Origin of the sequence: Rhizobium chutanense, assembly GCF_002531935.1 — a bacterium.
Lineage (GTDB): Bacteria > Pseudomonadota > Alphaproteobacteria > Rhizobiales > Rhizobiaceae > Rhizobium > Rhizobium chutanense.
The window spans coordinates 1-56,637 of sequence record NZ_NWSV01000027.1; the positions used below are offsets into that span (position 1 = coordinate 1).

The 56,637-nt window shown below is 61.5% G+C and carries 56 protein-coding genes and 1 pseudogene; 44 read left to right on the forward strand and 13 right to left on the reverse strand.

Annotation, left to right across the window (positions count from 1 at the left end; genetic code table 11):
• Nucleotides 1-161: 161 nt before the first annotated feature.
• From CO666_RS27185 to CO666_RS27270, 18 genes and pseudogenes are all read left to right on the forward strand, one after another.
• On the forward strand, nt 162-398 hold the full coding sequence (locus tag CO666_RS27185) for a spike base protein, RCAP_Rcc01079 family (RefSeq protein ID WP_097615133.1): 237 nt from the start codon (nt 162-164) through the stop codon (nt 396-398).
• A gap of 12 nt (nt 399-410) precedes the next feature.
• Nucleotides 411-881: a terminase small subunit-like protein gene (locus CO666_RS27190; RefSeq protein WP_097615134.1), complete on the forward strand. Its 471-nt coding sequence runs from the start codon at nt 411-413 to the stop codon at nt 879-881.
• Complete coding sequence (locus tag CO666_RS27195) at nt 847-2,418, forward strand: terminase (protein WP_097615135.1); 1,572 nt, start codon at nt 847-849, stop codon at nt 2,416-2,418. Before CO666_RS27190 ends, CO666_RS27195 begins: the two co-directional genes overlap by 35 nt.
• A complete protein-coding gene (locus tag CO666_RS27200; protein WP_097615136.1) occupies nt 2,418-4,535 on the forward strand; it encodes a hypothetical protein in 2,118 nt (705 codons plus the stop codon). Before CO666_RS27195 ends, CO666_RS27200 begins: the two co-directional genes overlap by 1 nt.
• Entirely contained in the window at nt 4,532-4,843 is a 312-nt protein-coding gene (locus tag CO666_RS27205; protein WP_097615137.1) for a hypothetical protein, read from the forward strand. The genes CO666_RS27200 and CO666_RS27205 overlap by 4 nt, the downstream gene beginning before the upstream one ends.
• A 95-nt stretch (nt 4,844-4,938) precedes the next feature.
• A complete protein-coding gene (locus CO666_RS27210; RefSeq protein ID WP_097615138.1) occupies nt 4,939-5,955 on the forward strand; it encodes a hypothetical protein in 1,017 nt (338 codons plus the stop codon).
• 32 nt (nt 5,956-5,987) lie between these two features.
• Nucleotides 5,988-6,962, forward strand: a complete 975-nt coding sequence (locus CO666_RS27215) for a phage major capsid protein (RefSeq protein ID WP_003587937.1) — start codon at nt 5,988-5,990, stop codon at nt 6,960-6,962.
• 21 nt (nt 6,963-6,983) lie between these two features.
• On the forward strand, nt 6,984-7,769 hold the full coding sequence (locus CO666_RS27220; protein ID WP_097615139.1) for a hypothetical protein: 786 nt from the start codon (nt 6,984-6,986) through the stop codon (nt 7,767-7,769).
• A gap of 260 nt (nt 7,770-8,029) precedes the next feature.
• Nucleotides 8,030-8,593 (forward strand): hypothetical protein, encoded by a 564-nt coding sequence (locus tag CO666_RS27225; RefSeq protein ID WP_097615140.1) that lies wholly within the window; start codon nt 8,030-8,032, stop codon nt 8,591-8,593.
• A 211-nt stretch (nt 8,594-8,804) separates the two neighbouring features.
• Entirely contained in the window at nt 8,805-9,509 is a 705-nt protein-coding gene (locus tag CO666_RS27230; protein ID WP_097615141.1) for a phage adaptor protein, read from the forward strand.
• A complete protein-coding gene (locus CO666_RS27235) occupies nt 9,506-11,329 on the forward strand; it encodes a hypothetical protein (RefSeq protein WP_097615142.1) in 1,824 nt (607 codons plus the stop codon). Before CO666_RS27230 ends, CO666_RS27235 begins: the two co-directional genes overlap by 4 nt.
• Nucleotides 11,326-11,742, forward strand: coding sequence for a GNAT family N-acetyltransferase (locus tag CO666_RS27240; RefSeq protein WP_097615143.1), 417 nt, complete (start codon nt 11,326-11,328; stop codon nt 11,740-11,742). Before CO666_RS27235 ends, CO666_RS27240 begins: the two co-directional genes overlap by 4 nt.
• Complete coding sequence (locus tag CO666_RS27245; protein WP_097615144.1) at nt 11,708-12,715, forward strand: tail fiber domain-containing protein; 1,008 nt, start codon at nt 11,708-11,710, stop codon at nt 12,713-12,715. The genes CO666_RS27240 and CO666_RS27245 overlap by 35 nt, the downstream gene beginning before the upstream one ends.
• Nucleotides 12,712-13,029 carry a hypothetical protein gene (locus CO666_RS27250; protein ID WP_245436872.1) on the forward strand — a complete coding sequence of 106 codons (318 nt, stop codon included), beginning with the start codon at nt 12,712-12,714 and terminating at the stop codon, nt 13,027-13,029. The genes CO666_RS27245 and CO666_RS27250 overlap by 4 nt, the downstream gene beginning before the upstream one ends.
• A gap of 1 nt (nt 13,030) precedes the next feature.
• A pseudogene (locus CO666_RS35055) lies at nt 13,031-13,213 on the forward strand (tail fiber domain-containing protein); the annotation flags it as partial.
• Complete coding sequence (locus CO666_RS34300) at nt 13,204-15,330, forward strand: phage tail tip lysozyme (RefSeq protein WP_179869769.1); 2,127 nt, start codon at nt 13,204-13,206, stop codon at nt 15,328-15,330. The pseudogene CO666_RS35055 and the gene CO666_RS34300, both read left to right, overlap by 10 nt.
• Before the next feature lie 131 nt (nt 15,331-15,461).
• Nucleotides 15,462-16,805, forward strand: coding sequence for a hypothetical protein (locus CO666_RS34670; RefSeq protein ID WP_245436873.1), 1,344 nt, complete (start codon nt 15,462-15,464; stop codon nt 16,803-16,805).
• Between the two features lie 92 nt (nt 16,806-16,897).
• Nucleotides 16,898-17,455, forward strand: a complete 558-nt coding sequence (locus tag CO666_RS27270; RefSeq protein ID WP_097615145.1) for an acyltransferase — start codon at nt 16,898-16,900, stop codon at nt 17,453-17,455.
• A gap of 375 nt (nt 17,456-17,830) precedes the next feature.
• Here the strand turns inward: CO666_RS27270 and CO666_RS27280 are convergent, their stop codons facing one another.
• Nucleotides 17,831-19,486 (reverse strand): hypothetical protein, encoded by a 1,656-nt coding sequence (locus CO666_RS27280; RefSeq protein WP_245436874.1) that lies wholly within the window; start codon nt 19,484-19,486, stop codon nt 17,831-17,833.
• 403 nt (nt 19,487-19,889) lie between these two features.
• On the opposite strand from CO666_RS27280, the gene rffA reads away from it, so the two are divergent.
• The 16 genes from rffA to CO666_RS27360 all read left to right on the forward strand — a co-directional run bounded on the left by rffA (nt 19,890) and on the right by CO666_RS27360 (nt 32,349).
• Entirely contained in the window at nt 19,890-21,017 is a 1,128-nt protein-coding gene (gene rffA / locus CO666_RS27285; protein WP_097615147.1) for a dTDP-4-amino-4,6-dideoxygalactose transaminase, read from the forward strand.
• Nucleotides 21,014-21,898 carry a class I SAM-dependent methyltransferase gene (locus tag CO666_RS27290; protein WP_097615148.1) on the forward strand — a complete coding sequence of 295 codons (885 nt, stop codon included), beginning with the start codon at nt 21,014-21,016 and terminating at the stop codon, nt 21,896-21,898. Before rffA ends, CO666_RS27290 begins: the two co-directional genes overlap by 4 nt.
• The gene (locus CO666_RS27295) at nt 21,895-22,614 is read left to right on the forward strand and encodes a WbqC family protein (RefSeq protein ID WP_097615149.1); all 720 of its coding nucleotides are present in this window, start codon (nt 21,895-21,897) and stop codon (nt 22,612-22,614) included. The genes CO666_RS27290 and CO666_RS27295 overlap by 4 nt, the downstream gene beginning before the upstream one ends.
• An 82-nt stretch (nt 22,615-22,696) precedes the next feature.
• Complete coding sequence (locus CO666_RS27300) at nt 22,697-23,638, forward strand: glycosyltransferase family 2 protein (protein WP_179869770.1); 942 nt, start codon at nt 22,697-22,699, stop codon at nt 23,636-23,638.
• Nucleotides 23,639-23,672: 34 nt separating this feature from the next.
• The gene (locus tag CO666_RS27305) at nt 23,673-24,437 is read left to right on the forward strand and encodes a class I SAM-dependent methyltransferase (protein ID WP_097615151.1); all 765 of its coding nucleotides are present in this window, start codon (nt 23,673-23,675) and stop codon (nt 24,435-24,437) included.
• A 28-nt stretch (nt 24,438-24,465) separates the two neighbouring features.
• Entirely contained in the window at nt 24,466-25,917 is a 1,452-nt protein-coding gene (locus CO666_RS27310; protein WP_097615152.1) for an NAD(P)/FAD-dependent oxidoreductase, read from the forward strand.
• 64 nt (nt 25,918-25,981) lie between these two features.
• The gene (locus tag CO666_RS27315; protein ID WP_097615153.1) at nt 25,982-26,344 is read left to right on the forward strand and encodes a DMT family transporter; all 363 of its coding nucleotides are present in this window, start codon (nt 25,982-25,984) and stop codon (nt 26,342-26,344) included.
• Nucleotides 26,345-26,598: 254 nt separating this feature from the next.
• Nucleotides 26,599-26,853: a DUF7940 domain-containing protein gene (locus CO666_RS27320; protein ID WP_097615154.1), complete on the forward strand. Its 255-nt coding sequence runs from the start codon at nt 26,599-26,601 to the stop codon at nt 26,851-26,853.
• 715 nt (nt 26,854-27,568) lie between these two features.
• Complete coding sequence (locus CO666_RS27325) at nt 27,569-28,699, forward strand: acyltransferase family protein (protein ID WP_097615155.1); 1,131 nt, start codon at nt 27,569-27,571, stop codon at nt 28,697-28,699.
• Between the two features lie 91 nt (nt 28,700-28,790).
• Nucleotides 28,791-29,045, forward strand: coding sequence for a DUF7940 domain-containing protein (locus CO666_RS27330; protein ID WP_097615156.1), 255 nt, complete (start codon nt 28,791-28,793; stop codon nt 29,043-29,045).
• A complete protein-coding gene (locus tag CO666_RS27335) occupies nt 29,020-29,484 on the forward strand; it encodes a lysozyme (RefSeq protein ID WP_097615157.1) in 465 nt (154 codons plus the stop codon). Before CO666_RS27330 ends, CO666_RS27335 begins: the two co-directional genes overlap by 26 nt.
• Nucleotides 29,484-29,846 (forward strand): hypothetical protein, encoded by a 363-nt coding sequence (locus CO666_RS27340; protein WP_097615158.1) that lies wholly within the window; start codon nt 29,484-29,486, stop codon nt 29,844-29,846. The genes CO666_RS27335 and CO666_RS27340 overlap by 1 nt, the downstream gene beginning before the upstream one ends.
• Nucleotides 29,847-29,850: 4 nt before the next feature.
• Nucleotides 29,851-30,078 carry a hypothetical protein gene (locus CO666_RS27345; RefSeq protein ID WP_097615215.1) on the forward strand — a complete coding sequence of 76 codons (228 nt, stop codon included), beginning with the start codon at nt 29,851-29,853 and terminating at the stop codon, nt 30,076-30,078.
• Nucleotides 30,075-31,670, forward strand: coding sequence for a hypothetical protein (locus tag CO666_RS27350; RefSeq protein ID WP_097615159.1), 1,596 nt, complete (start codon nt 30,075-30,077; stop codon nt 31,668-31,670). The genes CO666_RS27345 and CO666_RS27350 overlap by 4 nt, the downstream gene beginning before the upstream one ends.
• A gap of 10 nt (nt 31,671-31,680) precedes the next feature.
• Nucleotides 31,681-32,028, forward strand: coding sequence for a DUF1515 family protein (locus CO666_RS27355; protein ID WP_097615160.1), 348 nt, complete (start codon nt 31,681-31,683; stop codon nt 32,026-32,028).
• 135 nt (nt 32,029-32,163) lie between these two features.
• Nucleotides 32,164-32,349, forward strand: coding sequence for a hypothetical protein (locus tag CO666_RS27360; RefSeq protein WP_097615161.1), 186 nt, complete (start codon nt 32,164-32,166; stop codon nt 32,347-32,349).
• Between the two features lie 617 nt (nt 32,350-32,966).
• Here the strand turns inward: CO666_RS27360 and CO666_RS27365 are convergent.
• From CO666_RS27365 to CO666_RS27375, 3 genes are all read right to left on the reverse strand, one after another.
• Entirely contained in the window at nt 32,967-33,164 is a 198-nt protein-coding gene (locus tag CO666_RS27365) for a hypothetical protein (protein WP_097615162.1), read from the reverse strand.
• 334 nt (nt 33,165-33,498) lie between these two features.
• Nucleotides 33,499-33,810, reverse strand: coding sequence for a hypothetical protein (locus CO666_RS27370; RefSeq protein WP_097615163.1), 312 nt, complete (start codon nt 33,808-33,810; stop codon nt 33,499-33,501).
• A 284-nt stretch (nt 33,811-34,094) separates the two neighbouring features.
• Nucleotides 34,095-35,600, reverse strand: coding sequence for a DegQ family serine endoprotease (locus tag CO666_RS27375; RefSeq protein WP_097615164.1), 1,506 nt, complete (start codon nt 35,598-35,600; stop codon nt 34,095-34,097).
• A gap of 551 nt (nt 35,601-36,151) precedes the next feature.
• On the opposite strand from CO666_RS27375, the gene CO666_RS27380 reads away from it, so the two are divergent.
• Nucleotides 36,152-37,189 (forward strand): LacI family DNA-binding transcriptional regulator, encoded by a 1,038-nt coding sequence (locus tag CO666_RS27380; protein WP_097615165.1) that lies wholly within the window; start codon nt 36,152-36,154, stop codon nt 37,187-37,189.
• 37 nt (nt 37,190-37,226) lie between these two features.
• On the opposite strand, the gene CO666_RS27385 is transcribed toward CO666_RS27380, so the two are convergent.
• From CO666_RS27385 to CO666_RS27400, 4 genes are all read right to left on the reverse strand, one after another.
• On the reverse strand, nt 37,227-39,527 hold the full coding sequence (locus CO666_RS27385) for a PBP1A family penicillin-binding protein (RefSeq protein ID WP_097615166.1): 2,301 nt from the start codon (nt 39,525-39,527) through the stop codon (nt 37,227-37,229).
• Between the two features lie 175 nt (nt 39,528-39,702).
• Nucleotides 39,703-41,199, reverse strand: a complete 1,497-nt coding sequence (cysN, locus tag CO666_RS27390) for a sulfate adenylyltransferase subunit CysN (RefSeq protein ID WP_097615167.1) — start codon at nt 41,197-41,199, stop codon at nt 39,703-39,705.
• A gap of 1 nt (nt 41,200) precedes the next feature.
• Nucleotides 41,201-42,154 (reverse strand): sulfate adenylyltransferase subunit CysD, encoded by a 954-nt coding sequence (gene cysD / locus CO666_RS27395; RefSeq protein ID WP_010034611.1) that lies wholly within the window; start codon nt 42,152-42,154, stop codon nt 41,201-41,203.
• A gap of 114 nt (nt 42,155-42,268) precedes the next feature.
• Complete coding sequence (locus tag CO666_RS27400) at nt 42,269-43,009, reverse strand: phosphoadenylyl-sulfate reductase (RefSeq protein WP_097615168.1); 741 nt, start codon at nt 43,007-43,009, stop codon at nt 42,269-42,271.
• Nucleotides 43,010-43,429: 420 nt separating this feature from the next.
• Here CO666_RS27400 and CO666_RS27405 point away from each other — a divergent pair, with 420 nt between their 5' ends.
• A complete protein-coding gene (locus tag CO666_RS27405; RefSeq protein ID WP_003580348.1) occupies nt 43,430-43,876 on the forward strand; it encodes an RrF2 family transcriptional regulator in 447 nt (148 codons plus the stop codon).
• On the opposite strand, the gene CO666_RS27410 is transcribed toward CO666_RS27405, so the two are convergent.
• Entirely contained in the window at nt 43,877-45,232 is a 1,356-nt protein-coding gene (locus CO666_RS27410) for a chloride channel protein (protein ID WP_425352438.1), read from the reverse strand.
• Nucleotides 45,233-45,507: 275 nt separating this feature from the next.
• Between CO666_RS27410 and CO666_RS27415 the strand changes: the two genes are divergently transcribed.
• From CO666_RS27415 to CO666_RS27430, 4 genes are all read left to right on the forward strand, one after another.
• The gene (locus CO666_RS27415; protein WP_097615217.1) at nt 45,508-45,789 is read left to right on the forward strand and encodes a YlcI/YnfO family protein; all 282 of its coding nucleotides are present in this window, start codon (nt 45,508-45,510) and stop codon (nt 45,787-45,789) included.
• Complete coding sequence (locus CO666_RS27420; RefSeq protein ID WP_097615169.1) at nt 45,786-46,079, forward strand: type II toxin-antitoxin system RelE/ParE family toxin; 294 nt, start codon at nt 45,786-45,788, stop codon at nt 46,077-46,079. The genes CO666_RS27415 and CO666_RS27420 overlap by 4 nt, the downstream gene beginning before the upstream one ends.
• Before the next feature lie 170 nt (nt 46,080-46,249).
• Nucleotides 46,250-46,537 (forward strand): type II toxin-antitoxin system HigB family toxin, encoded by a 288-nt coding sequence (locus CO666_RS27425; RefSeq protein WP_097615218.1) that lies wholly within the window; start codon nt 46,250-46,252, stop codon nt 46,535-46,537.
• Nucleotides 46,538-46,541: 4 nt separating this feature from the next.
• Nucleotides 46,542-46,949, forward strand: a complete 408-nt coding sequence (locus tag CO666_RS27430; RefSeq protein ID WP_097615170.1) for a helix-turn-helix domain-containing protein — start codon at nt 46,542-46,544, stop codon at nt 46,947-46,949.
• 65 nt (nt 46,950-47,014) lie between these two features.
• Here CO666_RS27430 and betA read toward each other — a convergent pair whose 3' ends face one another.
• The 3 genes from betA to betI form a co-directional block, all read right to left on the reverse strand.
• Nucleotides 47,015-48,667 carry a choline dehydrogenase gene (gene betA, locus CO666_RS27435; protein ID WP_097615171.1) on the reverse strand — a complete coding sequence of 551 codons (1,653 nt, stop codon included), beginning with the start codon at nt 48,665-48,667 and terminating at the stop codon, nt 47,015-47,017.
• A 200-nt stretch (nt 48,668-48,867) separates the two neighbouring features.
• Nucleotides 48,868-50,331: a betaine-aldehyde dehydrogenase gene (gene betB / locus CO666_RS27440; RefSeq protein ID WP_097615172.1), complete on the reverse strand. Its 1,464-nt coding sequence runs from the start codon at nt 50,329-50,331 to the stop codon at nt 48,868-48,870.
• A 1-nt stretch (nt 50,332) separates the two neighbouring features.
• Nucleotides 50,333-50,929, reverse strand: a complete 597-nt coding sequence (betI, locus tag CO666_RS27445; RefSeq protein WP_097615173.1) for a transcriptional regulator BetI — start codon at nt 50,927-50,929, stop codon at nt 50,333-50,335.
• A gap of 139 nt (nt 50,930-51,068) precedes the next feature.
• On the opposite strand from betI, the gene CO666_RS27450 reads away from it, so the two are divergent.
• The 4 genes from CO666_RS27450 (at nt 51,069) to CO666_RS27465 (ending at nt 55,117) form a co-directional block, all read left to right on the forward strand.
• Nucleotides 51,069-51,665, forward strand: coding sequence for an HdeD family acid-resistance protein (locus CO666_RS27450; protein WP_097615174.1), 597 nt, complete (start codon nt 51,069-51,071; stop codon nt 51,663-51,665).
• A 107-nt stretch (nt 51,666-51,772) separates the two neighbouring features.
• Nucleotides 51,773-52,012 (forward strand): ribbon-helix-helix domain-containing protein, encoded by a 240-nt coding sequence (locus tag CO666_RS27455; RefSeq protein ID WP_085736567.1) that lies wholly within the window; start codon nt 51,773-51,775, stop codon nt 52,010-52,012.
• A gap of 162 nt (nt 52,013-52,174) precedes the next feature.
• Nucleotides 52,175-53,995, forward strand: coding sequence for a GGDEF domain-containing protein (locus CO666_RS27460; RefSeq protein ID WP_179869771.1), 1,821 nt, complete (start codon nt 52,175-52,177; stop codon nt 53,993-53,995).
• A gap of 123 nt (nt 53,996-54,118) precedes the next feature.
• Complete coding sequence (locus tag CO666_RS27465; RefSeq protein WP_097615175.1) at nt 54,119-55,117, forward strand: NAD(P)H-quinone oxidoreductase; 999 nt, start codon at nt 54,119-54,121, stop codon at nt 55,115-55,117.
• A 58-nt stretch (nt 55,118-55,175) separates the two neighbouring features.
• Here the strand turns inward: CO666_RS27465 and CO666_RS27470 are convergent, their stop codons facing one another.
• Nucleotides 55,176-56,387 carry an MFS transporter gene (locus tag CO666_RS27470; RefSeq protein ID WP_097615176.1) on the reverse strand — a complete coding sequence of 404 codons (1,212 nt, stop codon included), beginning with the start codon at nt 56,385-56,387 and terminating at the stop codon, nt 55,176-55,178.
• Nucleotides 56,388-56,637 lie beyond the last annotated feature (250 nt).

The following is a 56,637-nucleotide window of genomic DNA, read 5'->3' on the forward strand; positions in this document are numbered from 1 at the left end:
GGAACTGTCAGGCATGTCTCCGAACATCTGTCAGGTATGTATCCGGGCTTTACATCAAGGCCTGGGATGACGGAGGTCGTCGGGCCGTTTCCAGAAGACGCCGACTGTCGGCGTCATGCGGCCGTGTCGGCGGGACATCCCCCCTCACAAGGAGAACTGCAATGGACCCTTCGATTGCTCCGGCCTCGCGGGCCGCCGTGGTGACGCCGAATGACAGTGCTCTTGTCGGGGCGCGCGCGCTCTATATCGGCACGGCGGGCGATGTCGCCATTGCGCCGCGGCGCGATGTGGATCCGGTCGTCTTCAGAAACGTGCCGGCCGGGACGGTCCTGCCGGTGCATGCGGCGATCGTGGCGCTGACCGGGACCACGGCGTCCAACATCATCGCGCTGTTCTGAGCTTTCCACCTTATGGGCAGACCGACCAAGTTCACCCAGGCGCTGGCGGAGAAAATTTGCGAGCGCATCGCCGACAGGGAAAGCCTCCGGTCGATCTGCCGGGATGAGGATATGCCGGCGAAATCGACGGTGCTCTCCTGGCTCGCCGATGACGGCAAGGCGGCGTTTCGGGCGCGTTATGCGCTGGCCCGCGAGATCCTGGCCGACGGCTTCGTCGACGAGCTGGTCGAGATCGCCGACGACCGCAGCAATGACTGGATCGAGAAGAAGAACGCCGCCGGCGAAACCACCGGCTGGCAGGAGAATGGCGAGGCGATCAGGCGCTCGCAGCTGCGCATCGCCACGCGGCAATGGGTCGCCGAGAAGCTGAAGCCGAAGAAATACGGCGCCAAGGTCGAGCCCGAACAGGGCGTCACCGGCGAAGTCTCGCAATTGCTGGAAGATATCAATGGCAAAACCCGCGGACTTCCAAACGGCGGTTGACCAGTTTTCCGACTGGCGCTGGCGGCTGAACAATCTCTACTGGATCACCGACAAGGCCGGCAAACGCGTCAGGTTCGAGATGAATTGGACGCAGATGACCTTCTTCGAGCAGATGCATTATCTGAATGTGCTGCTGAAGGCCCGCCAGCTCGGCCTCACCACCTTCATCCAGATCTTCATGCTCGATGCCTGCGTCTTCAACCGGGATATCAGGGCCGGCACCATCGCCCATACGCTCGGCGACGTGCAGACGATCTTCCGGGACAAGATCAAATATCCCTATGACAATCTGCCGGATGGCATCCGCAATGCCGTGCCCGTCGTCAGGACCAACCAGACCGAACTGCTGCTCGCCAACAATTCGAGCATCCGCGTCGGCACCTCGCTGCGCTCGGGAACGCTGCAATATCTGCATATTTCCGAATATGGAAAGCTCTGCGCCAAATATCCCGAAAAGGCGAGGGAAGTGCGCACCGGCGCCTTGAACACGGTGCAGGCCGGCCAGCTGGTCTTCGTCGAAAGCACGGCGGAGGGCCAGGAAGGGCATTTCTATTCGCTCTGCGAGGATGGCCAGGTCAAGCAGCGCCAGGCGGCGAAGCTGACCGAACTGGACTTCAAGTTCCATTTCTTTCCCTGGTGGAAGGAGCCGCAATATCAGATCGCGCCCGAAGGCGTGATCATCACCGATGCTTTCGCCAAATATTTCCGCAACCTGGCCGACCAGGGCATCAGCCTGACCGACGGGCAGAAGGCCTGGTATATCAAGAAGGCCGAAACCCAGCTCGGCGACATGAAGCGCGAATATCCCTCGACGCCGGCCGAAGCCTTCGAAGCAAGCGTCGAGGGCGCCTATTATGCCGATCAGATGGCGGTGGCCGATGCCGAAGAGCGCATCGGGGTTTTCCCGCATGTCGCGGGTTATCCGGTTCACACCATTTCCGACATCGGCATGGACGATGCCAACAGCGTCTGGCTGTTCCAGGTGCTGCCCGGCCGCGTGCGGATGATCGGCTATTTCGAGCACACCGGCACCGGCATGGACGGCATGCTCGACGAACTGGCGCGGCGCGGCGCCGAGCACGGCTATGTCTACGGCGTGCACAACATGCCGCATGACATCAAGGTCCGGGAATGGACGCGCGGCGGCATGACCCGCATCGAGATCATGCTGAAAGAGGTCAGGGCGCGCGGTCTCGGCACGGTGCGCAAGGTCGAGCGCGCCTATGTCCACGACCGCATCAACGGCACGCGGCGCATTCTGGCGAAAGTCGAGTTCGACCAGGCCGGCTGCATCGACGGCATCAAGTGCCTGAGGAACTACCGCAAGGACTGGGACGAGGACCTCGGCGTCTTCCGCGACGAGCCGCTGCACAACTGGGCCTCGCACGGCGCCGACGCTTTCGGCGGGTTGGCGATCATCTTCACCGGACTGGCGCCGGAACCGCTGAAGCCGGAGCCGAAGGCGCTGCCGACCTTCCAGACCATGACCTTCGACGAATTTGCCGATTCCACCCCGAGACAGAGCGAGCGTGTTTGATGGAAGACGAGACAACGGCGTCGGAGAGCGGGCAGCAGTGGGATCCGGCCAAGGTCGGCGCCCATTGGCAGCAGGAGCTCGAGCGCGCCCAGCGCTATTTCAAATCCTGGCATGACCGCTGCGTCAAGATCGAGAAGATCTATCTCGACCAGCAGGCGGACCAGACGAGCGCGGCCAAGCGCCGGTTTCCGATGCTTTGGGCCAACACCTCGGTGCTGCAGCCGGCCGTTTATGCCCGCGTGCCGCAGTCGGTGGTCGAGCGCCGCTTCAAGGATGCCCAGCCGGTGGCGCGCATCGCCTCCGAGCTCGTCGAACGCAATCTCGCCTATACAGGCGACGAGGCCGATCTCGATTCCATCATGCGGGCGGTGCGCGACGATTTCCTGCTCTGTGCCCGCGGCACGGTGTGGCTGCGCTATGAGGCCGATTTCGAGCCGCTCGACATGGGCGTCGAGCCCTCTCAGCCGGCGAATGGCGGCTTGCCCGAGGGTCTGCCCGCAGATGGCATTGGCGCTCCTCTGCCCGAGGGGATCGCCGACGAGCGGGTGTGCATCGATTATGTCCACTGGTCGGACTTCCTGCATTCGCCGGCGCGGCGCTGGAAGGATGTCACCTGGGTGGCGCGGCGGGTGCCGATGACCGACGAGGAGATGGAGAAGCGCTTCGGCCGGCAAGCGATGACATCGCGGGCGGCGGACGGCGCGGCCGGCAAAAAGGGCGAAAGCCAGGCCGAGCGCGCCGAAAACGAGGGCAAGACCCATATCTGGGAAATCTGGTGCAAGAGCGAGAATTATACCGTCTGGATCGCCGACGGCGCGGCCGTGGCGCTCGAAGTCTCCGAGCCGCCGCTCGATCTCACCCATTTCTGGCCGTGCCCGCGCCCGGCCTACGGCACGATGTCGACGAGCTCGCTGATCCCGGTTCCCGATTATGTCTATTATCAGCAGCAATGCGACGAGATCGATCTCTTGACCAGGCGCATCAACAAGCTGACCGATCAGCTGCGGCTGAAGATCTTCTATCCCTCCGGCGACGGCGCGATCTCGCCGGCGATCGAAAAGGCGATGCGGCCTGAAAACGACATGGTGATGGTGCCGATCCCGGAATGGGCCGCCTTCACCGACAAGGGCGGCTCGAAGGCGATCGTGACGCTGCCGATCGACGAGGTGCAGAAGGTGATCGTCGCCTGCATGGCGGCGCGCAAGCAACTGATCGAGGATGTCTACCAGATCACCGGCATTTCAGACATCGTGCGCGGCGACACCCAGGCCTCGGAGACGGCGACGGCGCAGCGGATCAAGAGCCAGTGGGGCTCGATCCGCATCCGCGACCGCCAGGCCGAGCTCGCCCGCTTTGCCCGCGACATCATCCGCCTTGCCGGCGAAATCATCTGCGACCAGTTCCAGCCGGAAACGCTGATGCTGGTGAGCGGCGTCAAGCTGCCCACCATGGCCGAGAAACAGCAGGTGCAAATGCAGATGCAGCAGATGCAGATGGCCGCGCAGCAGGCGGCGATGCGGGCGCAGCAGATGGGCCAACCCCCACCGCCGCCGCCGGAAATGCCGCCGCAGCTGCAGCAGATGATGGGGCAGCCGACGATCGACGAGGTGGTGCAGCTCTTGCGCAACGACAGCATTCGCGGCTTCCAGATCGAGATCGAAACGGATTCGACCATCGAGCCGGACGAGGATGCCGAAAAGCAGCGCCGCATGGAATTCGTGCAGATGGTCGGCGGCTTCATGCAGCAGGCCGGCGCCATGGCGCAGCAGTCGCCGATGCTGGTGCCTGTCATGGTCGAGACGCTGCTCTTTGCCGCCCGCGGCTTCCGGGCCGGCCGCCAGCTGGAAAGCACGCTGGAGCAGGTCGGCGCCCAACTTTCTCAGGCCGCCGGCGCCCCGAAGCCGGAGCCGCAGCCTGCGCCCGGAGAGATGATCAAGCTGCAGACCGCTCAGGTGAAGGCGGGTGCGGAACAGCGCAAGGCCGAGCTCGGCGTCGCAGAGGCCGAGATCGAGCACCGCGCCACGGTGGAAAAGGCGCGCGGCGAAATGGCGGCGCAGGCGATCGATCAGATGCGCAGCGCGCAATCCGTTTACCAATGGGCCGGGAGAACAGCATGAGAGAACGCTATTGCCGCGTCTGCGGCGGCTGGCACGCGCTCGACCAATGGCCGCACAATTGCTTGCCGGAACGCAGTCCGGCGCGCTCCGACCTTCCGGCGCCGCATTTCGTCAGCGACAGCATCGATATCCAGTCGATGCATGACGGGCAGCACTACACCTCGAAGGCCAAGCTACGCTCAGCCTACCGGGCCGCCGGCGTGGTCGAGATCGGCAATGAAAAACCGCAGCCGATCGCGAAGCCGACCACGGATCGAAAGGCGATCCGCAACGAATTACGGCGCGTTCACGCCGAATACAACGCCTGATGCATGTCGCCCGGAAGTGTGCCGCGGTTCCGGGACAACGACATGCAAAACAACGATCTACCGGGCATCAATCCCCGAAATAGGAAATTTCCCACATGGATATGGAAGACCTGAACGAAGCCGGCAACGGCAGCGAAGATTTTGGCGCGTCCGATGGCGCGCCGGTCAGCATTCGCGACAGCCTGAAGGCGGCGATCGATACCGTCGAAGGCAATGGACCGGGCGAACTCGCCGGCCAGCCGCGCGACGGCGAAAATGGCCGTTTCCTGGCCAAGGGGCAGGAGCAGGCCGCCGCCCAGCAGACAGCGCAGGCACAGAGCCGAGGGCAGGGCGTCGAACAGCCTGCAGCCGGCGGCAGCCGGGTTCCGCCCGGCTGGTCGGCGGAAGCCAAGGCGCACTTCGGCAGCCTCCCCGGCGAAGTGCAGGCGGCGATCGCCAAGCGCGAACAGGAGGTCGATAACGGCTTCCGTGTCCTGCAGGATTACAAGGGGCTCGAGGAATTCACGCCGCTCATCCGCCAGGCCGGCATGACCCATGCCGACGTCATGCGCCGGGCGATCGACTGGGAAAAGGCGCTCATCCACGACCCCGTCAACACCGTCGTTCACGTCGCCAGGATGGCCGGGGTCAATCTTCATGCCCTCGTCAATGGTCAGACGGGGGAGATCCTGCAGCGCAATTCGCAGCAGGTACAGCCGCAGCCGCGATCCATCAATGTCGAGGCGACGGTCGAACATGTTCTGCGGAAAAGGGACACCGAAACTCAAGTCGATGCCTTCCTTTCCGACCCGGCAAACGCGCACGCCGACGATGTGCTTGACGACATGGTCGCCCTTATCAATGCCGGGCGGGCATCGACGCTTCAGGACGCCTACGACGCCGCATGCTGGATGCGCCCGGACATTCGCCGGCAGTTGATCAGCCAGACTGCGGCTCCTGTCCATCCACAGCAAGCCCAGAGGGCCGCAGCGGCAGATCAAGCCCGCCGCGCCTCGCGATCCATCTCTGGTTCCTCCGCGCCGGGCCCGACCCGCGACGCGGCAAGAGGCCAGCCCACCTCCATCCGGGACTCGCTGCGCGACGCCATGCGGTTTTCGCGCGGCCAAGTCTGATCAAAGGCCAATTCTGATCAAAGGAATGATCGATGCCCATTTCGCCCAACCTCTCTGAAATCGTCACCACGACGCTGCGCAACCGCAGCGGCACGGTCGCCGACGACGTGACGAAGAACAACGGTCTTCTCACCCGTCTCAACAGCCGCGGCCGCAAGAAGCCCATCTCCGGCGGCCGCACCATCGTCCAGGAACTGCAGTACCAGGAAAACAGCACCTTCAAGCGCTATTCCGGCTACGATATTTTGAATGTGCAGCCCTCCGACGTCATCACCGCGGCCGAATACGACCTCAAGCAGGCCGCGGTTGCTGTCTCCATGTCCGGCCTCGAACAGCTGCAGAACTCCGGCGAGGATGCGATTCTCGATCTGCTCGAGCAGCGCATCGAAAACGCCGAAACGACGCTGAAGAACAACATCGCCCTCGACTGCTATTCCGATGGCACAGCCGATGGCGGGCGGCAGATCGGCGGCCTGCAGCTCTTGATCTCGACCTCGCCGACGTCCGGCACCGTCGGCGGCATTTCGCGCGCCACCTGGGGTTTCTGGCGCAACCAGAAATTCTCGGCCTCGGCCGATGGCGGTGCGGCCGCCACCAATGCCAATATCCAGAGCTACATGAACCGGCTCTATATGTCCTGCGTGCGCGGCTCGGACGCGCCCGATCTCGTCGTCGCCGACAACAACTTCTTCCGCCTCTACTGGGAATCGCTGCAGGCGATCCAGCGCATCACCTCGGCGGACAAGGGCATGGCCGGCTTCCAGTCGCTGCAATATATGGGCGCCGACGTGATCTTCGACGGCGGTTTCGGCGGCGGCGCGCCGCTCAACCAGATGTTCTTCCTCAACACCAAATACCTGTTCTACCGCCCGCACCGCGACCGCGACATGGCGCCGATCGGTGACGAGCGCATGAACACCAACCAGGATGCCTTCGTGCAGCTGATGGGCTTCGCCGGCAACCTCACCATGAACAACGCCTTCCTGCAGGGCGTGCTGTTCGCCTGATCGAACGAAAGGAACAAGCAAATGTCGATCGCAACCATCCAGTCCGATCGTCTTGGCGCGAACCCGTTCGTCGTCGAAGGCCCGATCGTTTCCGGCTCCGGTATTCCCGGGCCGAACTTTGCCCTCGGCGCCATCGCCGGCGGCGACCGCGAATCCGAATGGGTCTATTGCCAGCTGGTGCTGGCCTCGCAGACGACCCTTCAGCCCGGCCAGTGGTTCCAGTGGACCCGGGATTATGTCGCCTCGCTGCTGACGACGGCGGCGGCCGTCGTCGGCCAGCGCTGCGGCGTCTTTTCCGGGGCCGCCCAGCCGCCGACCGTGACCGGCGGCCCGGTCGGCGCCGTGACGCTGCAACCCGGCACCTATTACATCTGGCTGCAGCGCAACGGCCAGGCGCCGTCGCAGGTGGCGACCGCAACGGCGGCCCTCGTCGTTGCCGAAACCACCGCCACCGCAGGCCAGGCAAGCGCCCCGGCCTCGGCAACGACGACCACCAAGGCCATCGCCAACGTCAATTTTGCGGCGGCCAACCAGACCTTCACCGCAACCACCGTCAACGGCTCCAACCTGCTGACCAGCCTTTCCGGCCTCAATGCCGGTTCCGGCCCGTTCATCGGTGCGGCGGTTGCCGGCACCGGTATTGCAGGCGGCACGACGATCTCGGGCATCACCTACAACCCGAACGGCGTCGTCCAGAGCATCACGCTCTCGGCCAATGCCACCGCCAACGGCACGGGCATCACCGTCACGGCGACGGGCGTGCTGGAGGCGACGCTGATGCGGCCGTTTCTGTCGAAGGTGAATTAAAGCAAGACGTTGACGGGCGCTGCGGCGCCCGTTTTCGCCGACCTTTTTATGCGTGGCGTGCCCCTCATCCGGCTGCCGCCACCTTCTCCCCGCTTGCGGGGAGAAGGGACACCGCCGCGACCTCTCCGTTCCCCACCTACCTCTAGCGGGGCACGTCCCCTCTCCCCGTTTTTACGGGGAGAGGGCTAGGGTGAGGGGCAGCCATCCGCACGACATCGCTCATCCCACATCTCCCCGCCATCAACAGCGAGACACACACCATGCCCGACAACACCGGAATTTATGCCTCCTTCAGCCTCGAGCCGGTCGAACAGACCTTTCTGACCGAAAGGGAAGGCCGGCCGATCTTTGCCGACAAGGAATTCGTGCGCATCTTCATCGCAGGCGACAAACATACCGAAGTCTACCGCGAGGTGACGGACAACGACAAACAGCGTTTTGCCGACGCCTACAAGCGCTTCAAGGAAGGCGCCGAGGCCCGCGAGCAGCTGACCGGCACGCCGCTTTCGCAATGGCCCTATCTCAAGCCCAGCCAGATCAAGGAGATGGAGGCGGTCAACATCTATACCGTCGAGCAGCTCGCCGCTCTCTCCGATACCGCCAAGCAGAAGATCGGCATGGGCGCCAACGAGCTTGTCGCCGCCGCCCGGGCCTATCTGGCCACCGCCGAGAACTCCAGCGCCGCTTCCGCCTTCGCCGCCGAAAACGAGCGGCTGAAGGGCGAGGTCAGCCGCCTGCAGGAGCAGATGAAGGAAATGGCCTTGCGCTTCGAGGCGATCGACAGGGAAGGCGAGGGCAAGGGGCGCGGCCGGCAGGCGGCCTGAGGAAGCGCTGAACAAGCGGCCCCCTCATCCGCCCTACGGGCACCTTCTCCCCGCTGGGGAGAAGAGGGAATCGAGACCTCGCGGCATAACCCCTTCGCCCCAACGGGGAGAAGGTGCCGGCAGGCGGATGAGGGGGTTGCACGGCACAACCTCAAGTAATTTTGCCTATCCCAACGTCCACAGCAACGGCTCTGAACCGGAGATCCCCCGCATGTCGCTCTTGACCATCATTCAGAACGTGTGCGCGGAGATCGACCTCGATCCGCCGACGGCCGTCATGTCTTCGGCGGATCCGCAGATCATGCAGCTGCGCATCCTCTCCACCCGCGCCGGCCGCGACCTGATGCGCGAGCATGACTGGTCGGCGCTGACGGTCGACCGGCAATTCACCGCGACGGGCGCCAACCCCGAGCCGGCCGAACCGCCGGCCGACTGGGACCGTTTCGCCGCCAATGCGAAGATCTGGAACGCCGCGCGCCTCTGGCAGCTGAATGGCCCCGTCGAGCCGCAGACCTGGCAGCGCCAGACGATCCTGAATTCGAACCCGGTGCCGCAGATTTGGCGCATGTCGGGCGGCAGGCTCGACATCTACCCCAATGCCGCGGGCGAGACGATCAGATACCAATATATCTCCGGCTTCTGGGTGGCGGTGAACGGCGGGGCGGTCACGGCCGGCAACTGGGCCAACGATACCGATACCGCCCGTTTTCCCGAAGATCTTCTCGAACTGTCGCTGATCTGGCGCTGGAAGCGGGCCAAGGGCCTCGACTATGGCGAGGAGATCGCCAGTTACGAGCGCGCCAAGGAGGCCGCCATCGGCGCCGACCGGGCCGCAGCGCCCGTCGACCTCTCGCTGCCGATGAGGGGCCAGGCGCCTGAGAATTATTGGCCCGGCACGATCACGGTGACGCCATGACCCGCAGACCTGTTCCCCCCAATGGCCGCACCCGCCGCGTTTCGCCGGGCAAGGACTGGATCGCGCCGATCGGCGGCTGGCGAACCGATGTCGAGATGGCGGATATGCCCGCCGATGCGGCCTTTCAGCTCGACAATTTCTTTCCCGAGGCCAACCGGGTGCGCGCCCGTTATGGCTTCCTCGCCTTCGCCACCGGGCTTGGTGCCGACGTGCAGACGGTCATTGCCTATTCCGGCGCCGGCAACAGGCTGTTTGCCGCCGCCGGCGACAAGATCTTCGAGGTGACGGCGGGCGGCGCCGTCGGTGCACCCGTCGTCTCCGGCCTCTCCAGCGCCCATTGGTCGGTGCAGCAATATACCAACCCGGCCGGCCAGGAATTCCTGCGCCTGGTCAACGGCTTGGACACGCCGCTGCTCTTCAACGGCACCGCCTGGACGAACAATTTTCTCACCGGCACCGCAACGCTTGCCACCCAGAACGTCGCCGTCCGCAACACGGCCTATATGCTGAGCTTTTTCGGCACCGGCTCGGTCGCCCTTTCCGGCGCCTTCACCGGCACGCTGAACGGCACCGGCGTCAACAACCGGGTGTCGCTGACCTTCACGCCGGCGGCCGGCACGCTCACCGTCACCGTGACGGGCTCGGTCACCAATGCGCAGCTCGAAAAAGGCGCGGTCGCCACCCCTTACGTCACTTCGACGATGATCACCGGCATATCGGATGCCTCGCTGCTGATCGCGGTGACGGCCTATCGCTCGCGCCTGTGGTTCATCGAGAAGAACTCGACCAATGTCTGGTATCTCGCCACCGATGCCGTCAGCGGCGCCGCCACGGTGCTGCCGGTCGGCGGCAACATGAAATACGGCGGCACGCTGGTGGCGATCAACGTCTGGACCATTCCGGTTTCGACCGGCCTGCAGCAGTGCCTGGTGCTGATCTCCTCCGAGGGCGAGGTGATCGTCTACCAGGGCTCCGATCCCGCCAATGCTGCCAATTGGGGCCTGATCGGCACCTTCAAGCTCGGCCGGCCACTCGGCAGCGATCGCTGCCTGCTGTCGGTCGGCGCGGATCTGGCGATCATGACGACGGATGGCATCGTGCCGATCACCAAGGCCGTGCAGCTCGATCGCGGCGCCACCAGCCTCGGGGCGATTACCGCCAAGATCGGCCCGACCTGGCGCGAGACAGTGGCGGCGACCGGCACGACATCGCAGGAATGGCAGCTTTCGAGCTTCCCGGCCCGGCAGATGGCGATCGTCAACCTGCCGTCCTCCTCTGGCCCCTATCAATATGTGATGAACACCGAAACCGGGGCGTGGTGCCGCTTCGTCGGCATGCCGGCCTCCTGCTGGGCGACATGGCAGGACCGGCTGTTTTTCGGGGCCGCCGACGGCACGGTCTACGAGGCCGAGGTCGGCGCCAACGACAATGGCGTGGCGATCGACGCGCTGATGGTCGGCGCCTGGAGCCGTTATGGCGACGGGCTTTCGACCAAGCTCTCGAAGCTGATCGGCGTAACGGCGCAGATCGGCGTTTCCACGGTGATGTATGCCGGCATCTCCGTCGACTACCAGACGAAGATTCCGACCGCCCTTCTCTCCTCGGTCAAGAACAATGCGGCGGCGAAATGGGGAACGGCGATCTGGGGCGTGTCGAAATTCCCGGGCATTTCGCTGGTGCGCAAATTCGCCTCCGCCGGCGGCGCCGGTTCGGCCTTGGCGCCGACGATCCGCGCGCTGATCTCCGGCTCGTCGGGCTCGGTCTCCGAGGCCGCCGTTGTCGGCGGTTCGGTGCTTTACGAAAAGGGCGCGCCGATTTGATCGTCTCCGAACCGCGCGAGGAGATCGCCGCCTGGGTCGGGGCCAGGATCGGCGTCACCTTCCACCCGCCTTACACCACGCTCGCCCATGTCGACCGCGGCCGGATCATCGCCGGCTTCGTCTTCAACGTCTGGACCGAACATGACGTCGAGGTTTCGCTCGCCGCCGACCGGCTGTCGCGGACGCTGATGCGATCGGTCTTTCGCTATGTCGTGCATCAGCTCGGCTGCCGCCGGGCCACTGCCAGGACCCGCGCCGACAACATCGCCGCCCAGACGGTGCTCGCCAGGTTGGGCGCCCGTCAGGAAGGCCGCCAGCAAGCCTATTTCGGCGACTGCGACGCGCTGCTTTACGCAATCATGAAGGAGGATTTCCCCTATGGTCTCCACGCCGAAGGCCCCGAAGGCGCCTGATCCGACCCAGACCGCAGCGGCGCAGACGGCGACGAACGTCGACACCGCCATTGCCAACTCCGGCCTGAGCTATGTCAACCAGTACACGCCTGACGGCTCGCTGGAATACAAGGTCACCGGCCAGCAGACGATGACCGACCAGAACGGGAAGACATACCAGATCCCGATCCGGTCGGCCTATCAGACCTATTCCCCCGAAAACCAGGCGATCTACGACCAGACGCAGCAGACGCAGCTCGGCCTTGCCAGGCTCGCCAACGACCAGACCAACAAAATCTCCGGCGTGCTCGGCACCAATGTCGATCTCAGCGCCGGCAATGTCGACAAATATGTCAATGATCACTGGCAGTCCGGCTTCAACAACCAGTGGGACCGCGACCAGGCGAGCCTCGATCAGAGCCTCGCCGACAAGGGCATCGCGATGGGCTCGGCCGCCTATGACAACGCGATGCGCGATTTTTCGACGCGCAAACAGGCCGCCTCCGACCAGTATCTCGGCGACATGTATTCCAATGCCCAGAATTCGATCCTGACCGAGCGCAACCAGCCGCTGAACGAGATTTCGGCGCTGATGTCGGGCTCGCAGGTGCACCAGTCGAGCTATGTCAATTCGCCGACGACGCAGCTGCCGACGGTGGATCAGGCCGGGCTGATCAACGAGAACTACAATCAGAAGATGGGCCAGTACAATCAGCAGCTCGCGCAGTCGAATGCGGCGATGGGCGGCCTGTTCGGACTCGGCGGCTCTTTGCTCGGCGGCTGGGCGATGAAATCCGACCGACGGCTGAAGGAAGACATCAAACGCGTCGGCACGCTGGATAACGGTCTGCCGGTCTACGCCTTCCGCTACAAGGAGGGCGGCCCGGTGCAGATCGGTCTCATGTCCGACGATGTGCGCGAGGTTCATCCGGGCGCCGTGTTCGAAGCTGCCGATGGGTTCGATCGCGTCGATTACGAAAGGGCCGTGGCATGATCCCAACCATTTTCGGTGCCGATACCGGCAAGACACAGGGCGACATCGACGGCCAGCGCAAGCGACTGGCCTACGCGATGCTGCAGCAGGGCACGGATACGAGCCCGGTGCAATCGCCATGGGAAGGGGTCGCGCGGCTTGCCGAGGGCGGGCTCGGCGGCTTGGCGCTTCGTCAACAGCGGCAGGCGCAGCAGGCAGCCGGCGGTCAAGGGACCGCCGCTCCGAAAGACCAGCCTTCCACACCAGCGCCGACCTCTCCCGGCCTCCTGTCGTTGCTCTTCGGCAGCGGACCGATGCGCCGGACCGGCGGCTAGCATCAGGCGCGTCGGCACGCTGACAACGGTCTGCCGGCCGACGCCTTCAGGCACAAGGACGCGGCCCGACCCAGATCGGGCTGGTGTCCGACGATGTGCGCAAGATTCATCCAGACGCGGTGTTCAACATCCAGACGATTTCGACCGCGCCGATTACGAAAGGGCAGTGGACCAATGTCATTAGCGTCATTCATTTCCGGCGGCGATACCGGCAAGACACAGGGCGAGATCAGCGAGCAGCGCAAGCGGCTGGCGCAAGCCATGCTGGAGCAGGGCATGGAGACAAGCCCGGTACAATCCCCCTGGCAAGGGGCTGCGCGTCTTGTCCAGGCACTGATGGGCGGACTGGGGCTCCGCCGGCAGGAGCAGCAGGCAAGCGGCGACGACAGCGCGGCGCCGGCGGGCGACCCAGGCTACTTTCCCTTCGCGCCACTGCCCGACAACGGCCCCGTTCCGCCGGGAAGACCCAATCTCGACCCGCTGATGCCGACCGACGATCGCGGCGGACAGCCCATGGCCCCGCCCGCCCAGCCCGGCGCCGGTCTCTTTGCGCCGCTGCCCGACAACGGACCCATTCCGACGCCGAGGCCCTATCGCGACCCGATGGTCACGACAGGTGATCGCCGGCAACAGCCTATGGCGGGCAGCCAGCCGCCGCAGTTTCCGTTGGAACACTTTGGCGATCCCGTCACGCCGCCTGCCAACCCGCCCATTCCGACGTCGCGACCCTATCGCGACCCGATGGTCACGACCGACGATCGCCGCGAGCAGCCGATGGCGACCGATCAGCCGGGCGACGAGAGCTTCGCTCCGCTGCCTGACCATGGCCCCATTCCTTCGCAGAGACCTGGCTATCGCGACCCGCAGGTGACGACGGACGAACGCCGCCAGCAGCCCGCGGCGCCAGCGCCTGGCAGCGGCGGCGCCGGATCCGCAAACGACGGGGCAGAGCTTCAAACGATTCTGTCCGATCCCGTTCGTAGCGCCAAGCTGCCGGCCGGCATGCGCAACAACAATCCCGCCAATCTCAAATATGTCGGGCAGCATGGGCCAGGAATCATCGGCCCTTCCGAGAACACCGACCAGGGCGATCCACAAGTCGTCTATGCCACGCCGGAGGCGGGCATGCGGCACAATGTCTGGCAGATCATGAAGAAGTATCGGGAAGGCATGCTGACGCCGAATCAGATGATCGCTGGAACAAAGGGATGGACGCCTAAGTCTTTCACGGCGGCTGCCAACATTGCGCGCTCGATGGGCATCGGCCCTGACGACGATCTCCGCCTGACCGACCCGGCAATGGCAAAGAAGTTTGTTCGCGCCCTCATCACTCAGGAGCAGGGAACATCGGGCGCTCTTTATCCGGACAGCATGATTGAAGCGGCAATCGCAGCACAGTCCAAGGGCGTTGCGCATGCCTTGCCTTCCCAGCCTGTCAAGGGGCCTGTCCCCGCGCCGAGGCCGGAATATCCCGATCCGCCGATGACGACGGACGAGCGCCGCCAGCAGCCCGCGACGGCGCCCCAGCTGCCTGGCGACGATCCCTTCGTTCCACCGGGCAAAGTGCCCGTTCCCACACCGAAGCCCGGCCGCCACGATCGGCAGGCGGTAAGGGGCACTCCCAGCCAGCAACCCGTCGACGCCGATGTCTTCAACGGCTTCATGGATACGGTGAAGAACGGCTATAAGCAGCGGGATGGCTCGGTCATCCAGGTCACCAACCCTTACGGCCTGGCGGCCATCGCCTCGACCGGTCAGTCCGAAAGCCAGTTCTCGTCCAAGAGAGCCAATAGCTCCTGGTCCGACCCAAGCGGGAGCGGAAAGCCGGGCACCTCGGGCGGCATCATGTCGTGGCGCAATAGCCGCCTGCAAAAGCTTTACAACTTCGCTGCCGCCAAGGGCGAAAAGCCAGGTGCGATCAGTCCGCAGACACAGGCCGAATTCTTCCTGCAGGAGGACCCCCGTCTGATCGCCCGGCTGAATGCCGCTCAATCGCTCGAGGAGGCACAGCGCCTCATGAACAGAGCCTGGGCATTTGAAGGCTACAATGAGCCGGGGAACAAGGAGGTCGACAATCGGCTCGCCAGAGCCAGGAGTTTTATGCCGCAGTACCAGACGGGAGGCGCCGCCGATCCGTTCGCTCTGCCTGACAGTCCATCCGGTCCGACGCCGAGGCCGGGGCCTCGCGACCGAAAGCAGACGATGAACCAAGGTCGCGGGCGGGCCGCGCCACAGGCTGCCGGGAAATCGGACGCACTCGTGCGCGCTCTGCTTGCTCGGCCGCAAAGCGGCCTCTGGTAGCCCGATCCAGGCTTCCGAGGGCAGCAACGCGCGGTGGTCGGATTGGATCACGATCGATCTGCTCGCCGTAATCGACACTACTTGCTCCAGGCCTCGCAATCCGCGGGGTCTTTTCTTTGCGGAGAAGCTCAATGCCCAGAAACCCATCCACCGGCGTCTATTCCAAACCCGCCGGCACGACACCTTCCGTCGGCCAGGTCATCGACCCCGCGCCGTGGAACGCGCTGACCACCGACCTCGGCAACGAAATCACCAATTCGCTGCCGCGCGACGGCTCGGCGCCGATGATCGCGCCGCTCAAGGCTGCAGGCGGAACCGTGTCCGGGCCGGGCCTCGGCTTCGCCTCGACGCCGCAGACCGGCCTCTATCTGAAGGGTGGCGGCCTGCTCGGCTTTGCCCAGAACGGCGTTGACGTCTCGTTCGATCAGGCTCTGGTCTATGCGGCCAAGTCGGGCGATTACACCGCGCTTGCATCCGACGGCAACGCTGTTCATCGCTTTACCGCGGCCGCGACACTCACCCTGAGCGCAGCGTCGACGCTCGGCGCAAACTGGCACTATTGCGTGATCGCCGACGGCGGAGACGTGACGATCGATCCGAACGGGTCGGAGACGATCGACGGCGCGGCTACGCTTGTCATTCCGAACGGCTATTCCGCATTCATCATCTGCAGCGGATCGGCGTTCTTCACCGACAGAATGGCGTCAACGCTCAAGACGGTAGCGGCGTCCTCACCCGCTGGGCACATCTACGGTCTGACTCTTTCCAACAATGCCGGCGATCCAACAAACTCGATCGATATCGCAGCCGGGGCGGCAGCGAGCGATGGTGCAATCCCAGTTCTCATGAGCCTTGCAAGTACGTTGATCAAGGTCGGAAACATCGCGTGGGCCGTGGGCTCCGGCAATGGCTGGCTTGATACCGGTGCAATCGCGGATGGATGGTACTACCCCTATATCATCGCTCGGTCGGACACAGGTGTTGTCGACTCGCTTCTTTCCGCAAGCGCAACCTCACCCATTATGCCTGGAAGTTATGACAGAAAGCGCCGTATCGGAGCTCTCCTGCGGGTATCTGGGGCATGGGTCAGTTTCGTCCAAGATGGGGATTTCTTCGCATACAAGGTGCCGACGACTGACGTAAGCACGATTGCCACATCCGCCACGTTGAGAACGTTGAAAGTACCCCCAGCATTCCCGGTAATGGCTCGCATCGTGACTCAAATAGCCAACGCTGGCGGAGCGATCGCGAATATCAACCATTGGGATCCAGCATTGGGGACGAGCGTACCGTCTGCGGCAACCGGGTTTGGCCAGAACTTCGTTAACACCCCTGTGTCGCAGGCATTCTCGCGAGAAGTGGATATTCGCACCAATTCTGCCGGTCAAATCTACAATGTCGCCTCCTCCACGTCATTCACTTCCTACACCATTTCGACGCAGGCGTATTTCGACACGCGCGGTCGCTTTTACTGAGGTCTGCGTTGGACGGGTCTATCGCAGCCTCTGGATATGGACTTGGTGGCTTCCACTTCCCATACGGGAGGATTTCGTAGTAGAGATTCCGCATGAAGATTGACAAGGCATCATATCGAAACAGAGGCGGACTAATCCAGCGGATCACTACCGTTTATAAGCGCTTTCGCTACTTCACAGCCGCCGGTAATGATCTCGTGGTAAAGCGTAGCGCAGAGTTCCGCATGGTGAAGCACGCTGTCCTCAAAGTCGGCTCTGGCGTCACAATACAGGATGAAGCGTTCTTTCAACTGACAATGCCGGAGCCGAAGGTCTTCATCGGCAACAATACGGTGATCGGCCGACGCAATGTCATCACTGCGAAAAACCACATTTCCATAGGCAATGATGTTTTGATCGGCTCGGATGTCCAGATCGTCGATCATAGCCACGGCATGCGTAAGAACATGCCTATCCGACTGCAGAAGGCTGATATCGGTTCTGTCGAGATCGGCGATGACGTCTGGATCGGCGCCGGTTCCAAAATCCTGATGAACGTGAAGATCGGGAAAGGAGCCGTGATCGGCGCGAATTCGGTCGTTCTCAGCGACATCCCAGAATATGCTATCGCCGTTGGCGCTCCTGCCAGAGTCGTAAAATACCGAGAATAATGGCATCCCGCGCCCTTCGACGGTGCCATGATCCTCCGCTACCTTGCCTACCTGCCGGCGACCTAATCGTCGTTTCCTTGTCGCATGCCCTATCGCCCGCGCTGGCCGCATGGTCAATGAAGAACGGGCGTTCTGCCAGGCCGATGGCGGTGGACCATGCCGCCACGGGGTTCAAACTCTGGTGGCAGCGGGCTCGTTGGACATGGCGCAACCTGTACAATGGCTCACAATCCGAAGCGCCAGGCCTCGGGAACGTCGCGTCTGCCGTCACCGTCAACCGCGATGTGCCGATGCCGTTGGGTTTCTGGATAACGCTTGTCGTTCATTAAAGAGTCGAAGTCATCGGCAATTAGCTAATTACGGGGCCCGCCACATTCAGTGGGGCGATTGGCAATAGGGGCCATCAAGACTTAAGAGATGCCTGGCCGTATAGTGTTCAGGATTTCTTATCTTGACGATAAAAGCATTCGCCGCATAGGACCATTTGCTTTGCACGTCGCGTCCGCGACGAACGATATAGAGGCATCCTGGAACGTCAACCGCCGCGTCTTCGACTTTGGACCAGGCTCCCAAGAATCGTTTGAAATTGTCAACGAATCCCGACCAGCCGCCATATGCAGTCATTGAGTCGTAATCCAAGATCAATGCATCATGTTTCCCGGTCGCGGCCTCATGCAATCCGGCATATTCCCCCAATCCGGGCATCGTATCGAATGCGGTCAGGCCGGATCTATCAAGGATCACGGAATTGCGGCTTTGCAGGGAAGGGGTGTTCCTGATGGTATCGGCAAAAGCCTCCTGGCGCAGGTGGTCGACATAAAAGGTGGCGTAAACAAACCACCAATTCACAATGAACACCGCTATCAAGCCGGCAAGTGAGGCCACTTTCATCCGATCGCCTAGATCGTGATTCTTCGCAGAAAAAACGGCAGCACAGATGATCTTGAAAAGACCCAGGGTAGAAAAGGCAGCGCCGAATGGAAGCAGCACTTGGAAGCGGGTCGCCATCCAGGGCGCATAGGAGGGTTCCTTCCCAACCAATACATAGGCCGAAGCTCCCAGACCCAACAGCACGACACCGATGCCTATCAAACCTTTTCCATTGCAATCGGCCTCCGTGCTGCGCGTCGCGAGATTTGCTCTGATAAGGTAAACAACGAGAAAGGCAGCCAAAAATATCGTCAGGGCGACTGGCTTTCCAATATATATTCCGTCATACGGGAATATATATAAGATTACAACTTTGATTTCCGATAATATTGCGCCGAAGTTGATATCAATGATATTGTAGCTAGCGGCGAACATGCCGCTTTTACTGAATAAAAAGTGTTGTATTGTAGCGTAAAAGAAGGGAAGAAGAATAATTTCCGCCGTTCGTTTTATGGTGTATTTAAATTTGTTTAAGTTGTTCTTGTGGTGAGTTGCATTTGTTGGGGCGTCGGCGGCCTTGTTGTAAAACAGGAATGCCGCAATGAAAAACACCGAAAGAAACGACGTTATAAGAGCGTTGAACTGAAAAGAAAACATAAACAAGGCGTAAGAAGTATACTCTAAATACGCGTTTTTATTATTTATAGAAATTACAAAAATATATAACGCAAAAACAAATATCAGTAGAAAAAATAGTCCTGGATTGTTTATCGCTGCAACTCTGGCAAAATTAACAGGCAGAGCCGCCGCTAGAAGCGACAGCGTTTTTGCGTCAGATTTTGAGAAGTCGAAAGACTTCAGGATAAGGTAGAATACATGAATGATAAGGTAGCCAAGTGCGAAGGTTGAGAAAGCGTAGAACCACCAGCCGATCAATTGAACCGCATAATGATAATATCCGAGAAGGGGAAAGCCGGCCTGAGTAAAAACAGACACAAGCATTTCTTTGCTGGCGCCAGAAAGGCTCCAGTCATCCCAATATCGGGCATCCGATAAAAGAAAGATGGGAAGATGGGCGCCCATATAGACGAGAAATATCTGCAGTTCAGCTCTTTTGAAAAGTCCTTTCATGTCGGGCATCTCATGGTTTTCCTTGGGCATGCAGGACATCCATTTTCGTAGAATATGGATATTGCGTTATAGTCATTGTTTTTGTTCAGCCAACGTCAAAGTCGAATGCGCCATCGAAGATGGCGGTCAATCCAATGTGGGGTGGCGCTCGAGCGCAATCACAGCGTGTAATTCGGTTGCCGGACGTGCGCAATTGATAAATGGCCTTGGTTAAACCACTGTTTGCAAACCGGACGGTTCTTTTAATATAAATTTGCAAACCATGCGGTTCCTTTAATAGAAAAATGTATCGTCGCGAACGTTGTGCCCCGTGATCGCGGTCCTGGCGGAATATCGCTTGTCTTATGTGGATTATAATTTAATTAGGGGCGCAAAGCGGGGGCTTTTTTGCTATCGAGCCTTTGACGCTATACGCTGCTTCGGATGTTCGTAAATGAATCGTGTCTCTTTTGCATTGCCTCACCTGATCGGGAAGGAGGCGCTCTATCTCAATGAATGCCTTCTCTCGGGCCAGTGGGGCGGCGATGCAAGCTTCACCAAGCGATGCCATGCGCATCTGGACTCGATGTACGATGCCAGCACGCTTCTGTGCCACTCGTGTACCGCCGCGTTGGAAATGGCCGCAATGCTTCTCCGCCTTCAGCCGGGGGATGAGGTTATCATGCCGTCGTTCACCTTCGTGTCGACGGCCAATGCGGTGGTGCTGCGCGGGGCTGTGCCAGTATTCGTCGATATTCGCAGCGATACGCTCAATATCGACGAAACGCTGATTGAGGCTGCCATCACGCCGAGAACCAAGGCAATCTTCGTCGTCCACTACGCCGGAGTGGGGTGCGAGATGGAGCCTATTCTGGCTATCGCCTCGCGCCACGGGCTGGCTGTGGTGGAGGATGCGGCCCAGGCTTACCGGGCTTCGTGGAAAGGCCGGGCCCTCGGAACATTCGGTCAGTTGGCCACTTTAAGCTTTCATCAGACCAAGAATATTGTCTCCGGTGAAGGTGGGGCCTTGATCGTCAATGATCTCGCTCTGGTCGAGCGAGCGCAAATTATCCGGGAGAAGGGCACCAATCGCTCCCAGTTCATTCGCGGCGAAGTGGCCAAATACGACTGGCAGGATATGGGATCCTCCTTCCTACCATCCGATTTGGTCGCTGCCGTGCTTCTGGCTCAGCTTGAGTACGCCGAAGAGCTCACGCGGCATCGGCTTTCGCTGTGGCATGCCTATGATGCAATATTTAGAGCGGCCAGCCATAACGGGTTGCGCCTTCCTGAAATTCCGGCCGACGCTACACATAACGGACATATCTATCATGTGCGCTTCACTAACCTCGAACGCCGCGAAGAGGCGCGCCTCAAATTGGTGGCGGAAGGAATAGGCGGCGTTACGCACTATGTTCCTCTGCATTCTTCGCCAGCCGGTGAAAGATATGGACGCACAGGGTCGTCGATGGCGATCACCGATGAGACGGCCGATACCCTGCTTCGGCTGCCTCTGCATGGCGGGCTGACAGAGGCAGATATTGCCCGTGTCGCGAGCCGGGTTCTGGAATTTGCGCGATGAAACGCTGTTTGGTGTGCGATGCCGCGTATGACGCGGACATCTGGCGATGCCCCAAATGCGACACGGTTGTGCCTCTGGAGGATGGTTTCCTGACCTTTGCGCCCGCGCTTGCCCATGACAATGACGGTTTTGCGAGCAGTTCACATGCACAGCTTCAGGCCTTGCAGCATGGCAGTTTCTGGTTTCGAGCCAGAAACCGTTTGATCGCAGATCTTGTGCGACGGTATTTTGTCGACAGCCAACGGGCGCTGGAAGTGGGATGCGGCACGGGCTTCGTCCTCACGGCTTTGCGCGAGGCTCTTCCGCATGCGTTCCTGTGCGGCAGCGAGATCTATCTGAACGGCTTGCCTTACGCGAGCGAGCGATTGAAAGGGGCGGGGCAACTCTTCCAGATGGATGCTCGCGACATCCCCTTCCGTGAGGAGTTCGATTTGCTTTGTGCGTTCGATGTGCTTGAGCATATCGAAGAGGACGAACTGGTCTTGCGGCAAATGGCCCAGGCCCTGCGGGCGGGCGGCGGAGTGCTGCTGGCGGTTCCGCAACACCCCGGCCTTTGGAGCCGCAACGATGATCTGGCGTTCCACAAACGCCGCTATCGTCGCGGCGAACTGGAGCAGAAATGTGCTGCCGCCGGTCTCGATGTGATTTTCTCGACATCATTTGTGACGAGTCTGTTACCGGTTTTCGCGCTCCAGCGCTCCACGCGCAGCCGCTCCAAGAATCATGATCCGGCGCAGGAGCTGCAACTGCCATGGTTCGTGGACAGGTCGTTCGAGATGCTGCTGGATGGCGAACGACAGCTTATCCGCCTCGGACTGCGCCTGCCGGCGGGCGGATCGCGTTTCGTGGTAGCTAGAAAGACTGCAGGTGCGCGGCCATGAAACGCGTCGCGATCATACAGTCATCCTATGTTCCCTGGCGTGGGTTCTTCGACCTGATCAGCCGCTGCGATGAATATATCATTTATGATCAGGTCGCCTATAGTAAGGGCCACTGGCACAATCGGAACAAGATCAAGACTGCAACGGGCACGCGCTGGATCACAATTCCTGTGAAGACTAGCGGCAAGTTAGGGCAGCCCATTGAGGACGTTGAAATCAAGGGCGATTGGGCCCAGTCGCATTTTGCTCAGATCCGTCAGGCCTATAAAACCGCACCAGCCGCCAAGGTCTTTCTTCCTGTTATCGAGGCACTTTACGACCGCGCCGAGAAACTGCAATTTCTGACTGACGTCAATGAGTTGTTCCTCAGGCATTTCGTCGACACGTTAAAGTTGGAACTTCTAATCACGCGCGACAGAATATACGCGCCTCACTCGGCGCGGAGTGAGCGCGTTCTTGCGACTTGTCTTGCGGCCGGCGCGACACATTATTTGTCGGGTCCGTCCGCGAAAGTGTATCTGGACGAAGCGATGTTTCGGGATGCGGGGGTCATCGTGGAGTGGATGAGTTATGGCCCGTATCCGGAATATACCCAGCTTCACGGTGTTTTTGACGGGCAAGTCAGCATCATAGATCCTATTCTGAATGGGCACGGGCCTGGATTTGCGGCCGCGTCCATACCGCAACAGGGAGCAGCAACATGGCAATCTGTCTGACTTTCGGCTGCAAAGCCAAAGGGCTACGCCCGCATGGGGTTGTAACTGGGCGGGTTGGCTCCGCATATTTCGGATGCAAACTGTGAATTACTCGATCGTGGTGCCCATCTATGGCGATGGCAGTTTGGCCGGTGACCTGTGTGTGGAGGTTCAGCGGGTCATGCGTGCATTTACAGGCCGCGAGGATCTTGGGGCGATACTGGAGCTGATTTTCGTTAATGACGGTAGCCGGGACAACAGCCTTGAGTTGCTGCTCCCGTTGCGGACCGAGTTCGATTTTGTCAGGATCATCGATCTGTCCAGGAATTTTGGCCAGCACATCGCTATCGCTTGCGGATTTCGTGAGGCGACGGGCGATGTCGTCATCCGAATGAATGTCGACATGCAGGATCATCCGGACCAAATTCCAACATTGCTCGAGCATATGGCGGCGACGAAGGCGGACATAGTGATCGGACAGTACGAGCAGCGCGAAAGCCCGCTGATCAATCGCATGACCGCTCGGCTCTATTATAGTTTCTTTCGAATCATGACTGGTCTCGATTCGCCGCAGAACACGTCTCCCCTGCGTGTGCTGAGCCGCCGATACGTCAATGCTTATAATTGCCTGACAGAAAAAACGCGGTTTCCTCAAGGTCTTGACCAGTGGCTGGGCTTCTCGCCGCGTTACACGCGCATCGCCCACCGGGAGAGACTGAAGGGCAGGTCGTCCTATAATTTCTGGTCGCGGCTGCGCCTGGGGCTTGATGGGCTGCTGTATTTTTCCGAGCGCCCACTGATCATCATGATGTCGCTGGGACTGCTCCTTAGCGCATTTGGTGCAGTGATGGGCGTGCTACTTGTGATGATGCGCCTGTTTTTGACCAACATCGAACCCGGCTTCACGTCTCTTGCTGCGATCGGCCTGTTTGCTTTTGGTGTTCAGCTGATCTGCTTGGGGGTTGTCGGCTTTTACGTTGGGAAAATCTTCAAGGAAGTTCAAAATCGTCCGCTCTACATTATCAAGGACAGATTTTGGGGATAGATATCAACTGCTTACCCAAGAATCAGAGATAGACATGTCGCACGAATCCACCACCATCAGCTATTCACCTTCCACCAGCATCGACGCCAGGCAGAAGATATTCGAATTGCAGAAGACCTATCCCGCAACGCCGGAGGAAAAAGAGCGCTCGCCCGGTCTTTTCCTGCGTGGTTCATTGCTGGCGCGTATTCTGGCGATCCGGGATATTTATGTACAGATCGTCGATATTCCCGGCTCCGTATTTGACATTGGCACGTGGCGCGGCCAGACGGCTGTGTTGTGCGAGAACCTCCGGGCCATTTACGAGCCTCTGCATCTCAACCGTCGGATTGCCTGTTTCGACACGTTTGAGGGCTATGTCGGCTTCTCCGACAAGGATACTCCGTCGGACCTGCATCGCGACGGCACCTACGGCGTTGGAGGCGAGGAGTATGCCGCATATCTCGCTGAATTGCTGAAGCTGCATGAACAATCCAACGCCATGGGAAACAATTTCGGCAAGCACAAGGTGATTAAGGGGGACTGCTGCGAGACTATCCCGCAATATTTCTCGGAAAATCCCCATGAATTTGTGGCGCTCGCTTTTTTCGATGTGAATTCTTATCAACCGTCGCTCGAGGCCTTCGAGGCTGTTTGGCAGCGGATGGTGCCGGGAGGCATTACTGCGTTTTGGCAGTTGACCAGAAATGTCATTCCGGCTGAAGGACGCGTTTATGCAGAGAACATCATCGGCAGATACGGCCATAGTCTGCACCGATGCCCCACCTATCCTGGGCTGTGTTATCTGAAGAAGATCTAACTCGTATTTACGATCGCTTGGAGTTTACATGAGACGGGTGGTGCTGGGAAACGGCGTTGTGGGATTGTCGATCGCTTTCGGCTTGCTGCGGCGCGCAAACGCTTCGGATGAGATCGTTGTAGTTGGCCCACCGCAGCGCCCGGGATCCGCGACGCTTGCCGCGGCGGCCATGCTCAATTCCTTCGCGGAAATCGAGCATGGCGGCCTGGATACCGATATCGATCTCTTTCGATTTGAGATGAGTCATCGGGCGACGCGCCTCTGGCCAGCCTTCGAGCAGGCGCTTATCGACGCGGCAGGCGACAGACTTCCTTCTGGTTGCTCTGCCTGCCAGGGATGCGCGGGCGGCGGATGCTTTAAATCAGGCACTTACGTCGTCAACAATAATGCCGCCGACGATCTCGATGACCTTAATTTCGATGCCATTCTCACCGCGCTGGTCGATTTCAATGAGCAGCACGACGTTATTTCGCCGAAAGACATTCCCCACTATAAGCCGCACCAGCGTTACCGCGCGAGCCGCGCCCTCTTTATTCACAACGAGGGTTGGTTCAATCCGCGCATCATGCTGGAGAAGATGGAGGGTGCGCTGCGCCGAGCGCCGAATGTGCGCTTTATCGACGAAGGTGTGGATCGTTTCAGCCATGCGGATGGAGCGATCACTCATGCCACTCTGATGTCTGGCAACCAGGTTGAGGGCGACCAGTTTGTCCTGGCCACCGGCGCAACGGCGTGGGACGTCCTCGATCGCAGCGGGTTGCGGGACCTGATCCAGCGCATCTTCTATGGCATCGGCACATCGATAGAAATCCGCAGCCCGGACGACGCACTCTCCCATGTCATCCGCACCCCTAACCGCGGTCTGGCCTGTGGCTTGTATGCTGCGCCCTATTTCCAAGGGCCAAACGAGCCGAACGATCATGTGCTCGTCGGGGCCAGTAACTTTATTGCACCGCAACTCCATACGCATGGTCGCCTGACGAGCATCGAAGGCCTGCTCAACGGGGCCATAAAGCAGATTAACAGCAATTACTACCGGGCCGACCTGATCCGTGTGAACGTCGGCGCGCGACCTAACAGCCAGGACACCTACCCGCTGCTCGGCAAGACGTCGATCGACAATCTTTTCGCTGCCACAGGAACAAAGCGAGACGGTTTCCATCTCGCTCCTTTGATCTCCGAGGTGATGGCCAACATGTTGCACGGCGAAGCCGTAGACGAGCGTTACGCGCTTTTTGCACCTAGTCGTAAGCCACTGCGCACAATGACGCGGGATGAAGCTGTCGCGAAAGCGGTCCGCCACCAGATGAGCGCTGCCTACCAGCACGGATTTTCGCCCGCGACGAGCCGCATGCCGGACCAGATCGCGGCAAATATGCGCGACGCCGTGGAACGTTTGCACGATCAAATCGGCGCCAAGGACTGGGGCATACCGCCTGAGATGCTTGACATGTACCGCTATGGCCATGCCATTCCATGATCAACGAAGTCTTGAGCGCGTGGCAGCCTGTCCCTCATAGTATTTACGACCGGAGCGCAACGCCATGAAGTTGCTTCTGGCGATTTTGCCGACCGTCGTCCTTACGCTGTACAGCCAATTCATGACCAAATGGCGCGTCGGAGTGCTAGCCGAGCAGGTTGGCTCTGCCACCCTGCTGACAAGGGTCATTCGCTACTTGAGTGATCCACTTATTCTTTCATCCTATGCGATGACACTTATCGCGTCGATTGCGTGGTTCGCCGTGCTCGAACGCTACGAACTGTCATTGGCCTATCCGATCTTCATCGGTGTGATGTTTGCTTCTGTGACGGTTGGAGGCATGATCTTCTTTGGCGAGCCGGTAACAGCGACGCGGCTTTTTGCTATTCTATTGATCTTCATGGGAATTATTGCTGGCACGCGTTAGATGTGCAATCCAAAGGTGACCCGCTGTGGCGTGCTGCTGCCGGTTTCGTGATACTATAAGGTGTTTTAACGAAACTGGAGAGTTGGATACAGAGAAGGAGTTCAGCTCCGAATGGCCTTGCCTCTCTGAGCTAATCTAGTGTCCTTTAACGTTGAACTGGGCACCAACCCACATCGTTGTCATCTCAATTCGCACTCGTCTCCACCAGGAGGCGGGCGTTTTTTCACATCCTCACACATTCCGGAGCCCACCCCATGCTCGTCCACAACTGGCGCACTGTGCTGCGGCACGCCTGGTCCGTCCGCCTGATGGTGCTGGCGCTGCTCTTCATCGTGCTTGAGCCCGTCATCAATTTCGTCGCCGCAACTTGGGTGTCGCGCGACCTCTACATTCAGCTCGCCATGTCGGCGGCAACGGGGCTTTTCGCCGCGGCGGCGATCGTCGCCCGCATCTTCGTTCAGCAGAAAATCTCGGGAGAACTGAATGGCAAACCGCCTGCAGAAGGGTAGCGCCGCCGCGGCCATGGCTGTGGCAGCACCAATGGCGCGAAGCTTTGCACTCTGCTTGAGCCGCTCTCTCATTCAATAGATGGTAACGAACTTAGAAAACGAAAACAAAAGCGGTTCTTCGGGGCCGCCTTTTTCTGTTGATGAGGCAATTATGACCGTTTCGAACGAAGTGAGCACCGCCGGGCCCTTACCATGGCAACTGTATGACGGATGTTCCCCTACGGATTCAAGATCGTCGACGATACGCATCCGCGCGTTATCGTCCGCGATGCATTTGGCGTGTCCTCAGGCCTTTCGTTTGACGATGGGGATCAAGGCCTCAATTAAGGCTGCATTGACGCAGCGGCTGCGGGCGAACGGTTGGAATACATCACGCTTGGCACCGGCCAAGCGTTGATTTTTGCGTAGAAGGCCCTTTAGGCCCGCGCGTTTCTGAAAGCAGTCGCACCTGTCGACGAGGATTATCCGCTGCTTGTAGCCGAGATTCGACGGATGTCGCCAATGCGATCGGGTAAGCCTTGCCGCCTGGGTGGTTCGCAAGTCGAGGCCAAGCGCCTCACGATCGAAGCTGCAGCCGATACGAAGACGGCCAGGAGGCAGTAAGTAATGTCAACTGGCTATCGTGAAGCACCGCAATACAACGCTATAACGTTTGCCAGCGCTTTCAATCCACGCAGGATTGCGCTATTCCGCCGAGAGACGGAGGGATTGGACGTTGGATGCTCTTACACATCGCGAGATCGGAAGACAGGCGCGCAACCGCATACGCGGCTTAGATGGGCTTAGAGCAATCTCGCTACTTTTGGTGCTGATAGCTCATTGGTTGCCTCTTCCCCATCTTTACAAATTCGTCAACTTGGGGCGTGGCGGGCTCCTGATATTCTTCGTGATCAGTGGTTTCTTGATAACGAGAATACTAGTCGACTTAGCACGCCAAAGGGGTGAGATTGCAGGGTTCCAGCTTCTCAAGGGCTTCTATGGCCGCCGATTTTTCCGCATTCAGCCTATCTATTACCTCGCGCTCGTATTTGTTATTTGCCTGGGACTGAATGACGCTGTGCGGGAAGACGTAATTTATCACGTCTTCTTCGTGCAGAATCTCTCAAATGTGTTTCTTAGAAGCGATATCGGAACTTATGGACCAGCCGCCCCGTGGTGGTCGCTTGCGGTTGAAGAGCAGTTTTATTTGTTCTGGGCGCCCATAGTCATCTTTCTTCGCCCGAATGCGTGGAAGCTTTCTCTACTGGCGGCGTTTCCCCTGGCGATCGGATGGCGCGCTTTCGCCTGGTGGGCCGATCTTGGACAGGCGAATGTCTTAGTCACACTCGGAAATCTGGATTCACTGGCTGCCGGCGCATCGGTCGCTATAATCACCTCAACAGCCCGGGCTACGCCCGCAGTGTCGCGCCGTTTCTCTGCTATAATGGTGGCTGGCATCTCCGCGCTCTGCCTCTTGTCACTGACAGCGACGAGCGAAGGTGCACTCATATTTCGGAGTAGTTTTGACGACGTGCCAGTTTATATGATCGCCGCATCGCTGATATTTTTCTGGGCTGTTGGCAGGGCGCAAACCGCAGCGAAGGTGATGGAAAATCCTGTTCTAGTTTTTATAGGCAAGCGTAGTTACGGTGCCTATGTCTATCACCAAGTCGTGAACTACTCCTTCTATTTCATCGTGACACCGCGTTGGCTGGAGCCATATTTTGGCATGAAGCGTGAATTGCATGGTTTCACTGTGTTTTGGACCTTCACGCTAATAACGCTGCTGTTAGCCGCATTGTCCTACAAATACATCGAGCAGCCCATATTCAGACTCCGAGATCGGATTTATCCGGTTGCTACATAGCGTCCCTTGACGCTGTTGGGTTGCTGAATAACCCAAAGAGGTCGCCCTGTTCCCCGAGCAGGGTGTTTTTCTGCATCCACGATCCCACCCCATGCTCGTCCCCAACTGGCGCGCAGTGCTGAAGCACGCCTGGTCCGTCCGTCTGATGGCGCTCGCGCTGCTCTGCATCGTCCTCGAGCCCGTCTACACCTTCGTCGCCGCGACCTGGGTGTCGCGCAATCTCTGCATCCAGCTCGCCATGTCGGTGATCACAGGCCTCTTGGCCGTTGCGGCGATCGTCGCCCGCATCTTCGTTCAGCAGACAATCTCAGGAGAATTGAATGGCAAACCGCCTGCAGAAGGGTAGTGCCGCCGCGGCCATGGCTGTGGCGCTGGTCGGCTCGTTCGAGGGATTGCGGCAGAATGCCTATCCGGATCCGGCCACACGGGGGCAGCCGTGGACGATCTGCTATGGCAGCACCAATGGCGTCAAACCCGGCGACCGCAAGACGGTGGAGGAATGCAAGGCGCTGTTGGCGCTGGAGCTCAACACCTATGCGCGCGGTGTGGAGAGCTGCGTGCGCGTGCCGCTGCCGGATGCGCGCTTCGTGGCGCTGACCTCGTTTGCCTATAATGTCGGCGTCAAGGCGGCCTGCGGCTCGAGCGCGGTCAGGCTGATCAACCAGGGCAGAACGGCCGAGGGCTGCGAGGCGCTGTTGAAGTGGAACCGTGCGGCCGGCATCGTCTTTCCGGGGCTGACCCGGCGCCGGCAGAAAGAGCGGCAATTCTGCCTGGAGGGCATCTGATGTTCTCCGTTCTCGACACCCTCAAGCTCGGCGCCGGCATCGCTGCCGGGCTGGTGCTCTATCACCTCTATGCCGTTGCGATCGGCTATCCCTCGGCGGCCCGGGAGGCGCGCGCCGGCTATATCACGCTGGCCGAGAAGGCGGCGGCCGAGGCGCGGGCGGCCGAGATGGAACGTCAGCGCAATGCGGCCTCGCTCGCCACCGAAGAGAACCGCAAGCGCCTTCTGGCCGCGGAGGCCGCCGAGCAGGTGGCCAGAGACACACTCGAAACCGAGATCCAATCCTATGAACGTCAGCTTTCGGAAAAGAACCGCGCTTGCGCTGTCAGTGCTGCTGATCGCCAGTGGCTGCTCCGCCACTGAGCGGCTGAACAGGGCCTCTGTCATCAAGGGGCAGGCGGCGGCCGGCATCATTTTGCCGCCCTTGCCCGAGGATCTGCGCCGGCAGGAAGCGCATGCGCCCGTGCTCGAAGGCGAGCCTGTCATCGCCATCCTCGCCCGCGAGCGCCAGGCACTCGACCGCGCCAATGCCCGCCAGGGGCGCAGCGTGCAATTTTATGACGACCTCACCAGCAGCTATGGAGCGCGCCGATGACGCTTGCACTCGGTATGGGACTCGGTTCTTCATTCGCGATCGCCATGGCCGATGGCCATCCGGATTGGGTGCCGGACCCGAACCGCTATATGCCCTTCTCGATGGGATGGCGCTGGCCGGCCGGCTTCGTGATGGCGGCTGGCGCCGGGCTCGGCGCGGTCGGCGGAATTCTCGCTATGGCGAATGGGCCGTGGGACATCACCTCGCCGCGGTTCCACTTTTCAGGCTGGGCCTGCACGGAGGGCGGCAACGCTCCGCAGGAGATTGTCTATCCGACGGCGGCGTTCGATATCGGCTGCGACATCTCGACCGACCGCATCACCTGGGTTCCCTTCGACTTCGCCGGCAGCGCAAGCTTCAATATGCCCGCGCAGAACCAGGGAACATGGGCTACGGCGAATATCACGCTGCCGAAGGACTCGATCTTTTATCTGCGTCCGAAGCTGCTGATCGCCGAAGGCCAGTCCTACATCGGTAACTACCGCATCCAGAAACATCGCAATGAGAAGATGTGGGGAGCGGCGGACTGGACAGCCCTGCAGGCTTTGATGGACGCGGACGCGCCGAATACCGCCGCGCTCGACCAGTTCTATAATACGGTCGGCAATGCCAGCAACAGCCAGCTCCTGCTCTATGGCCCCGATCTGATGGTGGGGCTCGGCTGGGATGGCCGGCCGATACCGATCATCCTCAATGACAGCCTTGTCGAGCGCCAGGAGATAGCAGCTTCCGCGGACGCTCGCAGGAACCTTGGCCTATGGCGTCGATGGCTGGATGAGCCCGATCCGAAGCAGGGCAGGCTCGTCGGCCTGATCATGGGCGTGCCCGGCTCGAAGGCCGCGAACGAGCTGGCGGGCTCCGGCGCCACGATCGCGACACGGCGATGGGCAATCATCGACGAGGTGAAAACGCTGAATGGCGGCAAGAACTGCTGGACCGGGATCGCCGCCATCGAGGATGGGTCGAACGACAACAGCGCGACCCTGTCGACCTGGCAGAACGCCATCTACTCCTTGACCTCCACGCGATTTCTCGGCCGCTATCCCGGCACCAAGATGCTCGCGGTTCCGATGCCGGGGCGCACCGGCGTTGGCACGAGCCTCAACTTCCAGACCGTCGCAGGGCAAACGATCGGTTCGCCATGGAGCACGAACCTCGACACCGTCAACGACGCGCTGCGCGCGGGAGGCGGCGGCCGTTTCGCCGACTATATCGACGCTTATGCGTTCACGATGGATCCCGCGAACCATGGAAAGTTCAAGGGTGCCGAAAGCTTTCCGATCGGCAATGTCTCCGGCGCGACGACGAGTTCCGCCGCGGCCAAGGTTACGCAGCCGATCCTTCCCGGCGCCAGGGTCAATTTCGAGACCGTGCCAGGCACCACCTACACCACGCAGATCGTGCTCACCTGTGCTCCGGATGGAGGCGGCCTATATGACATCGTCCTGCAAGGCAACATGACCTTGCCCGACGGCGCCGCGGTTTTCGGACGGGTGACAGAGGACGGCACGCATCTCGCCCTCTACGGCATCATGGATTGTTTCGCGCGCTGGCCACAGGCCCATAAATCAAAATTTTATCCCGTTATTTAGAGGCATCAGCATGAATACATCCGATTTCGACCCGCGCCTGCACCAGCAGATGGGGGAACTCCTCGCCGAGGTCCGCAATCTCCGGGATGCCTTTCGGCAGTCGGAGATCAAATCCGACAACAGCCGATCGCAGATGCATGGCCGGCTGGATCTCCTCGTCGACCGGGTCGCCAAGGTCGAAGGCACCGTTTCCGCCGTGCAGGAGGATATCGCGGAAATGCGGCCGGTCACCGACGACGTGCGCAGATGGAAATTGATGGGGCTTGGCGCTCTCGGGATCGTCGGGGTCGGCGGCACGGCACTGGGCGTCAGCCTCGCCGGCGTGTTCGACCAGGTGATGAAGTACCTGCACCGGTGAAGAGCTTTTACCGGCATTGACAATCGCAGGTGCCGCGGGATTTTGCTTCCTGCCTGCTTCGGGCCTCCTAAATTTTAGGTTTCTCTAACGAACAAATGGCCACCCAGCTGGTTTTCCTCTCAGGAGGAAACGGTCATGAAGAGCATGAACGATCGCCAGGTTCGCATTCCCGGTCCGCGGGAGCATGATGTTGCGGAGCATTGCCGCAAGTTCGGCATCGGTCCGGCGGAGGCGAAGAAGCTGAAGAAGCTTCTCGGGTCCCACGCGCCGCTCCATGAGATCCGGGCAAACGCTCCGCCGCGTCAGCCGCGGTGGCGTTAGCAGCGGTGGCGTTTCCGTGACCATTCACGCGGCGTTACGGCGATGATTCAAAGATTGAGCGGACAGAGCAAGTCCGCGAAGGCGGCGGGGCGAAAAATGCCGTTGCCGGGCTTACGAGGTGACCGATGGTCCTGCTTACGCCGCTCCTGCCAGCAAAAACCCCGCTCCGGCGGGGTTTTCTCGGCAATGGGATGGCGTTCTGTTTTTCTCCCCGGCGCCGGAGCATACCAGTCTAACGATTGGAATATAACGGGAACAATTGGTGCTTGTTTCCCCGGCAGATGCGCCGAGCGCCGGCGCATTTTCAGCCCGAAATCCGCGGGAACTTCCGCCAAGTACCGACGTTGTGGCCGACGGACCGTGCAGCAGGCCTTGTCTCCTGTGCCGATGCTGTTACCCCTGCAGTTGCTGTGCGGTCCACTACCATCTGCGCCGAGGCAAGCGTTTTGCTCAGCCGACGGCCGAAGAGATTGGCCGCGGCGCGCGACGTGGCGCGCGCGGAAAGCCGGTGAGAGCGGGATGATTTTAAGCCGACCCGGCGTAAAATCATCCCGCTCGATGGAAGCGTTGGCGCATGATCTCCTGCGAACGCCGTACACACATTTCCGGCATCAGCTCTAACGCCCCTGCCGCGACAGCATGAGAATGTAGTCGTCGGCGATATCGGCAACCATCATGGCTGCTTCCGCCGGCTGATATCCCTTGCAGACCGCGTCGCTGACGATTTTCAGGACGGCCGATTCAATTGCTTCCCGGCAGTCGGACAGGCTTTCGGCCTGCGGGCATTTTGCACGAAATTCCAACACGTTGTTCACGGCATACCCTCCATTTGATCTTGCTCGATCCCGATGCCCGGAAGCCGGCCTCTCCGCCTGGAGGCGGATCGGGGGTTCCGGCGAGCTGCTTCAGGAACCAGAAATATTGCCCTGATGACAGCATGGCAGAGAGACCGATGTATTCAAGCGCATGCTGATATTAAGGTAAGCCAGTAGGGTTAATTCGCCCGCCGATGTTGCATCGTGGCATCGCAAGCCGATGCGGGGGCCGGCTTTTGGACGATGCGATGTGAAGAACGGCCGCCTTGCGAAGGGGGAGCCGGTGCGGCAAGTCTGAAGGCTGCGGCTTAAACCACGGCCTGCTCGATCCGGGTCACGGCAGGTGATCCGGCGGAGAGACCAGGCGCAGATGGGGTCTGGTCTTGACGGGCGGAAGGCTGGGCGGGCGGAGCCCGGGGAAAACAATGCTTTCGCACAGCATCGCTTCGATCAGCTTCAGGCGGTCGAGTTTGCGTCGTTGATTGTCGTAGAGCCTGTCCAGCAGCGCGTAAGCCGGTCCGGCGGGGCTGCCTTTGAGCTCCAGTGCTCTGATCATCATTTCCTGATCGGCAATGCGGTGCGCGGCCTTCACGATGTGGCAACGGGCAAGCTTCAGGTCTTTCCGGCGGTATCGTGTGGAAACCATAGGCGTTTCTCCCCCTGTCGGTGCGTCGCTGAACCACAAGAGGCCCATCTCCTGCCTCTAAAATGGAGCCCGCCACGGGGTTATCAATGGCGGCCGGCGATGACGTGCGCTCAGGTGGAAATGCGAAAAGCCCGCTCCAAGCAGGCTTTTCGCTATGCGAGGCGTTCAGGCGATGGTCAGGCCGCGGCAAACGGTACGGCGACGAAGGTTTTGCTGCCACGCGCGGCCATCTAGGTCGCGGCAAATGGCACGGCTACGAAGGTTTTGCTGCCACACGCGGCCATCTAGGCCGCGGCAAAGGGTACGGCAACGAAGGTTTTGTTACCGTCGCGTTCGACGAGCAGCAGCACCGATTTGCGGGCCGATTTGCCGGCCTCTGTGATTGCGGCCTTGGCGTCGCGGGTGTTGTGAACCGGCCGGTCGTTGACCGAGACGATGACATCGCCCGGCTGGATGCCGGCGGCAGCGGCCGCCTTATCAGGGTTGACGCTGGCGACCACCGCGCCACTGACGGCGCGCGGCAGGTTGAGCTGCTGGCGCATGTCGGGCGTCAGGTCGGCAAGGCCGATGCCGAGGCTCGGCTGGCCGCTGCTCTGGCCTTGCGTGTCGGGGCTTTCGGCGGCGGCCTGTTTCCGCCCGTCCTCATTGCCGCCGACAGTGACGTTGAGGTCGACCGTCTTGCCGTCGCGCCAGACGCTGAGGGATTTCTTGGCCCCCGGCGAAAGATCGGCCACCAGCCGCGACAGATCCTTCGGGGTCTTGACGGTCTCGCCGCCGACCGATGTGACGATATCGCCCGGCTTCACGCCGGCGTGCGCCGCCGGCGTATCGGCGGTGACGGCGGCAACCAGCGCACCGCCCGGCCTATCGAGGCCGACGGCATCGGCGACATCCTTGGTCACCGGCTGGATCTGCACGCCGAGATAGCCGTGATTGATCGAGCCGTCCTTCTGCAGCTTGGCGACGATCTCCCGGGCTTCGTCGGAAGGAATGGCAAAACCGACGCCGACGCTGCCGCCGTTCGGCGAATAGATCGCGGTATTGATGCCGACGACATTGCCGCTGCGGTCGACGAGCGGCCCGCCTGAATTGCCGTGGTTGATCGGCGCGTCGATCTGGATGAAATCGTCATAAGGCCCGCTGTGCAGGTCGCGGCCGCGCGCCGAGACGATGCCCGCCGTCACCGTGGTGCCGATGCCGAAGGGGTTGCCGATCGCCAGAATCTGGTCGCCGAGCTTCAGCTTGTCGGAATCGCCCCAGGCGATGGTCTGCAGCGGTTTACTCGCCTCGATCTTGACGACGGCGACATCGGATTTCGGGTCGGTGCCGATCAGCTTGGCCGGCAGTTCGGTGCCGTCGTCGAGCGTCACCTTGATGTCGACGGCATTGTCGATGACGTGGTTGTTGGTGACGATCACCCCGTCCGGGCTGATGATGAAGCCGGAGCCGAGCGCCATTGCCTGCTGCGAAGGCCGGTTTTTCGGGGCCTGGCGCGGCAGCGGGATGCCCTGATCCTCGAAGAACTGGCGGAACTGCTCGTCCATCGGCGAATCCTGCTCGCCGGCGCTGACATCGGTCGCCTTCACAGTCGTTGTGATGGTGACGACGGCAGGCTTGTCGGCGTCGACGATCGACGCGAAGGAGCCGCTTGCTGCGAGAACGCCGCCGGCATCGGCGGTCGCGGCCACCGCGTTCGACGCGTTGATGCCGAACGGCAGCCATGCGGCGCCGGCAAGGATGGCGGCCCCGACCAGGGCTGCGGCGCGGTGTTTGCGGAGGATCTGTGACATGGTGGTGGTCCTTGGATGGGCGCCCCTTGCGGGAGCGTTGGCTTTGGATGGCGTCGGGCTTCCCCCTGGACCTGGCGTCGGATGGCGTTTGGCGCCAATCGCTCTCATCGCGGCGCCGCCGTTTGGGCGACCGGGCGAAAAGAAGAATTCGCGCTCGGGATTCATATGATCGCGGCCGGCGGATTTACAAATTAAATATTGATCATGTTTATATTGCCGATCTGTAAGGCATGACTGGAAGTTAATCTTTGGACCGACGGCTGTGTGCGCCAGCGGCCGCGCGTTGGAAATTCCAGGCCGGCTTTGCTTCGCCCCGCGCCCTGCGCGACGGCCTTCATTGAAAATAAAGGGACTTATTCCCGAAGGCGGTGATCCGCCCGCCCGGCACGCCCGTATGTCCTGCCAGACGAGCCGGCGACCCTTCCCGCCGGTTTACCCTCAGATTCTGTTGCTAATTTAAAACGTTAGTAGACTCTAAATTATTTCTTCTTCAGAAAGGAAGGGCCGCGAATCGAGGGTTGGTGAGTCTCGCGGGCAGCATTTGAGGGACAATGAACAAGTCAGTGGGGCCGGGGCGGACGGCCAGGCGCGGCGCGCAGGTGAAGTTGAGCGATGTGGCGAAGAAGGTGGGCGTCAGCCCTATCACCATTTCGCGCGCCCTCCGCAATCCCGGGATCGTCTCGGAAGATCTGCGCGAGGTGATCCTGCGCATGGTCGACGAGATGGGCTATATGCCCAATCTTGCCGCCCGGGCGCTGGCCGGCCGCCACAACGGCGTTGTCGGCGTCATCACCCCCGCCTTGCACCAATCCGGCTTCACCGACCTGATGGTCGGGATCGAGGATCGCTTTCGCGACACCGAATTCACCGTGCAATATTCCAATACGCTGCGTCACACGGAGGGCGAGGCGGGCCTGCTGAAATCCTTCCTGACGCAGAAGCCGGCCGGCGTCATCATCGCCGGCGCCGAATCCTATTGTGATCTTCTGCCGCTGATCGAAAGTGCTGCCTGTCCCATCGCCCATATTGCCGATCTCAGCCAGGAGCCGCAAAGGCTGGTCGTCGGCCTCGATCATTATTCGGCAGGCACCGGGCCCACCCGTTTCCTGTTGTCGCGGGGCTATAGGAGGATCGCTTTCATGGGCCGCGGCGCCGATGTCCGCTCGCGCCGCCGGATCCAGGGTTACGAGGCCGTGATGCGGGAAGCCGGGTGTTTCGACCCGGATCTCATCATCGGCGGCGATGCGGCCAGCCGCACCGGCCTCGGCCGGGACCTGTTTGCCCGGCTGTTGCAGCGCGTGCCCGATGTCGATGCCGTCTTTGCCCAGAGCGACGAAATGGCGCTCGGCGTCCTCATCGAATGCAAGGAGCGCGGCATCCGCGTGCCGGAGGATCTCGGCATCTGCGGCTTCAACGATCTGGAATTCTCGGCCTTTACCGAGCCGTCGCTGACGACGGTGCACATCCCGCGCTACGAGATCGGCTATCGCGTCGCCGACATGCTGATGCGCGCCGTCCGCGAAGAACCGCCTGATGAGGACAAGGCCGATTTGGGCTTCACCATTATTCCGCGGGGGTCGACGCGGTAATCTGGGGCTCGGAAAGGCTCCAGCACGCGCAACCACCTCACTTTTCGCAAAGCCGCCGGCCGCCGGAATAGGGTTGATAGGTACAGTCGGAGGGGCGGAAGGATCGGTAACTGCGCGAGCAGGCGCTGATGTTGCAGGACTGCGGTGCGCCTTGACCATCGACGACTGCTTGGCTCGATCGCACGCCGCTCAGCGTCGGCTCGACCGTCGCCTCGCGGACGAAGTCCCGCCACATATGGGCTGGCAGGGCGCCCCCCGTCACCCCCTTCATCGGCGCGTCATCATCATTGCCGACCCAGACGCCGACGACGAGGGCGTCCGTGAAGCCGACGAACCAGGCATCACGATTGTTCTGGCTGGTGCCGGTCTTGCCGGCCGCAAAGGTGCCGGGATCTGCTCCCCGTCCAGTGCCGCGCTCGACGACCAACTGCAGCAGCCCGAGGAGATCGGACTGGTAAGGCGAGAGATCGACATTCGGCTTCGATTGGGCGCCGACGCGGAAGGCATTGGGCTGCCCCGCCGCTTGGAAATCGATGATGCCCCAGGGCTTGACAGGTGCCCTGCCGAGCTGGACGGACGCATAGGCGCTGGTGAGATTGAGCAGATTGACTTCGGAGGTGCCGAGCGCCAAAGACGGCGTGTTCGCCAGTGGCGCATCGATGCCGAGTTCGCGCGCCGCGGCAATCACATTGTCCAGACCGACCTCTTGGGCAAGCGTTACTGACGCGGCATTGAGCGATCGCGCGAATGCCTCGGCAAGCGTGACCCAACCGCGATAATTGCCGCCGGAATTTTCCGGTGACCAGCCATCGATGTCGATCGGCGCGTCCAGCACCTGGTCGGACAAGGTGAGCCCAGCCTTCAAGGCCGCGAAGTAGACGAATAGCTTGAAGGTGGAGCCCGGCTGGCGCATGGCGGTGACGGCGCGGTTGAACTGGCTCGCCTTGTAGTCGCGCCCGCCAACCATAGCAACGACCGCGCCGTCCGGCGTCATCGCAACCAGCGCGGCCTGCGATGCTCCGACGGTTTTTCCTTCGCCGTCCAGGGCTTCTGTCACGACGCGCTCGGCGATCTGCTGCAACTGCGGCACCAGCGTGGTGCGCACCGTCGTCGATCCTGGCGAGGAGCCGGCAATTTCGCTCGCCTGCGGCGAAATCCAGTCTGCAAACCAGCTCCCGGAGCGCGGCGTCGGCGTCGTCGGGTGCAGCCTGGCAAAACTCGTCTTGGCCTCCGCCGCCTGTGGCGCGGTGATTTTGCCATTGGCCGTCATCGCGTCGAGAACGACCATGGTGCGCTGCCGGGCGCCTTCGAAATTGTCGATCGGGTTCCATTGGCTCGGCGCCCGCAGCAAGCCCGCCAGCATCGCCGACTCCGGCAGGTTGAGGGCGCCGATATCCTTGTTGAAATAGATGCGCGCGGCGGCAGGCATGCCGGTCGCGCCCGCGCCAAGATAGACGCTGTTGAGATAGCGCGTCAGGATTTCCCGCTTGCCGAGCTTCCACTCCAGCCAGACGGCGATGACAAGCTCCTGAATCTTTCGTTTTATCGTTCGGTCGCTGTCGAGATATTGCAGCTTGATCAGTTGCTGGGTGATGGTGCTGCCACCCTCCACCACCGAGCCAGCCTTCAAATTCCGCAGAAACGCCCTGCCGATGCCCCTCGGATCCACGCCGAAATGGTCCATGAACCGGCGGTCCTCAATCGAAAGCACGGCATCGATCAGATGGGGCGGAAACTGGTCGTATCGCGCATATGGCCCTTGATAAGGCCCCTGTCTTACCAGCGGCGCGCCGTCGGCGGTTTCCAGCACCACGACCGGCTTCAGCGTTCCATCGCGGATTTCGCTCCAGGGCACATCCTTCAGTGCCCACACCAGCACGCTGGTGATGAGGAGGCAGACAAGCAAGGCCGACCCGAGAGCGAACTTCCGCCAGCCCGCCAGAAGCGGCTGACGCCGCCGGCTGCTTTCATCGGGATTGTTGCGCCGATCGCGAATTCCGCGTCCGGCTCTGGAAAGAGCAGTGGTCATCCACCGCGTTGGCGCTGATGTGGCGACCCGCCGCATCGACCTCCTCAGCTTGCGCCTGAGAACCGAAGCGGCTGTCCTGGTCTTCGCCAAGGCCGAACTTGCCTGCAGATCGTGACGCAGCGCACGCAACAGATTGCTCGCGGCCCGTCTGGTTTGACCGAAGGATCCTTGTGGCGGTTGCGGGTCGTCGACTTGGGTGATGTCTTGCGAATCAGAGGCTGCGGCCTGCGGCGCCGAATCGCCTGTCTGATTACGACCCGAGCTCGAGCTGCCAACGCTTTCACTTGAGGATTCGGGCGAATTGGGCATCGTTTACCGCTAAAAAGCCACAGCATGACCTTTATAGCCGGGTGATGCCGAGTGTTCTACCGCAAAAGGCCAAACGGTTCCGATGAGTTTTCCGGCTGGCCGCCGGAAGCAGACACGAAGCTCATTTCACAACGTTCAAGTCCTGGAGGCCAGTCCTGCTGGCCTCCAGATCCTGTCAGATATCGCTGGCAGCGCTCGACCAGAGGTCGGCCGCCTCGGCCGCCGTCATGCGCCGCACCTCGGCCTCGTGGCTGCGGCTGGCGAAGAGTTCGCTGGCCATGATCTGTTCGGCAAGATCGGCCGGCAGCGAGAGGATGACGCGGGCGTCGCCATTGTGCAGGCCGCCGAGTTCGGTGCGCTTGCCCGTCACCATGCCGCCGGCGACCGTGTTGTTGGTCTCCGGATCGATCAGGATGAAGGAGCCGGACTGCCGGTTCTGCTCATAGGGATCGAAGATCGCCGCTTCGTCGAAGACGAGCCGGACTTTGCCGATCGCGTTCATGTAGAGCCGCTGGGCGGCGTTCCATGTGCCGGTCTTGAGTTCCAGCTGGCTGAGCGGCTGCACCTGGACGCGCTGGCGGCGCGAACCGCTCTTCAGCCAATAGCGTTTTCCGGGTTCGATGCCCTCGGGCTGCAGGGCGACGATCTGCGCGTCGAAGGCAAGGCCGACCTGCGGCTGGGCGTCGATCGAGACGATCATGTCGCCGCGCGCCACATCGACCTGGCGGTCGAGCACCAGCGTGATCGCGTCGCCGGCAACCGCGGCGTTGCGCACGAGATCGAAGGTGACGATCTTGGAGACGTTGGCGACCATGCCCGATGGCAGGATCATGACACTGTCGCCCGGCTTGACCGAGCCGCCGGCAACCGTGCCCTGATAGCCGCGGAAGCTTTCCCCCGGACGCGAGACGCGCTGGACCGACAGGCGGAAGCCGACCGTCTGCGACGAGCGCACGGTCGCAAGCTCCAGCGTCTCCACCAGCGTCGGGCCGCTGTACCACGGCATGGCGGCCTGGCCGGAATAGACGACGTTTTCGCCCTTCAGCGCCGACATCGGAATGGCGGTGATCTGCTTGACGCCGAGCGACAGGGCAAATTCCCGGAATTCATGGCTGATCTTGTCGAAGCCGGCGCGGTCATAACCCGTCAGGTCGATCTTGTTGACGGCGAGCACGAACTGCTTGATCCCGAGCAGCGAAGCGATCGTCGCATGCCGGCGCGTCTGCTCGAGAATGCCGAAGCGTGCATCGACCAGCAGGATGGCGAGATCGGCGGTCGAGGCGCCGGTCGCCATGTTGCGGGTATATTGCTCGTGGCCGGGCGTGTCGGCGACGATGAAGGAGCGCTTGTCGGTCGAGAAATAGCGATAGGCGACATCGATGGTGATGCCCTGTTCGCGCTCGGCCTGCAGGCCGTCGAGCAAGAGCGCGAAATCGGGCAGGCCGAGATCGTTCTGCTTGCCGGTGGAATCGCGCTGCAGGGTGGCGGCCTGGTCTTCCTTGACCGCCTTGGTGTCCCAGAGCAGGCGGCCGATCAGCGTCGATTTGCCGTCATCGACGCTGCCGCAGGTGATCAGGCGCAGCGGGCGCGAGTCGCGCTGGGCCTTAAGCGGCTCGGCGGCGGGCAGGGTGGCGACGGTTGCGGCCGAGACGGCGGTTTGGACTACGGTCATCTCAGAAATATCCTTCACGCTTCTTCTTTTCCATGGAGCCGGACTGGTCGCGGTCGATGGCGCGGCCCTGGCGTTCGGACACCGTTGCGATTTCGAGTTCGGCAATCACCTCTTCGAGGGTGGTCGCCTGGGAGCGGATGGCGCCGGTCAGCGGGAAGTCGCCGAGGGTGCGGAAGCGGATCATGCCTTCCTGGCGCACTTCGCCGGGCAGCAATTCCAGACGCGGATCCTCGGCCAGGATCATCATGCCGTCGCGCTCCACGAACGGCCGTTTCCGGGCGTAGTAGAGCGGCACCAGCGGAATGTCCTCGGCCTGGATGTAACGCCAGATATCGACTTCGGTCCAGTTCGACAGCGGGAAGGCGCGCACGCTTTCGCCCTTGCGGATCATGCCGTTATAGACGTTCCAGAGTTCCGGCCGCTGGTTGCGCGGGTCCCAGCGGTGATCGGGCGTGCGGAAGGAATAGATGCGCTCCTTGGCGCGGCTGGCTTCCTCATCGCGGCGCGCGCCGCCGAACGCGGCGTCGAACTGGCCGGCATCGAGCGCCTGGCGCAGGCCCTCGGTCTTCATGATGTCGGTGAAGGCGGCCGAACCATGGGTGAAGGGCGTGATATTTTCGGCAGCACCACGCGGGTTGATGTGCTCGATCAGGTCCAGATCGTACTTCTTCGCGGTCTCGTCGCGGAAGGCGATCATCTCGCGGAATTTCCAGCCGGTATTCACATGCAGCAGCGGGAAGGGCACGCGGCCGGGATAGAAGGCCTTGCGCGCCAGGTGCAGCAGCACCGACGAATCCTTGCCGATCGAATAGAGCATGACGGGACGCTCGAATTCGGCCGCGACCTCGCGGAAGATATGGATGGATTCGTTTTCCAGCGCCTTCAGATGCGGGTCGAGCGGCGCCTTGGCGCTCTGGGGATTGCTGAGTTCCGTATCCGGACGGCTATCGGGCATGTCTTACTCCAGGCTGTCGGTCGTTTGCGGTGGCCCGCAAACAATTCCTTGATGTTGGCTTTCCCAAGGCAGCGGCGGTCGCCGCGCCTTGAATTGGGATAGCCGTGAAGTTGATTATACCGCGGCGATCGCCGCAGCCTCTTCGGCGACATGCAGGCCGCATTCGCGCGTCTCGTCCTGCTCCCACCACCAGCGGCCGGCGCGCTCGGGCTCGCCGGGCTTGATCGCCCGCGTGCAGGGCTCACAGCCGATCGAGGGATAGCCGCGGCCATGCAGCGGGTTGACCGGCACGCCGTTTGCGGCAACGAAGGCCTTGATCGCCTCGAGATCCCAATCGGCGAGCGGATTGACCTTCAACAGGTGCCGTTCGGCGTCATATTCGGCAAAGGGCGTTTCGGCGCGGTTGGCCGATTGGCCGCGGCGCAGGCCGGTGATCCAGATCGTGGCACCTTCGAGCGCGCGCGCAAGCGGTTTCAGCTTGCGCACGCCGCAACAGGCATGCCGGGCTTCGACGCTCTCGTAGAAACCGTTGAGGCCGTATTGCGCGGCATAGGCGTCGATATCGGCCTTTTCAGGCTCATAACGCTGGATCTTGATGTCGTACTGGTTTTCCGTCTCTTCGATCAGCGCCAGCGTCTCGGCAAACAGCCGGCCGGTCTGCAGCGTCGCGACGTCGATCGGCAGGCGATGGGTGCCGATTTCGGCGGTGATCACCTGGTCCTCGATGCCAAGCGAAGTGGTGAACACCACGCGGCCGCCGAGGCCCGAGACCAGCGACAGGCGTCCGGCCAGGTCGAGACCCGCCAGTCTGTCATTCACAGCCTCGGCTTCGGCAATCGAATTGATAACAGTCATGAGATTCCTGTCCTTTGTTGACCGGAGTATCGCAGTTCAATCCAGGATCGGACAGAAAAAGGGATTTCGAAAGCTGCGGCCGGAGGAGCAAATATCTCTCCTAAGCTGCCGCAATGCAAAAAAACAGCCGCCCGAGAATAAAAATCCCCGCGAACAGCTGGTATGTCTATAAAAATAGTAGAGTTACACGCAGCCTGTCAATCCGAAATCTGAAGTGATGCCGAAAAAGGTGCGGAACGGACCGTTTTGGCGTAGATTGGAGGACGTTGGCCGAGGGCGAAAAACAAGGCCAAAACGCTTGTTCCTCAAGGCTTTCTCCGGCGTGTTCAAATTCCGTTCATGCTGGTTGTGTCATAGAGGCGAAAGTACTTCCGTAGCGGTGCGAAAAATCGCGCCGCCTGTGTGTGTCGATGGTCTGAGATGATTACGCAAAAGGCGAAATATGCGCTGCGGGCGCTGACGGCTCTGGCCGATGCCGATGCCGACGAACCGGTGATGATTTCCGATATCGCGGCGCAGCAGAAGATCCCGAAGAAGTTCCTCGAACAGATCCTGCTCGACCTGAAACATCACGGCATCGTCGTCAGCCGCCGCGGCAAGCAGGGCGGTTATCTCCTGCTCAAACCGGCCCACACCATCACCTTCGGCGAGATCCTGCGCATCGTCGACGGCCCGATCGCGCCGCTGCCCTGCCTGTCGATCACCGCCTATCGCCGGTGCGACGATTGCGACGGCGAACAGAACTGCCAGATCCGCCACGTCTTCGCCAAGGTGGCCGACGCCACCCGCAAGGTGCTGTTCTCGACGACCATCGCCGATGCCGCCCAGCCGACCCACAGCGCCGAGGTCACCCGGCTGCTCGCCTGATCAGCTTTCCACCGGTTCCCGGGCGCGCCGGGCCCTGATCGCCGCCGCGATGAAGACGCGCGACAGGCCGTGATAGAGCGGTTCGCGTGACAGGATGCGGGAGGTGATGTAGCCGATCATCGATACAGCCATGATCGGAATGACGGCCTGGTGATCGCCGGTCATCTCGAGGATGATGACGAAAGCCGTCATCGGGGCCTGCACCACGCCGGAGAAATATCCGGCCATGCCGAGGATGGCCGCAAGCGCGATACTGCTGCCCATGATCTGGCCGATCATACTGCCGAAGCCGGCGCCGACCGAGAGCGAGGGCGCGAAGATGCCGCCCGGAATTCCCGAGATCATCGACAGAAAGCCCGCCAGAAGCTTCTCGAGGAAGTATAGCAGGGGCAGGGGATTGCCCTCGACGGCGCCTTTTGCCTGGTCGTAGCCCGTTCCGAAGGTCATGCCGCCGGATAGGACGCCGATCACCGCGACGGCCAGGCCGCAGGCCGCCGCCAGCATGACCATCCGGCTGAGCGGCTGCGGATGCGCCCACCGGCGAACGTGCTGTCCGAGATGGAGCGCAAGTCCGCTGAAAGCTGCACCGAGAGCGCCGCCGCCGATGCCGCAGACGAGCACCAGTTCCCAGTCGCGCACGGAGGTCGGGGCGACCGCGGTAGAGCCGAAATAATTGTAGCTGCCGGCAAGCCCGAGGGCTGCAAGGCCCGAAAGGATGACCGCGGTCAGCACCAGGCCGTTGGCGCGGGATTCATAGGTCCGGCTCATTTCCTCGATGGCGAAGACGATGCCGGCGAGCGGAGTGTTGAAGGCCGCGGCGATGCCGGCCGCCGAGCCGGCGAGGATCAGGCCGCGCGCCTGCGCCATGCCGCCGAAGCGGGCGACGGCCAGCATGATCGATGCCCCCACCTGAACGGTCGGTCCCTCGCGGCCGATCGATGCACCGCTCGCCAGCCCCAGCACGGTCAGCACGATCTTGCCGACGACGAGCCGCAACGACAGCAGGCGTGTGCGATCTTCCGGATCGCGCAGATGCCGCGCGGCGATCGCCTGCGGAATGCCGCTGCCCTGCGCATTCGGGAAAAATGTTGCGGCGAAGTAAGCCGACAGCATGAAGCCGAGCGGGGTGATGACGAGCGGCAGCAGAAAGCTCCATTGCCCGGAGGTGGTCACACCGGCAAAACCGCGCTGCGCGAGATCCGCGAGCCTCGCGAAGCCGACGCTGATGATGCCGATCGCAAAGGCGCCGAACCAGAAGATCAGCCGCGGACGCCAGAGCGAGAAGGAGCCCCACAGGACACGCGATCTGCGAAGAAGTCTGGACTTGCGATGGAACACGGGCAGGCCGGAAAACATTGGATATCACCTCTTCCTAAACCGCTTTGCCCGAGGCAGGCCAATTGTTTCTTCAAGATTTGGTGAAATACCTTTCCTTCCGGCCCGGATGTCCCACCTGCCTGCCCATTCGGTAGGGAGAACATCATGCCGATCGTTTCAGGACAGCGGGTATAGATGCGATTACTCCTGATTTTCTGAAACTCAGTGCATCTGAATTGCGCCGGCGCAAGGGAGTTGAAAAGAACGGCGCAATCCGTCATATTGCATTGCAATTGCAACGCACGAGGCAGGTCATGAAAACGGCATCGCTCCCGTCCCTTCGCGTGGATCCCGAATTGCGCGCCGCCGCCGAAAGCGTTCTGAAAGAAGGCGAGAGCTTGTCGTCGCTGATGGAGGACTCTCTTCGCCGCCAGATCGATTACAGGAAGACCCAAGCGGAGTTCATCGCACGGGGCCTAGCCGGCTTGGCGGACGCCGAGCGGACCGGTGTGTTCTACACAACGGACGACATTCAGGAGTTGATGCGCAAAAAGCTTGAGAAGGCGAAAGCCCGCAAAGCCGCACCGCAGAAATGACCTTCGAGCTGAAGTATACCCAGACCTTCTCTGAGGATCTCGACCGGCTCGCCGATTTTCTCATCGAACGTGATCCGGATCTGGCCGAGCGCGCCCTCAACGCCATCCGTAAAGCTCTGTTGATCCTCGAGGACTTCCCGCTTATGGCCCGACGCGCATCTGCGGATGATCCCTTGCTGCGCGAGCTCGTCGTTCCCTTCGGTTCGGCCGGATATGTCATTCTTTTCAAAGTGGTGAGCGAAACGAGCGTCATCGTCCTCGCTGTCCGTCACCAGCGCGAAGAAGATTAGCACTGATTATCTGTCGCTGACCGCCCAGCGCGGATTGACCCAGGGTTCCTGGTTGCCAGCAGCTTTTTGCGCAACGCCCGCCGGTCTTCGATTCCTCCATAGCAACTTGCTATAATCGGATGATTGCGCTAGATTGCACATAGCAAAATGCGATGTCGCGATTCCGGATTATGCACGTCATCACACAGAAAAAGATCTGGGAGGCGAAAGACCGATGGCCTCAAACAGCCAATGCCCTGGATACCTGGTATCGACTGATGAAGTCGTCGGAGCCGACGGACTTCGCCGGCATGAAGGCATTGTTTCCGGCAACGGACAAAGTCGGGCAGCACCATGTGTTCGACATTGGCGGCAACAAGCTGCGCTTGATCGCGGTGGTGCATTACAGATTCAGGAAGGTCTATATTCAGCGGATTATGGATCATGCCGAATACGACAAAGGCGCATGGAAGGGTTAGGCCGATGAGCGCAATTGTAAAACTGGTCAGCGAGCACTGGACGCATGTGGCTCCTCTTCTTGCCACGCCGGCCAATGAAGCGGAGTACGATCATCTCGTGGAGCAACTCGACGAGATTCTCGCTGAAGTCGGCGACGACGAGGATCATCCCTTGGCGTTGCTTGCGTCTCGCATGGCGGACCTTATCGAGGCCTATGACGAGCAGAATCGCCCAATGCCTGCCATCACCGGCGCCGATGCACTTCGTTATATCATGGAGGAGCGCGGCCTTAGCCAGTCCGAACTGCCGGAAGTGGGCGCTCAATCCGTCGTGTCTGAGATTTTGAGCGGCAAACGGCAAATCAATGTTCGACAAGCCCGCGCCCTGAGCGAGCGATTTCTGATTCCAGCATCCGTATTTCTATCGCTCTGACGATAGACTCTCCGATGGGCAGCGACTGTCCATCGGCGGCAGTCGCTGCCCAATAGCTCTGCGCTTCAGCGATCGCTGACCGCCCAGCGCGGATTGACCCACGGCTCCTGGTTGGAGCGCGCCAGCGGCTGCTTGCCGAGGATATGGTCGGCGGCCTTCTCGCCGGTCATGATCGACGGCCCGTTCAGGTTGCCGTAGGTGACGTGCGGGAAGATCGAACTGTCGGCGACGCGCAAGGCCTCGACGCCGATCACCCGCGTCTGCGGATCGACCACCGCCATCGGATCGTCCTTGGCGCCCATCTTGCAGGTGCCGCAGGGATGATAGGCGCTTTCCAGGTGCTCGCGCAGGAAGGCGTCGATCTCATCGTCGCTCCGGACGCCTTCGCCCGGCTGGATCTCCGGCCCGCGATAGTCGTTGAAGGCGCTCTGGCCGAAGATCTCGCGGGTGAGGCGCACGCAGTGGCGGAATTTCTCCCAGTCCTCCGCATGGCTCATATAGTTGAAGCGCAGCACCGGGTCGGCCTTGGGATCAGCGGAGCGTAGGCTGACGCTGCCGCGCGACTTCGACAGGTTGTAGCCGACATGCACCTGGAAGCCGTGGCTTTTCGCCGCCGCCTTGCCGTCATAGCTGATCGCAACGGGGAGGAAATGATACTGGATATCGGGCTGTTTCAGCCCGGGTGCGGAGCGCAGGAAGGCGCAGGCCTCGAACTGGTTGGAGGCGCCGAGCCCGCCCTTGGAGAGCAGCCATTGCGCGCCCGCCACGCCTTGCCAGAACCACGGCAGCCAGGAATACAGCGACACCGGCTTGGTGCTCACCTGCTGGAAATAGAATTCCATATGGTCCTGCAGGTTGGCGCCCACGCCCGGCCGGTCGGCCTTGACGGTAATGCCCATGTCCTGCAGATGCTGGCCGGGACCGATGCCCGACAGCATCAAGAGCTTCGGCGAATTGAAGGACGAGGCCGAGACGATCACCTCGCGATTGGCCTTCACCACCTCGACCTTGCCGCCGCGTTCGATCTCGACGCCGGTCGCCCGTCCGTCCTCGATGACGATCTTGCGCGCCAGGCCGTAGACGATCCCGACATTGTCGCGCTTCAGCGCCGGTTTCAGATAGGCATTGGCGGCAGACCAGCGGCGGCCGGAAAAGATGGTCTGCTCCATCAGCCCGAAGCCTTCCTGCTTGCTGCCGTTATAATCCTCCGTCGTCTCGAAGCCCGCCTGTTTGCCCGCCTCGACGAAGGCCCGGAACAGCGGATTGGTGAAGCCGCCGCGCTGTACGTGCAGCGGTCCGTCCGTGCCGCGCCAGCCCTCTTCGCCGCCATGCGAATGTTCCATCCGCTTGAAATAGGGAAGCACGTCGGCATAGGCCCAGCCGCTGGCGCCGAGCTCTTCCCAGCGGTTGAAGTCCTCGGCGTGGCCGCGCACATAGACCATGCCGTTGATCGAGGAGGAACCGCCGATCACCTTGCCGCGCGGCGCGGTGATGCGCCGGTTGTTGAGGTTCGGTTCCGGCTCGGAGAGATAACCCCAATTGTAGCGCTTCATGCTCATCGGCCAGGCAAGGGCTGCCGGCATCTGGATGAACGGCCCGAAATCGCTGCCGCCGGCCTCGATGACGAGCACGCTGTTCTTGCCGTCTTCCGACAGGCGGTAGGCGAGGGCGGAACCGGCCGAGCCCGAGCCGATGATGACGAAATCTGCTTGTTGCATGACGTTCCCTTAGATTCTTTTGCAACTGGCTGAAGACCCCGCCCCAAACCCCTCCCCACAAGGGGGAGGGGCTTAACTTGCGGCAGAGCCTCACTTCAAAATCAGCGCCACAAGCGATGAGATCGATGGAGCGCAAAACCGGTGCTGCGTATTAGCCCCTCCCCCTTGTGGGGAGGGGTTGGGGAGGGGTCTTCACTCCCTTAATAAGGCGCCGCCACCGGCCCCATGCCGACATAGACCGTCTTCAGCTCGGAATAATGCTCGAGCGCCGCCAGCGAATTTTCCCGGCCGAAGCCGGATTGTTTCGAGCCGCCGAAGGGGATTTCCACCGGGCAGAGATTATAGGTGTTGATCCACAGCGTGCCGGCCTCCAGCCGGTCGACGACGCGGTGGGCGCGGGTGAGGTCGGCGGTGAAGACGCCGCCGGAGAGGCCGAATTCGCTGGCGTTGGCCCGCGCGATCACCTCGTCCTCATCGTCGAAATCGAGCACCGACATCACAGGCCCGAAGATCTCCTCGCGGGCGATGGTCATGTCGTCGGTGACGTCGGCAAAGACGGTCGGCTGCACGTAATAGCCTTCGCCGGAGACATTGTTCGGAATGCCGCCGCCGGCAACCAGCGTTGCGCCCTCGGCCTTGCCCTTCTCGATATAGGCGACCACCTTCTCGCGTTGCGCCCAGGAAACCATCGGGCCGATCTGCGTCGCCTCATCCATCGGATCGCCGATCAGCATCGCCTCGGTGCGCGCCTTCAGCCGCTTGAGGAATTCGGCCTTGACGCCGTTCTGCACGAAGACGCGGGTGCCGTTCGAGCAGACCTGGCCGGTCGAATAGAAATTGCCGAGCATCGCCCCGCCGACCGCCGAATCGAGGTCGGCATCGTCGAAGACGATGAGCGGCGACTTGCCGCCGAGCTCCATCGTCACGTGCTTGAGGTTGCCGGCTGCCGCCGCCGCGACCCTGCGGCCGGTCGGCACCGAGCCGGTCAGCGACACCTTGGCGACGTCGGCGTGGTTGACGAGCAGCGGCCCGGTGTCGCGGTCGCCCTGGATCACGTTGAAGAGCCCCTTCGGCAGCCCCGCCTCGTGCAGGATTTCGGCGATCTTCAACGCGCCGAGCGGCGTGTTTTCCGAGGGCTTGAACACCATGGCATTGCCTGAGATCAGCGCCGGGGCAGCCTTCCAGCAGGCGATCTGCTGCGGATAGTTCCAGGCGCCGATGCCGACGCAGACGCCGAGCGGCACGCGCTTGGTATAGGCAAAATCCTGGCCGAGCGGGATATGCGAACCGTTGAGGCCGGCTGGCGCAACGCCGCCGAAGAATTCGAAGGCATCCGCACCCGAGGTCGGGTCGGCGACGATGGTCTCCTGGATCGGCTTGCCGGTATCGAGCGTTTCCAGTTCGGAAAGCGCCCGGTTGCGCTCGCGCATGATGTCGGCGGCGCGTTTGAGGATGCGGCCGCGCGCCATCGGGCTCATCGCCGCCCATTCCGGCTGGGCGCGTTTGGCGGCCGCAATCGCCTTTTCGATGATCGCAGGCGTTGCGGCATGGAGCCGGGCGATCACCTCGCCGGTCGCCGGATAGAGGCTCTCGATGACGGTACCGTCGGGATCCTCGACATATTCGCCGTCGATGAAGTGCGAGGCTTTCGGCTGGGCTTTCATGTCATTTGTCCTTGGGGGAGGTGGTGGATAGAAGCGCGTTCACATAATCCTCCGTCAGCGCGATCGAGGCTTCGATGCCGATCGGCGCGGATTTCAGACTTTGCCTGATATAGAGCCCGTCGATCATCGCCGCTGCGCCTTCGGCGATGCGTTCTGCGGCGTCGACGGGCAGCAGCGCCTTGAGATCGGCAAGCAGATTGGAGCGCAGCCGTCTGGCATAGATCACCAGGAAACGCCGCGTCTCTTCCGAGCGCTGCGCTTCGGCATAAAAGGCAAGCCAGGCGGCAATCGTCTCCGGCGCAAACTGGTCGGCGTGGAAGCTGGCGCGGATGATGGCCGAAAGCCGCGCCCGCGGCGTCTTGGCGGCCTTCAGCGCCGTCACCGCATCGCGGCGCAGCTGTCGGAGCAGCGAGCGGATCGTCTCGATCAGCAATTGGTCCTTGCTGCCGAAATAATGATGCGCAAGGGCCGGCGACACGCCGGCCTGGCGGGCGATGTCGGACATGGTGACGGCAAGCGAGCCGTGATCGCCGATCACCCGCAGCGCTGCATCGACCAGCGCCTTGCGGCGCACCGGTTCCATCCCGACCTTCGGCAACGGACAATTCTCCTGAAATTCACCGGCAGAGTATTTTTGATTGATTGATCAATCAACAAAAATCTTTCTCGATTTGACCGAGATCAGATCTTTCCCTGAAAAACTGCTGCAACATATTTCAAAATTCAGGAGGTGCGCCATGACCGATGTCTTCAACGCAGTGCCCACATCCCAACTTCAGTCGAAATGGATCTGGTTCGTGGGTCTCGGCGTGTTGCTGCTGGTCTGCGGCCTGATCGCGCTCGGCAATCTGATGCTCGCAACCGTCGTCTCCGTCTATTATGTCGGCATGCTCATGCTGTTCGGCGGCGTGACCTATCTCGTCCATGCCTTCCAGGTGCGCGGCTGGGATCACGTGCTCTTCTGGGTGTTGAGCGGTCTGCTCTACGTGCTCGCCGGCATCTGCGCCTTCATCAATCCGATCCTGACGTCGGCGGCGCTGACGCTGTTTCTGTCGCTCGCGCTTGTCGTCGCCGGCGTCTTCCGCACCTGGGTCGGCATGCGCATGAAACCGACCAGGCGCTGGCGCTTTATCGTCGCCAGCGGCGTCATCACCGCGCTTGCCGGTTTCGTCATTGCCCTCGGCTGGCCGGTCAACAGCCTGTGGATCCTCGGCCTGTTCCTGGCCGCCGATCTCACCATCCAGGGCTGGACGATGATCGCCTTCGGCCTCGGCATCCGCAGTGGGCCTGTGGACAGCGGCGCCTCGGCGCCGCTCTCCGATCGTTCTTTTTGACAAGGGGGTGAGAGGGGATTAGACTTTAGGGGTATGTGCGATCGCCGCAAATGGTCATGCGTCCCCCAAAGGCAGGGTACTGCCTGAATAAAAAAGGGAGGAAGTTCATGCCGATGGTCACCGTTTCCATCTCTCCGCAACAGGCAGCGGGCATCCGCGCTGCCGTCGACAATGGCGGTTATGCCTCCAGCAGCGAGGTCGTCCGCGAGGCCCTGCGCCTCTGGGATACCGCTCGCAAGCTCAACGAATTCAAGGCCGATGTCCTCGACGAGATTTCGCCGTCCGGCGGCAGATGCGTCGGCGACATGTTCGCCGATCACGAGGCGGCACGCCGTCGCTCTGCCTGAATAAGCAAGCATCTGATTGCATTGGGGATTCGAATAAACGCGGAACGCGTAGCGCCCGCTTGCGTCTTTCACGAAACTTTCACATTGGCGAAAGGGTTCATTGATCCTTCTGCGGCAAGTTCCCCGCGAAAAAGAACAAGTCACGGTGGAGATCGGGCCCACATGAAGACTGGAACATCCCTCTCTGCCACTGTCGAGCCCGGCGTCCTGCGCCGCTATGCCAGCGATCAGATCGTCACGCTGGCCAAGCTCGTGGTCGAAAACGCCTTCCAGCCGATCGTCGAGGCCGGCACCGGCACGGTGTTCGGTTATGAATCGCTGATGCGCGGCCAGGAACGCATCGGCTACGACACGCCGGTCGACATCCTCGACGAGGCTCATCAGGCCGGCCAGCTGCTGCAGCTCGAACAGATGCTGGCGAGCCGGGCGCTCGCCAAATTCGCGACGCTGTCGAATTTCTCCACGGCGACGCTCTTCCTCAATCTCGATGTCCGGCTGATCCCGCATGGCGAACGTCTGGTCGAAAGCCTGCTGCAGCACCTGCGCAAGGCCAGCATTCCGCCGTCCTCCGTCTGCTTCGAATTCTCCGAGCGCTTCGACAATACCAGCGTGCCGGAATTTGCCGGCCTGGTTTCGAAGCTGCGCAAGGCCGGATTCAAGCTGGCGATCGACGATTTCGGCGTCGGCCACGGCGAGATGAAGCTGCTTTGCGATCATCCCGTCGATTACCTCAAGATCGACCGGCATTTCGTCGCCGAGATCGACCGCAGCCCGCGCAAGCGCCATCTCTTGAAGAGCATCGTCAATATCGCCCATGTGCTCGGCACCCGCGTCATCGCCGAAGGCATCGAGACCGAGGCGGAGTTCATCGCCTGCCGCGAATATGGCGTCGATCTCGTCCAGGGCTGGTTCATCGCGCGCCCGACGACGCATATATCGGAACTGGCGCCGTCCTTCCCGCATCTGCAGGAGCTCGGCAAAGCCAAGCGCGGCAGCCAGTCGCTCGACGAAATCCTCATCCGCAGGCAGATCGAACTGCTGCCGGCGGTTTACGAGAACGACAGTATCGACAGCGTCTTCGAACTCTTCCGCCGCAATCCGCGCCAGGCGTTTTTTCCCGTCCTCAACGCCAATGACGAGCCGCGCGGCATCATCCACGAGCATCATCTCAAGGAATATATCTACCAGCCCTTCGGCCGCGATCTCCTGAAAAACAAGATGTATGAGCGCTCCATCTCGCATTTCGTCGAAATGGCGCCGATCGTCGGCCTCGACAGCGATGCCGAGCAGCTGATGGCGATCTTTGCCAATATGGAAGGCAGCAACTGCCTGATCCTCACCGACAATATGCGTTATGCCGGCGTCGTCTCCGCCGCCTCGCTGATCAAGGTGATCAACGAGAAGCAGCTGAAAATCGCCCAGGACCAGAACCCGCTGACCGGCCTGCCGGGCAATCACGCCATCCGCGATTTCATGCGCCAGTCCGGCCGCGACGGCGATGAGGTCCGCCACTTCTGCTATTGCGATTTCGACAATTTCAAGCCGTTCAACGATGCTTACGGCTTCCATCTCGGCGACCACGCGATCTCGCTGTTTGCCGCGCTGATGCGCCGCTATTTCTTCGCCGAGCGCCATTTCCTCGGCCATGTCGGCGGCGACGATTTCTTCATCGGCGTTGTCGGCTGGACGCAGGAGGAGTTGACGGAAATTCTCGATCGGCTGATCGGCGATTTCCACGACGACGTGCTCGATCTCTATTCCGACGAGCACCGCGCCGCCGGCCGCATCCTCGGCCACGACCGCGCCGGCGCCGAAGCCCTGTTCCCGCTGATGCGCTGCTCGATCGGCGTCATCGAACTGCCGGAAGGCCTTGTCATCGACGACATCAACCGCGTCGGCGCCGAGATCGCCGTCGTCAAGTCGGCCGCCAAGGAGAGCGACGGAGGCCTCGTCTTCCATCTCCTGGAGCGCCGCGTGTCTTGACGCAAGGGAGGCTGCATGGCCTATGCCGTGGGCGAGGCGAATTGACGCCCTTGCCACATCAAGCCTTCCCAAGCCTCCGGGGCTGATCTATTCCGGTTGCCTCGGATCAGGGAGGGTCGCGCCATGTCACTGCCTCAGCAAATGCGTTTCGTCGATCTCAAGTCCTTCGGCGGGCCGGAGGTGATGATGATCGGCAATCGGCCGCTGCCGGTGCCCGGTCAAGGCGAGGTCCTGGTGCGCGCCGAGGCGATCGGCGTCAACCGCCCTGATGTCGCCCAGCGCCAGGGCAGCTATCCCCCGCCCAAGGATGCGAGCCCGATCCTCGGCCTGGAACTTGCAGGCGAAATCGTCGCGATCGGCCCCGGCGTCAGCGGCTATCGCATCGGCGACAAGGTCTGCGGGCTGGCCAATGGCGGCGCCTATGCCGAATATTGCCTGCTGCCGGCAGGCCAGATCCTGCCCTTGCCCAAGGGTTATGACGCGGTGAAGGCGGCTGCTTTGCCGGAGACCTTCTTCACCGTCTGGGCCAATCTCTTCCAGATGGCCGGGCTGACGGAAGGCGAGACGGTGCTGATCCATGGCGGCTCCAGCGGCATCGGCACCACGGCGATCCAGCTTGCCCGCGCCTTCGGCGCCGAGGTCTATGCGACGGCCGGCTCACGTGAGAAATGCGGGGCCTGCGAGGCGCTCGGCGCCAAACGCGCCATCAACTATCGGACCGAGGATTTCGCCGCGGTGATCAAGGCCGAGACCGGCGACGGCGTCGATATCATCCTCGATATGATCGGCGCCGCCTATTTCGAGCGCAACCTCGCCGCGCTGGCAAAAGACGGTTGCCTGTCGATCATCGCCTTCCTCGGCGGCGCGCTCGCCGAAAAGGTCAACCTGTCGCCGATCATGGTCAAACGCCTGACGGTGACCGGCTCCACTATGCGACCGCGCACGGCGGAGGAAAAACGCGCCATCCGCGACGACCTGCTCTCGCAGGTCTGGCCGCTTCTGGAGGCCGGCACGGTCGCCCCTGTCATCCACAAGGTCTTTGCCTTCGAGGATGTCGTTGCGGCGCACCGGCTGATGGAAGACGGCAGCCATGTCGGCAAGATCGTGCTGCGCGTCGGTTGAGCGTGAGCGAAACGCCGACGGCGAGAACCCCGGAACGAAGCTCGCAAGCGCTCGCGCGTCACGCCGGCTGCCGCGCCTGCCGCCTGCTGCTTTCGAGGTAGAGCAGCACGCCGATCGATGCGAAACCGGCAGCCGCGCCGACGAAGGCGGTTCCGGAATAATCGGTGATCGCGGTGCCGAAGGCGAAGAGCCCGGCGCTGATGCCGGTGCCGATGAAGGTGTTGAGCGACAGCAGCGAGGTTCCGAGCCCCGGCCGGTCGGCGATCAGATCCTGCAGATAGGTGATCGGCACGCTGAGGATCGCTGCCGCCCCGCAGGCATTGAGGAGAAGCAGCGCATAGATGTGCCAGGGCGCGGAGGCAAATCCGAGCAGCAGCAGATAGGCGCAGTAGACCAGCGCGCCGAAGGCAAGCACATGCACGGTGCGGAAGCGCCGTTGCGCCATGCCCCACATCATCATGAACGGCATCTCGAGAAGGGCCGTCAGCCCGGCGATGAAGCCGACATCGACCACGGTCCCGCCGGCCGCATGGGTGATGATCAGCGGCAGCAGCGTGCTATTGAGCCGCTGCAGTCCGAAGAGCAGCGCCATGACGATGACGCGCACCAGGACATGCGGCATGAAGATCCGTTTCAGCGAGGCAAGGAAGCCGGGTTGATCTGGGGCCGGGCCGGCCGTGCCGTTTCTCGGCGCGAAGAAGAAATACAGGCAAAAGCAGGTGAGGCTTGCAAAGGCCGCGATCCCGTAGGCCGGGGTCATCGATGGCGAATTGACGAGATAAAGGCCGATGAGCCCCGGCGCCAGCGCCCATGAGCCGGAAAACAGCGCCCGCACCGTTGCCGTGACCGCCGCCGCCCGGCCGCGGTCTATCTGGTTGGTCCTGGCGCGCAGGCTGGCAAACAGCAGCGAATAGGTGGAATTGCTCATCGACACCAGCAGAAGCGTGGAGACGATGAAGATGGCCGGGCTGTGGAATATGGCGATCGACCCGAAGCCGAGCATGCCGGCGACCGACAGCCCCAGCACCAGCGGCCGCCGCTCTTTCAGCCTGTCCGACCAGATACCGAGTGTCAGGCTGGTCGCGACGTTGACGATCGCCGAGAAGAAGATCAGCGCCGAATAGGTGCCGTTGCTCAAGCCCAATTCGTTGATCCCGATGATCGACTGATAGGGCGCGGTCGAGGCATAGGTGAAGGCGAGCGCGACGAGGGTCACGGTCGGGATGCGGATCCTGTTGTCGCCAATGATCAAGGAGAAGGTGGAGGGCATGGGGCGGTTCCTGATGCACCAGCTTTAGCTGCATCTGAGACCTCCGAGAAACGATAGTTTTCGATCGACGGCGTCGATTTTTGTGATGAGTATCCGGAGGTGGTTGTTCGACGGAGCATGCCCGGATGAGCAGCGCGCATGGATTCCAGGCTCAAGGCCTGGAATGACGGAGGGTGGGGGCTCGACAGGCGTGAGGCGCGACGACCCGGAGGGAGGGGCAAAGGAGGCGCAATCGCCTGCTGCTCCGCCG

What these genes read in the sequence shown, in the direction of transcription:
- CO666_RS27185 (WP_097615133.1), top strand. Translation starts at nt 162, where the DNA reads ATGGACCCTTCGATTGCTCCGGCCTCGCGGGCCGCCGTGGTGACGCCG.
- CO666_RS27190 (WP_097615134.1), top strand. Translation starts at nt 411, where the DNA reads ATGGGCAGACCGACCAAGTTCACCCAGGCGCTGGCGGAGAAAATTTGC.
- CO666_RS27195 (WP_097615135.1), top strand. Translation starts at nt 847, where the DNA reads ATGGCAAAACCCGCGGACTTCCAAACGGCGGTTGACCAGTTTTCCGAC.
- CO666_RS27200 (WP_097615136.1), top strand. Translation starts at nt 2,418, where the DNA reads ATGGAAGACGAGACAACGGCGTCGGAGAGCGGGCAGCAGTGGGATCCG.
- CO666_RS27205 (WP_097615137.1), top strand. Translation starts at nt 4,532, where the DNA reads ATGAGAGAACGCTATTGCCGCGTCTGCGGCGGCTGGCACGCGCTCGAC.
- CO666_RS27210 (WP_097615138.1), top strand. Translation starts at nt 4,939, where the DNA reads ATGGATATGGAAGACCTGAACGAAGCCGGCAACGGCAGCGAAGATTTT.
- CO666_RS27215 (WP_003587937.1), top strand. Translation starts at nt 5,988, where the DNA reads ATGCCCATTTCGCCCAACCTCTCTGAAATCGTCACCACGACGCTGCGC.
- CO666_RS27220 (WP_097615139.1), top strand. Translation starts at nt 6,984, where the DNA reads ATGTCGATCGCAACCATCCAGTCCGATCGTCTTGGCGCGAACCCGTTC.
- CO666_RS27225 (WP_097615140.1), top strand. Translation starts at nt 8,030, where the DNA reads ATGCCCGACAACACCGGAATTTATGCCTCCTTCAGCCTCGAGCCGGTC.
- CO666_RS27230 (WP_097615141.1), top strand. Translation starts at nt 8,805, where the DNA reads ATGTCGCTCTTGACCATCATTCAGAACGTGTGCGCGGAGATCGACCTC.
- CO666_RS27235 (WP_097615142.1), top strand. Translation starts at nt 9,506, where the DNA reads ATGACCCGCAGACCTGTTCCCCCCAATGGCCGCACCCGCCGCGTTTCG.
- CO666_RS27245 (WP_097615144.1), top strand. Translation starts at nt 11,708, where the DNA reads ATGGTCTCCACGCCGAAGGCCCCGAAGGCGCCTGATCCGACCCAGACC.
- CO666_RS27250 (WP_245436872.1), top strand. Translation starts at nt 12,712, where the DNA reads ATGATCCCAACCATTTTCGGTGCCGATACCGGCAAGACACAGGGCGAC.
- CO666_RS34300 (WP_179869769.1), top strand. Translation starts at nt 13,204, where the DNA reads ATGTCATTAGCGTCATTCATTTCCGGCGGCGATACCGGCAAGACACAG.
- CO666_RS34670 (WP_245436873.1), top strand. Translation starts at nt 15,462, where the DNA reads ATGCCCAGAAACCCATCCACCGGCGTCTATTCCAAACCCGCCGGCACG.
- CO666_RS27270 (WP_097615145.1), top strand. Translation starts at nt 16,898, where the DNA reads ATGAAGATTGACAAGGCATCATATCGAAACAGAGGCGGACTAATCCAG.
- CO666_RS27280 (WP_245436874.1), bottom strand. Translation starts at nt 19,486, where the DNA reads ATGCCCAAGGAAAACCATGAGATGCCCGACATGAAAGGACTTTTCAAA.
- rffA (WP_097615147.1), top strand. Translation starts at nt 19,890, where the DNA reads ATGAATCGTGTCTCTTTTGCATTGCCTCACCTGATCGGGAAGGAGGCG.
- CO666_RS27290 (WP_097615148.1), top strand. Translation starts at nt 21,014, where the DNA reads ATGAAACGCTGTTTGGTGTGCGATGCCGCGTATGACGCGGACATCTGG.
- CO666_RS27295 (WP_097615149.1), top strand. Translation starts at nt 21,895, where the DNA reads ATGAAACGCGTCGCGATCATACAGTCATCCTATGTTCCCTGGCGTGGG.
- CO666_RS27305 (WP_097615151.1), top strand. Translation starts at nt 23,673, where the DNA reads ATGTCGCACGAATCCACCACCATCAGCTATTCACCTTCCACCAGCATC.
- CO666_RS27310 (WP_097615152.1), top strand. Translation starts at nt 24,466, where the DNA reads ATGAGACGGGTGGTGCTGGGAAACGGCGTTGTGGGATTGTCGATCGCT.
- CO666_RS27315 (WP_097615153.1), top strand. Translation starts at nt 25,982, where the DNA reads ATGAAGTTGCTTCTGGCGATTTTGCCGACCGTCGTCCTTACGCTGTAC.
- CO666_RS27320 (WP_097615154.1), top strand. Translation starts at nt 26,599, where the DNA reads ATGCTCGTCCACAACTGGCGCACTGTGCTGCGGCACGCCTGGTCCGTC.
- CO666_RS27330 (WP_097615156.1), top strand. Translation starts at nt 28,791, where the DNA reads ATGCTCGTCCCCAACTGGCGCGCAGTGCTGAAGCACGCCTGGTCCGTC.
- CO666_RS27335 (WP_097615157.1), top strand. Translation starts at nt 29,020, where the DNA reads ATGGCAAACCGCCTGCAGAAGGGTAGTGCCGCCGCGGCCATGGCTGTG.
- CO666_RS27340 (WP_097615158.1), top strand. Translation starts at nt 29,484, where the DNA reads ATGTTCTCCGTTCTCGACACCCTCAAGCTCGGCGCCGGCATCGCTGCC.
- CO666_RS27350 (WP_097615159.1), top strand. Translation starts at nt 30,075, where the DNA reads ATGACGCTTGCACTCGGTATGGGACTCGGTTCTTCATTCGCGATCGCC.
- CO666_RS27355 (WP_097615160.1), top strand. Translation starts at nt 31,681, where the DNA reads ATGAATACATCCGATTTCGACCCGCGCCTGCACCAGCAGATGGGGGAA.
- CO666_RS27360 (WP_097615161.1), top strand. Translation starts at nt 32,164, where the DNA reads ATGAAGAGCATGAACGATCGCCAGGTTCGCATTCCCGGTCCGCGGGAG.
- CO666_RS27370 (WP_097615163.1), bottom strand. Translation starts at nt 33,810, where the DNA reads ATGGTTTCCACACGATACCGCCGGAAAGACCTGAAGCTTGCCCGTTGC.
- CO666_RS27375 (WP_097615164.1), bottom strand. Translation starts at nt 35,600, where the DNA reads ATGTCACAGATCCTCCGCAAACACCGCGCCGCAGCCCTGGTCGGGGCC.
- CO666_RS27380 (WP_097615165.1), top strand. Translation starts at nt 36,152, where the DNA reads ATGAACAAGTCAGTGGGGCCGGGGCGGACGGCCAGGCGCGGCGCGCAG.
- CO666_RS27385 (WP_097615166.1), bottom strand. Translation starts at nt 39,527, where the DNA reads ATGCCCAATTCGCCCGAATCCTCAAGTGAAAGCGTTGGCAGCTCGAGC.
- cysN (WP_097615167.1), bottom strand. Translation starts at nt 41,199, where the DNA reads ATGACCGTAGTCCAAACCGCCGTCTCGGCCGCAACCGTCGCCACCCTG.
- cysD (WP_010034611.1), bottom strand. Translation starts at nt 42,154, where the DNA reads ATGCCCGATAGCCGTCCGGATACGGAACTCAGCAATCCCCAGAGCGCC.
- CO666_RS27400 (WP_097615168.1), bottom strand. Translation starts at nt 43,009, where the DNA reads ATGACTGTTATCAATTCGATTGCCGAAGCCGAGGCTGTGAATGACAGA.
- CO666_RS27405 (WP_003580348.1), top strand. Translation starts at nt 43,430, where the DNA reads ATGATTACGCAAAAGGCGAAATATGCGCTGCGGGCGCTGACGGCTCTG.
- CO666_RS27410 (WP_425352438.1), bottom strand. Translation starts at nt 45,232, where the DNA reads ATGTTTTCCGGCCTGCCCGTGTTCCATCGCAAGTCCAGACTTCTTCGC.
- CO666_RS27415 (WP_097615217.1), top strand. Translation starts at nt 45,508, where the DNA reads ATGAAAACGGCATCGCTCCCGTCCCTTCGCGTGGATCCCGAATTGCGC.
- CO666_RS27420 (WP_097615169.1), top strand. Translation starts at nt 45,786, where the DNA reads ATGACCTTCGAGCTGAAGTATACCCAGACCTTCTCTGAGGATCTCGAC.
- CO666_RS27425 (WP_097615218.1), top strand. Translation starts at nt 46,250, where the DNA reads ATGCACGTCATCACACAGAAAAAGATCTGGGAGGCGAAAGACCGATGG.
- CO666_RS27430 (WP_097615170.1), top strand. Translation starts at nt 46,542, where the DNA reads ATGAGCGCAATTGTAAAACTGGTCAGCGAGCACTGGACGCATGTGGCT.
- betA (WP_097615171.1), bottom strand. Translation starts at nt 48,667, where the DNA reads ATGCAACAAGCAGATTTCGTCATCATCGGCTCGGGCTCGGCCGGTTCC.
- betB (WP_097615172.1), bottom strand. Translation starts at nt 50,331, where the DNA reads ATGAAAGCCCAGCCGAAAGCCTCGCACTTCATCGACGGCGAATATGTC.
- CO666_RS27450 (WP_097615174.1), top strand. Translation starts at nt 51,069, where the DNA reads ATGACCGATGTCTTCAACGCAGTGCCCACATCCCAACTTCAGTCGAAA.
- CO666_RS27455 (WP_085736567.1), top strand. Translation starts at nt 51,773, where the DNA reads ATGCCGATGGTCACCGTTTCCATCTCTCCGCAACAGGCAGCGGGCATC.
- CO666_RS27460 (WP_179869771.1), top strand. Translation starts at nt 52,175, where the DNA reads ATGAAGACTGGAACATCCCTCTCTGCCACTGTCGAGCCCGGCGTCCTG.
- CO666_RS27465 (WP_097615175.1), top strand. Translation starts at nt 54,119, where the DNA reads ATGTCACTGCCTCAGCAAATGCGTTTCGTCGATCTCAAGTCCTTCGGC.
- CO666_RS27470 (WP_097615176.1), bottom strand. Translation starts at nt 56,387, where the DNA reads ATGCCCTCCACCTTCTCCTTGATCATTGGCGACAACAGGATCCGCATC.